At 73.4% G+C, this 54,883-nt stretch carries 57 protein-coding genes, 2 pseudogenes and 1 riboswitch (2 of these 60 only partly in view); of the genes and pseudogenes, 30 read left to right on the top strand and 29 right to left on the bottom strand.

Features of this window, described 5'->3' with window-relative positions:
- The 4 genes from D7318_RS11250 to D7318_RS11235 form a co-directional block, all read left to right on the top strand.
- Positions 1-343, top strand: the 3' end of a protein-coding gene (locus D7318_RS11250) for a VOC family protein (protein ID WP_120696787.1). 449 nt of this gene lie to the left of the window's left edge; 343 of the gene's 792 nt are visible here — the last part of the coding sequence; its start codon lies off the left edge, out of view; the stop codon is at positions 341-343.
- 127 nt (positions 344-470) lie between these two features.
- Positions 471-776, top strand: coding sequence for a hypothetical protein (locus D7318_RS11245; protein ID WP_147437661.1), 306 nt, complete (start codon positions 471-473; stop codon positions 774-776).
- A gap of 216 nt (positions 777-992) precedes the next feature.
- Positions 993-1,847, top strand: coding sequence for a fumarylacetoacetate hydrolase family protein (locus tag D7318_RS11240; protein ID WP_120696785.1), 855 nt, complete (start codon positions 993-995; stop codon positions 1,845-1,847).
- Between the two features lie 127 nt (positions 1,848-1,974).
- Complete coding sequence (locus D7318_RS11235; RefSeq protein WP_113685637.1) at positions 1,975-2,178, top strand: hypothetical protein; 204 nt, start codon at positions 1,975-1,977, stop codon at positions 2,176-2,178.
- A 28-nt stretch (positions 2,179-2,206) separates the two neighbouring features.
- Here D7318_RS11235 and D7318_RS11230 read toward each other — a convergent pair whose 3' ends face one another.
- Positions 2,207-3,079, bottom strand: coding sequence for a phosphatidylinositol-specific phospholipase C/glycerophosphodiester phosphodiesterase family protein (locus D7318_RS11230; protein ID WP_408055473.1), 873 nt, complete (start codon positions 3,077-3,079; stop codon positions 2,207-2,209).
- 155 nt (positions 3,080-3,234) lie between these two features.
- On the opposite strand from D7318_RS11230, the gene D7318_RS11225 reads away from it, so the two are divergent.
- On the top strand, positions 3,235-3,816 hold the full coding sequence (locus D7318_RS11225; RefSeq protein WP_120696783.1) for a histone deacetylase: 582 nt from the start codon (positions 3,235-3,237) through the stop codon (positions 3,814-3,816).
- Between the two features lie 57 nt (positions 3,817-3,873).
- Here the strand turns inward: D7318_RS11225 and D7318_RS11220 are convergent, their stop codons facing one another.
- Both D7318_RS11220 and D7318_RS32420 read right to left on the bottom strand, forming a co-directional pair.
- Entirely contained in the window at positions 3,874-5,019 is a 1,146-nt protein-coding gene (locus D7318_RS11220; protein WP_120696782.1) for a MarP family serine protease, read from the bottom strand.
- A gap of 80 nt (positions 5,020-5,099) precedes the next feature.
- Entirely contained in the window at positions 5,100-5,519 is a 420-nt protein-coding gene (locus D7318_RS32420) for a DoxX family protein (RefSeq protein WP_147437660.1), read from the bottom strand.
- Positions 5,520-5,664: 145 nt separating this feature from the next.
- Between D7318_RS32420 and D7318_RS11215 the strand changes: the two genes are divergently transcribed.
- A complete protein-coding gene (locus D7318_RS11215; protein WP_183091368.1) occupies positions 5,665-6,294 on the top strand; it encodes a DUF4232 domain-containing protein in 630 nt (209 codons plus the stop codon).
- A gap of 79 nt (positions 6,295-6,373) precedes the next feature.
- A complete protein-coding gene (locus tag D7318_RS11210) occupies positions 6,374-7,381 on the top strand; it encodes a zinc-binding dehydrogenase (RefSeq protein ID WP_183091367.1) in 1,008 nt (335 codons plus the stop codon).
- A gap of 248 nt (positions 7,382-7,629) precedes the next feature.
- On the opposite strand, the gene D7318_RS11205 is transcribed toward D7318_RS11210, so the two are convergent.
- From D7318_RS11205 to lpdA, 5 genes are all read right to left on the bottom strand, one after another.
- A complete protein-coding gene (locus D7318_RS11205; protein ID WP_120696779.1) occupies positions 7,630-8,373 on the bottom strand; it encodes an ABC transporter permease in 744 nt (247 codons plus the stop codon).
- Complete coding sequence (locus D7318_RS11200; protein ID WP_120696778.1) at positions 8,370-9,302, bottom strand: ATP-binding cassette domain-containing protein; 933 nt, start codon at positions 9,300-9,302, stop codon at positions 8,370-8,372. Before D7318_RS11200 ends, D7318_RS11205 begins: the two co-directional genes overlap by 4 nt.
- 103 nt (positions 9,303-9,405) lie before the next feature.
- Entirely contained in the window at positions 9,406-10,095 is a 690-nt protein-coding gene (locus tag D7318_RS11195; protein WP_120696777.1) for a response regulator, read from the bottom strand.
- Positions 10,092-11,201, bottom strand: coding sequence for a sensor histidine kinase (locus D7318_RS11190; protein ID WP_120696776.1), 1,110 nt, complete (start codon positions 11,199-11,201; stop codon positions 10,092-10,094). Before D7318_RS11190 ends, D7318_RS11195 begins: the two co-directional genes overlap by 4 nt.
- Positions 11,202-11,277: 76 nt before the next feature.
- Entirely contained in the window at positions 11,278-12,687 is a 1,410-nt protein-coding gene (gene lpdA / locus D7318_RS11185; RefSeq protein WP_120696775.1) for a dihydrolipoyl dehydrogenase, read from the bottom strand.
- 225 nt (positions 12,688-12,912) lie between these two features.
- On the opposite strand from lpdA, the gene D7318_RS11180 reads away from it, so the two are divergent.
- Positions 12,913-15,453, top strand: a complete 2,541-nt coding sequence (locus D7318_RS11180) for an ATP-binding protein (RefSeq protein ID WP_120696774.1) — start codon at positions 12,913-12,915, stop codon at positions 15,451-15,453.
- Positions 15,454-15,481: 28 nt separating this feature from the next.
- Here the strand turns inward: D7318_RS11180 and D7318_RS11175 are convergent, their stop codons facing one another.
- The 5 genes and pseudogenes from D7318_RS11175 to D7318_RS11155 form a co-directional block, all read right to left on the bottom strand.
- Positions 15,482-15,841, bottom strand: a complete 360-nt coding sequence (locus D7318_RS11175) for a fluoride efflux transporter FluC (protein WP_120696773.1) — start codon at positions 15,839-15,841, stop codon at positions 15,482-15,484.
- On the bottom strand, positions 15,838-16,284 hold the full coding sequence (locus D7318_RS11170) for a fluoride efflux transporter FluC (protein ID WP_120696772.1): 447 nt from the start codon (positions 16,282-16,284) through the stop codon (positions 15,838-15,840). The genes D7318_RS11175 and D7318_RS11170 overlap by 4 nt, the downstream gene beginning before the upstream one ends.
- A gap of 353 nt (positions 16,285-16,637) precedes the next feature.
- A pseudogene (locus D7318_RS11165) lies at positions 16,638-17,621 on the bottom strand (rod shape-determining protein); the annotation flags it as partial.
- Positions 17,622-17,687: 66 nt separating this feature from the next.
- Positions 17,688-19,637 carry an ABC transporter ATP-binding protein gene (locus D7318_RS11160; RefSeq protein ID WP_120696771.1) on the bottom strand — a complete coding sequence of 650 codons (1,950 nt, stop codon included), beginning with the start codon at positions 19,635-19,637 and terminating at the stop codon, positions 17,688-17,690.
- A 34-nt stretch (positions 19,638-19,671) separates the two neighbouring features.
- Positions 19,672-20,634, bottom strand: a complete 963-nt coding sequence (locus tag D7318_RS11155; RefSeq protein ID WP_120696770.1) for an ArsR/SmtB family transcription factor — start codon at positions 20,632-20,634, stop codon at positions 19,672-19,674.
- Positions 20,635-20,713: 79 nt separating this feature from the next.
- On the opposite strand from D7318_RS11155, the gene D7318_RS11150 reads away from it, so the two are divergent.
- Positions 20,714-21,937, top strand: a complete 1,224-nt coding sequence (locus tag D7318_RS11150; protein ID WP_183091366.1) for an MFS transporter — start codon at positions 20,714-20,716, stop codon at positions 21,935-21,937.
- On the opposite strand, the gene D7318_RS11145 is transcribed toward D7318_RS11150, so the two are convergent.
- Genes D7318_RS11145 through D7318_RS11135 form a run of 3 tightly spaced genes read right to left on the bottom strand, consistent with a single transcriptional unit; the run spans position 21,852 to position 24,234 of the window.
- Positions 21,852-22,862, bottom strand: coding sequence for a DUF3048 domain-containing protein (locus D7318_RS11145; RefSeq protein WP_230423638.1), 1,011 nt, complete (start codon positions 22,860-22,862; stop codon positions 21,852-21,854). The two genes, D7318_RS11150 and D7318_RS11145, sit on opposite strands and share 86 nt — an antisense overlap.
- Positions 22,808-23,677, bottom strand: a complete 870-nt coding sequence (locus D7318_RS11140; protein WP_183091365.1) for a hypothetical protein — start codon at positions 23,675-23,677, stop codon at positions 22,808-22,810. The genes D7318_RS11145 and D7318_RS11140 overlap by 55 nt, the downstream gene beginning before the upstream one ends.
- Positions 23,671-24,234 (bottom strand): hypothetical protein, encoded by a 564-nt coding sequence (locus D7318_RS11135; protein WP_120696768.1) that lies wholly within the window; start codon positions 24,232-24,234, stop codon positions 23,671-23,673. The genes D7318_RS11140 and D7318_RS11135 overlap by 7 nt, the downstream gene beginning before the upstream one ends.
- A 242-nt stretch (positions 24,235-24,476) precedes the next feature.
- Between D7318_RS11135 and D7318_RS11130 the strand changes: the two genes are divergently transcribed.
- The 4 genes from D7318_RS11130 (at position 24,477) to D7318_RS11115 (ending at position 27,078) form a co-directional block, all read left to right on the top strand.
- On the top strand, positions 24,477-24,938 hold the full coding sequence (locus D7318_RS11130; protein WP_183091364.1) for a MarR family winged helix-turn-helix transcriptional regulator: 462 nt from the start codon (positions 24,477-24,479) through the stop codon (positions 24,936-24,938).
- A 191-nt stretch (positions 24,939-25,129) separates the two neighbouring features.
- Positions 25,130-25,384, top strand: a complete 255-nt coding sequence (locus D7318_RS11125; protein ID WP_120696767.1) for a type B 50S ribosomal protein L31 — start codon at positions 25,130-25,132, stop codon at positions 25,382-25,384.
- A complete protein-coding gene (locus D7318_RS11120; protein ID WP_120696766.1) occupies positions 25,384-26,559 on the top strand; it encodes a CobW family GTP-binding protein in 1,176 nt (391 codons plus the stop codon). The genes D7318_RS11125 and D7318_RS11120 overlap by 1 nt, the downstream gene beginning before the upstream one ends.
- Before the next feature lie 282 nt (positions 26,560-26,841).
- On the top strand, positions 26,842-27,078 hold the full coding sequence (locus D7318_RS11115; RefSeq protein WP_113685674.1) for a DUF397 domain-containing protein: 237 nt from the start codon (positions 26,842-26,844) through the stop codon (positions 27,076-27,078).
- A gap of 57 nt (positions 27,079-27,135) precedes the next feature.
- Here D7318_RS11115 and D7318_RS11110 read toward each other — a convergent pair whose 3' ends face one another.
- Positions 27,136-27,594 carry an ATP-binding protein gene (locus tag D7318_RS11110; RefSeq protein ID WP_408055472.1) on the bottom strand — a complete coding sequence of 153 codons (459 nt, stop codon included), beginning with the start codon at positions 27,592-27,594 and terminating at the stop codon, positions 27,136-27,138.
- 399 nt (positions 27,595-27,993) lie between these two features.
- On the opposite strand from D7318_RS11110, the gene D7318_RS11105 reads away from it, so the two are divergent.
- Positions 27,994-28,833, top strand: coding sequence for a helix-turn-helix domain-containing protein (locus tag D7318_RS11105; protein ID WP_120696919.1), 840 nt, complete (start codon positions 27,994-27,996; stop codon positions 28,831-28,833).
- A 19-nt stretch (positions 28,834-28,852) separates the two neighbouring features.
- Here D7318_RS11105 and D7318_RS11100 read toward each other — a convergent pair whose 3' ends face one another.
- Positions 28,853-29,464, bottom strand: coding sequence for a PadR family transcriptional regulator (locus tag D7318_RS11100; RefSeq protein ID WP_120696764.1), 612 nt, complete (start codon positions 29,462-29,464; stop codon positions 28,853-28,855).
- Between the two features lie 177 nt (positions 29,465-29,641).
- Here D7318_RS11100 and D7318_RS11095 point away from each other — a divergent pair, with 177 nt between their 5' ends.
- Together D7318_RS11095 and D7318_RS11090 are read left to right on the top strand one after the other, a co-directional pair.
- Positions 29,642-30,646: an ATP-binding cassette domain-containing protein gene (locus D7318_RS11095; RefSeq protein ID WP_329604567.1), complete on the top strand. Its 1,005-nt coding sequence runs from the start codon at positions 29,642-29,644 to the stop codon at positions 30,644-30,646.
- Positions 30,643-31,455, top strand: coding sequence for an ABC transporter permease (locus tag D7318_RS11090; protein ID WP_120696763.1), 813 nt, complete (start codon positions 30,643-30,645; stop codon positions 31,453-31,455). Before D7318_RS11095 ends, D7318_RS11090 begins: the two co-directional genes overlap by 4 nt.
- A 6-nt stretch (positions 31,456-31,461) precedes the next feature.
- Here D7318_RS11090 and D7318_RS11085 read toward each other — a convergent pair whose 3' ends face one another.
- Positions 31,462-32,136, bottom strand: a complete 675-nt coding sequence (locus tag D7318_RS11085) for a response regulator (protein ID WP_120696762.1) — start codon at positions 32,134-32,136, stop codon at positions 31,462-31,464.
- A gap of 29 nt (positions 32,137-32,165) precedes the next feature.
- A complete protein-coding gene (locus D7318_RS11080; RefSeq protein WP_120696761.1) occupies positions 32,166-33,644 on the bottom strand; it encodes a sensor histidine kinase in 1,479 nt (492 codons plus the stop codon).
- 110 nt (positions 33,645-33,754) lie between these two features.
- Between D7318_RS11080 and D7318_RS11075 the strand changes: the two genes are divergently transcribed.
- The 4 genes and pseudogenes from D7318_RS11075 (at position 33,755) to D7318_RS11060 (ending at position 37,975) form a co-directional block, all read left to right on the top strand.
- Positions 33,755-34,666 (top strand): ABC transporter ATP-binding protein, encoded by a 912-nt coding sequence (locus D7318_RS11075; protein ID WP_120696917.1) that lies wholly within the window; start codon positions 33,755-33,757, stop codon positions 34,664-34,666.
- A complete protein-coding gene (locus D7318_RS11070; protein WP_120696760.1) occupies positions 34,663-35,406 on the top strand; it encodes an ABC transporter in 744 nt (247 codons plus the stop codon). Before D7318_RS11075 ends, D7318_RS11070 begins: the two co-directional genes overlap by 4 nt.
- A gap of 75 nt (positions 35,407-35,481) precedes the next feature.
- Positions 35,482-36,245, top strand: a pseudogene (locus tag D7318_RS11065) (MerR family transcriptional regulator).
- Between the two features lie 119 nt (positions 36,246-36,364).
- Complete coding sequence (locus D7318_RS11060; RefSeq protein ID WP_120696759.1) at positions 36,365-37,975, top strand: threonine/serine exporter family protein; 1,611 nt, start codon at positions 36,365-36,367, stop codon at positions 37,973-37,975.
- A gap of 99 nt (positions 37,976-38,074) precedes the next feature.
- Here the strand turns inward: D7318_RS11060 and D7318_RS11055 are convergent, their stop codons facing one another.
- Together D7318_RS11055 and D7318_RS11050 are read right to left on the bottom strand one after the other, a co-directional pair.
- Positions 38,075-38,389: a DMT family transporter gene (locus D7318_RS11055; protein ID WP_120696758.1), complete on the bottom strand. Its 315-nt coding sequence runs from the start codon at positions 38,387-38,389 to the stop codon at positions 38,075-38,077.
- A 10-nt stretch (positions 38,390-38,399) separates the two neighbouring features.
- Positions 38,400-38,463, bottom strand: a riboswitch (guanidine-III (ykkC-III) riboswitch).
- Positions 38,464-38,482: 19 nt separating this feature from the next.
- Entirely contained in the window at positions 38,483-38,977 is a 495-nt protein-coding gene (locus D7318_RS11050) for an inorganic diphosphatase (protein WP_120696757.1), read from the bottom strand.
- Positions 38,978-39,085: 108 nt separating this feature from the next.
- On the opposite strand from D7318_RS11050, the gene dacB reads away from it, so the two are divergent.
- The 6 genes from dacB to folE all read left to right on the top strand — a co-directional run bounded on the left by dacB (position 39,086) and on the right by folE (position 46,559).
- Positions 39,086-40,483, top strand: a complete 1,398-nt coding sequence (dacB, locus tag D7318_RS11045) for a D-alanyl-D-alanine carboxypeptidase/D-alanyl-D-alanine endopeptidase (RefSeq protein WP_120696756.1) — start codon at positions 39,086-39,088, stop codon at positions 40,481-40,483.
- Between the two features lie 113 nt (positions 40,484-40,596).
- Entirely contained in the window at positions 40,597-41,793 is a 1,197-nt protein-coding gene (locus D7318_RS11040; protein WP_120696755.1) for a zinc-dependent metalloprotease, read from the top strand.
- A 178-nt stretch (positions 41,794-41,971) separates the two neighbouring features.
- Positions 41,972-43,021 (top strand): tRNA lysidine(34) synthetase TilS, encoded by a 1,050-nt coding sequence (tilS, locus tag D7318_RS11035; protein WP_120696754.1) that lies wholly within the window; start codon positions 41,972-41,974, stop codon positions 43,019-43,021.
- Positions 43,022-43,055: 34 nt separating this feature from the next.
- Positions 43,056-43,610, top strand: a complete 555-nt coding sequence (hpt, locus tag D7318_RS11030) for a hypoxanthine phosphoribosyltransferase (RefSeq protein ID WP_120696753.1) — start codon at positions 43,056-43,058, stop codon at positions 43,608-43,610.
- Positions 43,611-43,825: 215 nt separating this feature from the next.
- Positions 43,826-45,829, top strand: coding sequence for an ATP-dependent zinc metalloprotease FtsH (gene ftsH, locus D7318_RS11025; RefSeq protein WP_120696916.1), 2,004 nt, complete (start codon positions 43,826-43,828; stop codon positions 45,827-45,829).
- Between the two features lie 112 nt (positions 45,830-45,941).
- On the top strand, positions 45,942-46,559 hold the full coding sequence (folE, locus tag D7318_RS11020; RefSeq protein WP_120696752.1) for a GTP cyclohydrolase I FolE: 618 nt from the start codon (positions 45,942-45,944) through the stop codon (positions 46,557-46,559).
- On the opposite strand, the gene D7318_RS11015 is transcribed toward folE, so the two are convergent.
- The 4 genes from D7318_RS11015 to D7318_RS11000 all read right to left on the bottom strand — a co-directional run bounded on the left by D7318_RS11015 (position 46,543) and on the right by D7318_RS11000 (position 49,955).
- Positions 46,543-47,358: a hypothetical protein gene (locus D7318_RS11015; RefSeq protein WP_147437658.1), complete on the bottom strand. Its 816-nt coding sequence runs from the start codon at positions 47,356-47,358 to the stop codon at positions 46,543-46,545. The two genes, folE and D7318_RS11015, sit on opposite strands and share 17 nt — an antisense overlap.
- 114 nt (positions 47,359-47,472) lie before the next feature.
- The gene (locus D7318_RS11010; RefSeq protein ID WP_230423637.1) at positions 47,473-48,447 is read right to left on the bottom strand and encodes an ABC transporter substrate-binding protein; all 975 of its coding nucleotides are present in this window, start codon (positions 48,445-48,447) and stop codon (positions 47,473-47,475) included.
- Between the two features lie 40 nt (positions 48,448-48,487).
- Positions 48,488-49,216, bottom strand: a complete 729-nt coding sequence (locus D7318_RS11005) for an ABC transporter permease (RefSeq protein WP_120696750.1) — start codon at positions 49,214-49,216, stop codon at positions 48,488-48,490.
- A 1-nt stretch (position 49,217) separates the two neighbouring features.
- Positions 49,218-49,955: an ABC transporter permease gene (locus tag D7318_RS11000; protein ID WP_120696749.1), complete on the bottom strand. Its 738-nt coding sequence runs from the start codon at positions 49,953-49,955 to the stop codon at positions 49,218-49,220.
- Positions 49,956-50,008: 53 nt separating this feature from the next.
- Here D7318_RS11000 and D7318_RS10995 point away from each other — a divergent pair, with 53 nt between their 5' ends.
- Positions 50,009-51,184: an ABC transporter ATP-binding protein gene (locus D7318_RS10995; protein WP_120696748.1), complete on the top strand. Its 1,176-nt coding sequence runs from the start codon at positions 50,009-50,011 to the stop codon at positions 51,182-51,184.
- A gap of 45 nt (positions 51,185-51,229) precedes the next feature.
- On the opposite strand, the gene D7318_RS10990 is transcribed toward D7318_RS10995, so the two are convergent.
- The 3 genes from D7318_RS10990 to folB are packed head-to-tail and all read right to left on the bottom strand — an operon-like array spanning position 51,230 to position 52,785.
- Entirely contained in the window at positions 51,230-51,733 is a 504-nt protein-coding gene (locus tag D7318_RS10990; protein WP_113685595.1) for a DUF3180 domain-containing protein, read from the bottom strand.
- Positions 51,734-51,793: 60 nt separating this feature from the next.
- On the bottom strand, positions 51,794-52,429 hold the full coding sequence (gene folK / locus D7318_RS10985) for a 2-amino-4-hydroxy-6-hydroxymethyldihydropteridine diphosphokinase (RefSeq protein ID WP_408055471.1): 636 nt from the start codon (positions 52,427-52,429) through the stop codon (positions 51,794-51,796).
- Complete coding sequence (gene folB, locus D7318_RS10980) at positions 52,426-52,785, bottom strand: dihydroneopterin aldolase (protein WP_120696746.1); 360 nt, start codon at positions 52,783-52,785, stop codon at positions 52,426-52,428. Before folB ends, folK begins: the two co-directional genes overlap by 4 nt.
- A 172-nt stretch (positions 52,786-52,957) precedes the next feature.
- On the opposite strand from folB, the gene folP reads away from it, so the two are divergent.
- The 3 genes from folP to D7318_RS10965 all read left to right on the top strand — a co-directional run.
- A complete protein-coding gene (gene folP, locus D7318_RS10975; RefSeq protein ID WP_183091363.1) occupies positions 52,958-53,827 on the top strand; it encodes a dihydropteroate synthase in 870 nt (289 codons plus the stop codon).
- A complete protein-coding gene (locus D7318_RS10970) occupies positions 53,824-54,366 on the top strand; it encodes a nuclear transport factor 2 family protein (protein WP_120696745.1) in 543 nt (180 codons plus the stop codon). The genes folP and D7318_RS10970 overlap by 4 nt, the downstream gene beginning before the upstream one ends.
- Positions 54,367-54,461: 95 nt before the next feature.
- On the top strand, positions 54,462-54,883 hold the 5' portion of the coding sequence (locus D7318_RS10965; RefSeq protein WP_120696744.1) for a hypothetical protein. The gene runs 283 nt beyond the window's last position; the window shows 422 of its 705 coding nt (coding positions 1-422); its start codon is at positions 54,462-54,464; the stop codon falls past the right edge of the window.

Here is a 54,883-nt window from a genome sequence, read left to right as displayed (position 1 = left end):
CGACGCGTTCTTCCCCGCCGTCTTCCCGTTCGACGTGGAACGGCACGCGGGGAGCCCGGGGTTCGACTTCTCCGTGTGGAAGGTCGGCGGCGAGCCGGTGATGGGGCGGCTCGCCATGGACGGGCAGGCGGAGCCGGGGATGCCGCCGCACACGGAGGTGTACTTCGCGGTCGAGGACTGCGACACGGCGGCGGCGGAGGTGCGCCGCCTGGGCGGGCGCGTGGTGGACGGGCCCAAGGACAGCCCTTATGGCCGCCTGGCCTCGGTCGCGGATCCACAGGGTGTGGAATTCTCGGTGATCGACCTCACGACGAGGAAGGGCGAGCCACCGGCGACGGAGTGAGCGGGGGTGGTGGGGGGCGTGAGCGGGGGCGTGGGGGGCGGGAGCGCCGGGCCGGAGCGCCGGGTGTTCCCGAGAACATGACTTTCGTCAGTGTTGGGGAGCCGGTCGATTACGTATCGTAGTGGGCATGGGAGAGTTGATCACTTTCGATGGTGGGTGGCCCGCCGATGGGCGGGCGCTGATGCCGACTGCGCTGCTCATGGCCGTGGTGGCTGTCGTGGGCGTCGTGGATGTCGTGGCCGGGGCGGGGCTGGGCGCGTTCCGCCGGTGGTGGTCGGCGCCCGCGGCGGCCCGCGGGGCCACGGACCTCCAGCTGGCCGTGGACTCGATCGCCAGGCGTGGCTCGTCGGCCGCCACGTCGGCGCGCGCCGACGTGGCGCCCTTCTCGACCCGCTCCCGCCCCTCGGCACGGTGGACGCCGCCCGCCATATGACCGACCTACAGGGGCGACGGTCAGGTGCTCGTGTGCCCCGGCCCGACGTCCTGTGTCCGGTGTGGTCGGGGAGACGTCACGCGACGGTTGAGCCCCGGGGCCGTCTGGGGGAGAGTGGCCCCGACGCCCACTGCGGAAGTCACTTTCCGAAAACTCCGATGACCCCCGATGAGCCCCGAAGAACCCCCGAAGAACACCGCAAGGAGCCACACGATCATGCGTCTGATGCGCATCGGCGAGGCGGGCCGTGAGCGGCCCGTGCTCGTGTCCGCGGACTGCCGGCACCACCACGACCTGCGGCCCGTGACGGCCGACATCGACGGCGCGTTCCTCGCCGCGCTCGCCGACGACCCCGGCCTCGTGCCCGACCCGTCGTCGCTGCCCACGACGAGCGTCGAGGGCGAGCGGATCGGCGCGCCCGTCGCCCGCCCCTCCGCCGTGCTGTGCATCGGCCAGAACTACGCCGCCCACGCCGCCGAGTCCGGCGCCGAGCCGCCCACGGTGCCGATCCTGTTCTACAAGTCGCCCAACACCGTCGTCGGCCCGCACGACGACGTGCTCATACCGCGCGGCTCGGCGAAGACCGACTGGGAGGTCGAGCTGGCCGTGGTGATAGGCCGCAGGGCGCGCTACCTGGCCTCGCCCGCCGACGCCCTCGCACACGTCGCCGGTTACGCGGCGAGCAACGACGTCTCCGAGCGCGCTTACCAGATCGAGGAGTCGGGGGGCCAGTGGTCGAAGGGCAAGAGCTGTGAGACGTTCAACCCCCTCGGCCCGGTGCTCGTCACCGCCGACGAGGTGGCCGATCCGCAGGAGCTCGGGCTGCGCTCGTTCGTCAACGGCGAGAAGCGGCAGGACTCCTCGACCTCGGACATGATCTTCGGCGTCGCCGAGATCGTGCACCACCTCTCGCAGTACCTCGTGCTCGAGCCGGGCGACATCATCAACACCGGCACCCCCGAGGGCGTCGCGCTCTCCGGGCGCTTCCCCTATCTGACGGCGGGCGATGTCGTCGAGGTGGAGGTCGACGGGCTCGGCCGCCAGCGTTCCACCCTCAGGCCCGCCCCCTGACACCCGTCCCCCTGACACCCGTCCCCCCGACGCCCGCCGCCGGGGTCCCGGAGCCGCCGAACTGGCGTGCAGGATCGCACTCTTCGGGGTGGCGCGCGGGTTGGCGCCACCCGGATAAGTTGGCGCCATGGCAGAGCACCATGTGATCCGCGTCAGATACGAGGGCGGGCCGCGCGACGGCCGGACCGTTGACGTCCTGATCACCGGCCGGGTGCCGCTGCCGCTGATGCTGGCGGCGCGGCAGTCCGGCGGGATGTACGAGCTGCGGTCCACCGAGGGCCGCGGCACCCGCTACGCCTGGATCGACGACCTCCCCGCGCGCAGCACGTAGCAGGCACCCGGCCAGCATCCGCGCCTGTTCAGCGTCCTCCGTCGATCTCCCTGAGGAACGCCGCGAGGCCCGGCAGGTCGTCGGTGTTGAGGTGGTCGACGCCCGCGGCGACCAGCTCGCGCCAGACCGCCTCCCGCTCGGGGCCCGGCAGGTCGGGCGTCGCCCAGAACCTGGTCCGCTGCCGCCGCGCCCGCGCCGTCGCGGTCAGGTCGTGCAGCAGGCGGCGTTCGGCCTCGGGCATGGGGCCCACGCCCAGCCATGTGAAGCTGTGGGTCCAGTTGGAGCTGATCAGCGGGATGAACGACGCGGGCGCCGACGAGCCCAGGTCATCGAGGCGCCCGTCGTAGAACGCCCGCCGCACCCGCTCCTCCTCCATCGGCACGCGCGCCGCGCGGTCGCCCGAGATCACGGCCTGCACGGGCCCTTTCCGCGTCCGGCCGTCGATGGCCTTCATGAAGAGGGAGTCATAGCGCTCCAGCACCCGGGAGAGCGCGCGGTAGGTGGCCTCGCCGGTGTTCTTGATGTCGATCAGCAGCTGGAGCGTCACCCGGTGGCCCGGGTAGACCCGCCCGTGGCCCCGCCTCACGACGTCGAGCAGCGGGTCGAGGTAGAGCGCCTGAAGGGTGCGCGCGGGGTCGAGGTCGATCTCGTCGTGGGCCACGAGCAGCTGCCCGTCGACCAGCCAGATGTCGGCCTCGACGCTGGTGAAGCCGTGGCCGAGCGCGTCGAACAGGGGGCGTTCGTGCTCGTAGTCGTTGTGCGCGTGGGCGCGCGGCAGGGGTATGGTGCCCCGGCCGCGGCCGGTCGCGGCGGCCGTGCCGGGCACGGCCACCCCGGTGGCGAGCGCGGCGGAGAAGGCGGCGGCGGCCCCCATGGCACGGCGGCGGCTCAGAAACGTCACGATGACTCCCGGGGACGGTGAGGTGGCGGACGCGAGTGAGTATCCGGGGAGGCGCGGGCGGATTGGCAGGCACGAACGGAGATTTCCCCGACCGGTCATCGGCGCTTTCCCCCGGGTCCTCAACCTCCGTCTGGTACGCGGCATATGGGTCGAATATGCATCCGGCGCGGCTGGCCGCCTACCTTGAGGGCGGGGTCGCGCCGGGTGGCGCGCGGGCCCACCCCGGGTGCCGGGACCCGCGCCCGCCGCGGTGGTCGACGGCGCTGACCCTGCCGGGGCTGCTGTACTTCGCGACCGAGTCGGCGGTGTGGACCGGGGGGCGTGCGTTCTACGACCCGCATGCGCCGGGGGAGACCGCGGCGCATGCGCACCTGATCACCCTCGGGCAGCTCTCGGACATCGCCGCGCAGGAGATGGGCCGCGTGCCGGGCGTCGACCTCGATCTCACGGCGGTGCTGCGCTCGGGCCGCGCCCGGCTCGGCCCGGGGCGCTACGAGACGCTGGTGTGCGCGGGAACGCTCGAAGGGCACCCGGTGCTGACGTTCACCGCGCCATGGCGCAGCGTCACCGTGCCGTGGAACGCGCCCGCCGCGGCGTATCTGCGGCACCTGGGCGGTGGGCTGCGGGCCGCCCATGGCTGGGGCGCGGCCCGGGCCGGGGAGTATCTCGCCTCGCGCCCCGGCGCGCGCGGGCACTGGACGGCGCACGAGGTCGCGGCGCTTCTGAACGCGGCCTGAACGCGGCCTGGACGCGCCCCCCGAACGAGACCCCGGACGCGCCCCGTCAGCCCGCCGTCAGCCCGCCGTCTCCTCCGCGTGCGGGCGTATCTGGTCCGCGGTCAGGACATAGCCGGTGTGGTCGTCGGTCGTGGAGCGGGCGAAGACCATGCCGAACACCTGGCCGTCGGTGGTGAGGAGCGGTCCCCCCGAGTTCCCGGGGCGGACCAGGGAGCGCACGGTGTAGATGTCGCGGGTGACCAGCGAGTCCCCGTCGATGTCCTGCCCACGCGCCGGCGTGCGCCCCGCGACGGTGGCGGCGCGCAGGTCGAGCGGGCCGTCCTCGGGATAGCCCGCGACCACGGCAGGGTCGCCCCGCGTGGCGTCGCCCGCGAGCGTGAGGGTGGGCGCGTCGAGCCCGGGCACCGCGAGCACGGCCACGTCCATGTCCGCGTCGAACAGGATGACCTCGGCCTCCATCCGCCGCCCCACGCCGCCGACCTGCACCGTGGTGACATCGGCGCCCTCGACCACGTGCGCGTTGGTCATCACGCGCTCGTCGGCGAAGACGAAGCCGCTGCCCTCCTGCCCCGAGAACCCGGCGCTCGCGGCGATCTTGACCGTGCTGCCCTGGGCGGCGGCGACGGCGGCTTCCGTGACGTTGTCCCCCGAGGGCTCGGGCACCTCGGCGGTCGGGGCGTTCTCGAAGGGGTTGAAGACCTGGGGGAACCCCGCGTCGTTGAGCGCTCCCGCCGCTCGGTTGAACCAGGTGGGCGCCTGCGCGGGCATCCCGTCCTGCACCGCGCCGAGCACGCGCGAGTCCTGCACGACGCGATTGAGCTCGGGGGAGGGCGTGGGCGTCAGCGCGCTGGCGGCTATCCAGGCGACCAGCAGGATCGCAAGACCGTTGAACACCGAGCCGCCGATGCCGTCGAGCCAGCGCGCGGGCGCCCGGCTCACGCTGTCCCTCAGCCGCAGCGCGAGCGGCCACGCGCACGCCTGCCCCACCGCCGCGGGGACCAGCACCACGAGCAGCGCCACCACCGTGGCCGTGACCGATCCCGGCTCGACGTGGTCGACGAAGAACGGCAGCAGCCACACCCCGAGCGCCGCCCCGCCGACAAAGCCCACCAGGGAGACCACGCCCGCTATCAGCCCGCGCTGGAACCCCGAGACGGCCGCGGCGAACACCGCGACCAGCAACAGCAGATCCAGCACGTTCACCGGTGGGCCCGCCCCCCCTTGATCCTGTTCGCTCGGTCATGGAACGAGGCGGGCCGCCGCCGTGTTCCCCCGGCGCGCCCTCAGTGCTGGTCGAAGAGCGGCGCGGTGATGGTCAGCCCCACCTCGCCGCCCGCGATCGCGAACAGCCCGAACAACATGAACGCGGCGCCCGCGAGCGAGAGGTCCTTCATGAAGTGGACCATGTCGTTCTGGCGCGTGGCGGGGTCGGTCTCCTTCCAGAACGGGTGCATCAGCAGCGCCGTCGGCACCAGGAAGGCGACCAGCAGGAGCGCGCCGAGGTCGGGCCAGACGCCGAGCACCACGCTCACCGCGCCGACCACCATCAGGATCCCCGAGAGGAGGACCGACGCCTCGGGGAAGGGGACGCCCTTGCTCCTGGCGTATCCGGCCATGGCCGGGGTCTGGGTGAGGTGGCCGAGGGCGGAGTTGAGGAAGAGGGCGACGAAGACGATCCGCCCGATGAGTACCACGATGTCCATGGAAGGCGCCTCCAGAGCCGACAGATCGTTGCATCGGGGACTTCCGAGTGGTACCCCGGCGGCTCACTCCACTGTGCTGCCGCCCCGGGGGCGCGGCAACCGGAGGAACGGCGGGGCGCGCGAACACCCGTGCGACGATGGGCCCATGAGACCGCGCCCGCCGCTCGCCGCCGCCCTGACCGCCCTCGCCCTGTTCGCGGCCGCGTGCGGCACCGAGCGGGCGGCGGACCGGGACGCGGACGCGGGGGCGCCCGCGGCCGCGCCCGCCGCCGACCCGGCGCTCGTCGTGCCCGACGAGGCGGAGTCGCCTGGCCCACCGCCCTGCCCCGAGGAGGGGCTGCGCCTCTCGGCGGGCCAGCCCAACGCGGCGATGGGCCTGCGCGAGCAGACGATCACCCTGGTCAACTGCGGCACCGAGCCCCGCACCGTCAGCGGCTACCCCGCCCTCACGGTTCTCGACGCGGAGCACCGCCCGCAGGACGTGAAGCTCGTCCCGAACGCCGAGGGCATCACCACCCTCGAAACCACCGTCGAACACGTCGACGCCACGCCCGAGCCCGTGACGCTGAGCCCGGGCGAGCACGCCGTCCTGTCCCTGATCTGGCGCAACACGGTCGAGGGCTTCGACGTCCCGGTCGAGGGCGTTCACCTGGAGATCGCGCCCATGGAGGACCTGCCCGCCCACGTGCTCACCCCGAAGTACCCCCTGGACATCGGCACCACGGGCGAGCTGGGCGTGACCCCGTGGCAGGCGTTCGACCGCGAGGCGCCGTAGCGCCGCTTGACTTCAAGGTGACTTGAGGTTGAAAGGTGGTCCCCGCAACGACGTCGGTGCGGGAGCGAGTGTGGTCGGGATGCGGGAGATCGTCGCCGGGGAGTTCGGCGGGCCCGAGGTGCTGGTGCTGAGGGAGGGGGTCGAGCCGATCGCCGGGCCCGGCCAGGTGGTCGTGGACGTCGAGGTCGTGGACACGCTCTTCGTCGAGACGCGGATCCGCAGGGGCGCCGCCCGCGACTGGTTCCCCGTGGTGCCGCCGTATGTGCCGGGCGGCGGGGTGGCGGGGCGGGTCGCGTCCGTCGGGGCGGGCGTCGACCCCGCGTGGCGGGGGCGGTCGGTCGTCACCACCGCCGTGGTGGGCGGCGCGTACGCCGAGCGCGTGGCCGCCGAGGCGCGCGGCCTGGTGCCCGTGCCCTCGGGGCTGACCGTGCGGGAGGCGGGCGCGTTGGCCTACGACGGCACGACGGCCATGGCGCTGTACGGCCCGATGCGCCCGCGCCCGGGCGAGTGGACGCTCATCACCGCGGCGGCCGGTGGCATGGGGGTGCTGCTGGTGCAGCTCGCCCGCGCCGCGGGATCCCCCGTGATCGCCGCGGCGCGGGGCGAGCGCAAGCTGGCGCTGCTGCGCGAGCTCGGCGCCGACCTGGTGGTTGACTACACGCTGCCCGGCTGGGCCGACGCGGTGCGCGAGGCCACCGGCGGCACCGGCGCCCACGTCGTGTGGGACGGCGCGGGCGGGGAACGGGGCGCCACGGCGTTCGCGCTCACCGCGGACGGCGGCCGGTTCTCCGGGCACGGCGCGCCGGGCGGCGGCTTCGCCGCGGCCGACCCGGCGGAGGCCGAACGCCGCGGCATCGCGCTGCGCGGCATCGAGGACCTCCAACTGCCGCCGGAGGAACGGGCGTCCCGGCTGGCCGAGGCGCTCGACGCCGCGGCGGCGGGCACGATGAGGCCGGTGATCGGCGCGACGTTCCCGCTGGCCGAGGCGGCCGCCGCCCACGCGGCGATCGAGGCCCGCGAGGTCACGGGCAAGACGTTGCTCGTTCCCTCCGGGGGGCAGCCCGTTTCTCCGTCCCGTGCCATATGACCGCCACCCGGTCATGGGCTTCCCCTCCGGGGTGGGCCCCTGCCGGGGCTGTGGCGTGTGGGGCCAGGTGTGGGGCCTCGCCGGGGGGCGTCTCGCGGTCCATCGCTGTCGCCCGCCGCGCGGGGGTATGACCGTTGCCCGGTCATGGGCACGAGGCCGGTGCCGCCGTGAGGCCCCCGTTGTTCCCGCGGCCCCGGTGCCGGGGGCCGTCGTGGGGCCCGGGTCGCCGCTCGCCTCACCGGAGGTGGTCACGCGTCGCGGGTCCGCAGTGCCGCGCCCGCGGCCAGCAGGGTCAGGGACGTGTAGCCGGTGACCAGCAGCAGGGACGGCCAGGCGCCGAGTGAGCCCACGGCCTCGGCCGTCGCGTCCGAGGTCTGCGTCAGCTTCTCCAGCGCGGCGGTCGGTGAGATCCCGGCCACCCACCGTTCCGCGTCGCCGAAGAGCGGCCCCAGCATCGACGGCAGCAGCAGCCCCGCCACCACGGCCGTCACCGCGCCCGCCGGGTGCCGGATCAGCGTGCCGACGGCGAGGCCGAGCAGCCCCGCGACGGAGAACGCCGCCGCGACCCCGAGCAGCGCGGGCATCGGATCGCCCTGCGCGTAGCCGTCGTCGAGCAACGCGTCACCGACCAGGTACGCCGCCGCGGTGGACGGCAACGCCAGCGCGTACAGCAGCCCGGCGACCAGAACGGCCTTGGCCGCCAGGACCGTTCCGCGGCGCGGCACGGCGGCGAACGTCGTCACCGTCGTTCCGCTGCCGTACTCGCCCGACACCACGAGCACCCCGACCACGGCCGCCAGCATGAGCGCGGGGACCGCGATGGTGAGGCTGCCGCCCAGCACCGTGTCGTCCGGCTGAAGGCTCTCGGTCGCCGCGACGAACACCGCCCCAGGGACCGGGAGCACCGCCGTCACCAGCGTCGTCCACACCGTGGAGCGCAGGCTGCGGAACTTGATCCACTCGAACGCGACCGCCCGGCCGAACTCCCTCATGAGGCCACCCCCGCCCGCTCGCTCGTGTACTCCGCCGACGACGCGGCCATCGCCGTGTAGACGTCCTCCAACGACGCGAGCCGCGGCGTCAGTTCGCGCAGGGCCACGCCGTGCGCGAGGGCGAGGCCGCCGATCGCCGCCGCGTCGAGGCCCTCCACCAGCCAGCCGCCCCGCGCGTCCGGCTCGACGCGCGCCCCCGCGGACTCCAATACGGCCCGCGTGCGCGGCGCGTCGCGCTCCTCCGCCGCGCGAACCAGCGTGCGGCTCGTCGAGTGCCGCTCGATGAACTCCCGCATCGGCATGTCCGCCAGCAGCCTGCCCCTGCCGATCACCACCAGGTGGTCGGCGGTCAGCTCCATCTCGCTCATCAGGTGGCTGGAGAGGAACACGGTCCTGCCCTGGGCCGCGAGGGACCGCATGAGGTCCCTGATCCAGCGGATGCCCTCGGTGTCGAGGCCGTTGACCGGCTCGTCCAGGATCAGCACCTCGGGGTCGCCGAGCAGCGCGGCCGCGATGCCGAGGCGCTGGCCCATGCCGAGCGAGAAGCCACCGGCCCGCTTCCGCGCCGTGGCCGGGTCGAGGCCGACCGTCTCGAGCACCGCGTCCACGCGCCCCCGCGCGATGCCCGTCGCGGCCGCGAGCCCGGCCAGGTGGGCATGGGCGGAACGCCCGCCGTGCACGCCCTTGGCATCGAGCAGCGAGCCGACGGTGCGCAACGGGGCGCGCAGCTCGCCATAGGGGCGCCCGCCGATCAGCGCGCGCCCCGAGGTGGGGGAGTCCAGCCCGAGGATCATCCGCATCGTGGTGGACTTCCCGGCCCCGTTGGGCCCGAGGAACCCCGTCACCCGCCCCGGGCGCACGGTGAACGAGAGCCCGTCGACGGCGCGTTTGCCGCCGTATCGCTTGGTCAGTTCGTGTACGTCGATCACGCCGACGACGCTAGGCCGGATCCGCGCCCCCGCCATCCGCCGCGTGGAGTCGGCCGCTACCGCACCGGGAGTAGCGCGCGCCCCGGCTCACGCGGGCGCGCGGTCACGGCGCGCCGCCGGGGCGTTCGCCCGCGCGGACCAGGCCCGTCTCGTAGGCGATCACGACCAGTTGCGCCCGGTCGCGGGCGCCCAGCTTCGTCATCGCGCGGCTGATGTGGGTCTTCGCGGTCAGCGGGGACATCAGCAGCCGGGCGCCGATCTCCTCGTTGGACAGGCCCGCGGCCGCCAGCGCCATCACCTCGCGCTCGCGCCCGGTCAGCGGCGCGAGCCGCGCCGCGCCCTCGGCCACCGGCGTGCGCAGCCGCGCGAACTCCTCGATCACCCCCCGCGTCACCGCGGGCGCCAGCAGGCTGCGCCCGGCCGCGACCGTGCGGATCGCCTCGCGCAGCCCCTCGGGCTCGATGTCCTTGAGCAGAAAGCCCGCCGCCCCGGCCCGCAGCGCCTCGAAGACGTACTCGTCGGCCTCGAACGTCGTCAGCACGAGCACCCGCACCGCGTCGAGCGCGGGCTCGGCGGCGATCCGGCGCGTGGCCTCGAGGCCGTCCATCCGCGGCATGCGGATGTCCATCAGCACCACGTCGGGCCGCGTGGTCCGCACCGCCTCCACCGCCCGTTCGCCGTCGGGCGCCTCGCCGACCACCACCAGGTCGTCGGTCAGGTCGAGCAGCGCCCTGAACCCCGCCCGCACGACCGTCTGGTCGTCCGCGAGCACCACCCGGATCCGCCCGGTCATCCCGGCACCCCCTCGCGTTCCGCCGCCACGGGCAGCAGGGCCCGCACCCGGAAGCCGCCCCCCGGCAGCGCCCCGTACTCCAGGGTGCCGCCCACCGCCGCCGCCCGTTCGCGCATCCCGAGCAGCCCGAAGCCGGTGCCAGGGCTCGGCGCGGCCGGGCCCTCGTCGGTGACCTCGACCAGCAGGCCACCGTCCACCGCCCGCACCGACACGGCGGCGTGCCGGGCGCCCGAGTGCTTGACCACGTTGGTCAACGCCTCCTGCACGATGCGGTACGCGGCCAGCTCCACGACCGGCGGCACGCCGGGCCCGTCCCCCTCTGCGGGCGCGTGCAGCGTCACCCGCAGCGGAACGCGCCCGACCAGCTCGGGCAGCTGTGCCAACCGCGGTGCGGGCGCGGCCGGTTCGCCGCCCTCGTCGCGCAGGATCGTGACCGTGGTGCGCAGCTCGCGCACCGCCTCGCGCCCCGAGGCGCGCACCTGCGCCAGGGCCGTCCTTGCCAGCTCGGGCCTGGTGTCGAACGCGTCGAGCGCGAGCCCCGCCTGCACCGTCATCGCCGTGACGGTGTGCGCCACGATGTCGTGCAGCTCGCGCGCGATCCGCACGCGCTCCTCCCGCACCAGGCGCGCGGTCTCGCGTTCGCGCTCCTCATCCGCGCGCCGCGCCAGCTCATGACGCCCGCGCACCACCTCGCCGAGCAGCAGCGGCACCAGCGGGATGGCCATCTCGAGCACGGGCGAGGGAACGGGCCGCCCCTCCTCCTGCCCCGCCACCACGGCCGCCGCGCCCGAGAGCAGCGCGGCGATCACCGCGACGCGCAGGGTGCGGCGGCGGTCGCCGCGCTCGGCGACGAAGTAGAGGCACACCATCGCGGGGAGGTTGAGCAGCTCCCCGATGTGGCCGACGAGCGTCCAGGTCAGCGACCCGGCCCCGGCCACCACCGCCGCGGGAAGGGGGCGGCGGCGGTGGCCGAGCAGCGCGAGCACCGAGACGGCGTACACGGTCCAGCTCAGCCAGTCGTCCTCGCGCGAGCCCGACACGTTGGACGCCAGATCGGCGGCGGTCAGCGCCCCGACGGCCAGCGTGAGCAGCAGTGCCTTCCCCATGCGCCCACGGTAGGCCCGCCCCGGTGCGGGCGCGTACACCCGCCGGAGTAGGCGAGGACTCCACGGAACGACGGCCTCACATGTTGATCATGTGCCCCGCCAGGCCGTGGATCGCCTCCTTCACCGCCTCGCCGAGCGTCGGGTGCGCGTGGACGTTGCGGGCGACCTCGTGGACCGTGAGGTCCCACTGCTGGGCCAGGGTCAGCTCGGGCAGCAGCTCGGTGACCTCGGGGCCGATGAGGTGGGCGCCGAGCAGCTCGCCGTAGCGGTTGTCGCTGATGATCTTGACGAACCCCGAGGGCTGGCCGAGGCCGTGGGCCTTGCCGTTCGCGGTGAACGGGAACTTGACCGTCTTGACGTCGAACCCGCGCTCCCTGGCCTGCTCCTCCGTGAAGCCGAAGCTGGCGATCTGCGGCTGGCAGTAGGTGGCGCGCGGGATCATCGTGAAGTCCACCTCCATGGTCTCCGCGCCGCCGATCGTCTCGGCCGCGATGACGCCCATGGTCTCGGCCGCGTGCGCCAGCATCAGCTTGGCGGTCACGTCGCCGATGGCGAAGATGTGCGGGACGTCGGTCCTGCCGCGGCCGTCCACGGCGATGGCCCCGCGCTCGGTCAGCGTGACGCCCGTGGTCTCCAGGCCGTAGCCGTCGACGCGTGGCGAGAAGCCGATCGCCTGGAGCACCTTGTCGGCCTCGATGACCTGCTGCTCGCCCTTGCCGTTGGTCACCGTGACCTTGACGGGGGAGCCGGGGTCGGAGTCGTCGATCGCGTCCACGCGGGTCGAGGTGAGGACCTGGATGCCCAGCTTGCGGTACTGGCGGGCCAGCTCCTTGGAGACCTCGGCGTCCTCGAGCGGCACCATCCGGTCGAGGAACTCGACGATGGTGACCTTGACGCCGTAGTTGTGCAGGACATAGGCGAACTCGACGCCGATGGCGCCCGCGCCCGCGATCACGATGCTGCCGGGCAGCGTCTCGGTGAGGATCTGCTCCTCGTAGGTGACGACGCGGTCGCTGAGCGACGTGCCGGGCAGCAGCCGCGTGGTGGCGCCCGCCGCGATGACGCAGTGGTCGAACGTCACGGTCTCGGTGCCGCCCGCGGTCAGCGCGACCTGGAGCGTGTGCGGGTCGGTGAACGTCCCGAGCCCGTCGTACTCCGTGATGGTGTTCTTCTTCATCAGGTAGTGCACGCCGCTGACGCGGCCCTCGGCCACCTTGCGGCTGCGCTGGAACGCCGCCCCGTAGTCGAACGTCACCTCGCCCGTCGCCCGGATGCCGAAGGTGGCCGCCTCCTGGGTGACGATGTGCGCCAACTCGGCGTTGCGCAGCAGCGCCTTGGACGGGATGCACCCGACGTTCAGGCACACACCGCCCCAGTACTTCTCCTCGATGACCGCGGTCCGCAGCCCGAGCTGGCTGGCGCGGACGGCGGCCGTGTAGCCGCCGGGGCCTGCGCCGAGGACAACGACGTCGTAGTGCGTGCTCATGAACCCTCACGCCTTCTTTCGCGCTCGCACGGTGGTGGTGACCATTCTCCCGCTCCATCACACCACTCCCCGTCGCGCCGGGGCCCGGGGGCCGGTGACGGGGGCGGGTGACCGGGGGCCGGTACGTGAAGGATCGGGGGAAAACAGTCGTAGGACGGTTTCCCGGCACCGGCGGGTCACTAGCGTGGCCGCGTCGCAGCCGTCTCAGGGACGCCAGGGGGAGCCATGCCGGACGCGGACGGGACCGCCGCACCGCCGGAAGGGCCGCGCTCGACGCGCCGGATCGGCATCGGCGGCGACGCCAACGGGCCCGTGGTCGCGGGCGATCACAACGTGATCGTCGACGCCGACAACGGCTCGCGGGTGACCGTGGTCATGGGCCCCGAACGCCCCCGCCCCCGGCGCAGGGAACGCGTCGCGCTGCTGCCGCGCCGCGTCAACGAGCCGCTGGGGCGCGGGGATGTGACGCGGGTGCTCGCGGACGCGGTGCGCGGCGGGGGGCCCGTGCAGCTGTGGGGGCCGCGGGGGACCGGCAGGACGACGCTGCTGCGGCACCTGGCGCGCACGCTGCCGCCGGGGTCCGGCGGGGTGGTGTTCCTGAGCGGGGCACGGCGCGCCGCGGGCGACCTCGCCCAGGAGGTGTTCGAGGCGTGCTACGAGGCCCCCGGGTACGCGCCGACCAGGACCGAGCTGCGGCGGCTCATGGCCGATGTGCGGGTGACCGTCTATGTGGACGACGCCGACCTGACGCCCGACCACCTGCTCGAGCTGCTGGACGCGGCCCCCGCCGCGACGTTCGTCCTCGCGTGCGCCGAGCGGTCGCTGTGGAGCGAGGGCACGGCGTTGCGGCTCGGCGGCCTCGGGCGGGACGCCGGGCTCGAGCTGCTGACCAGGGAGCTGGGCGGCGCGCTGCCCGAGGGCGGACGCGCCGCGGCCGTCGCCCTGTGGCGGGCCGCCGACGGCATGCCGCTGCCGCTGGTGCGGGCGGCGGCGCTGGCGCGCTCGGACCCGGCGCGCGGGGGGCGGCTGCCGCGCCCCGCCGAGGTCGCGGAGCTGCTGCCGATGCTGCTCGACCAACTGGCGGCCGACCCGGCGGCGATGGGGGTGCTGCACGTGCTGGCCACGCTCGACGACGCCGAGGTGGCGCCCCGGCACCTCGGGGAGCTGGCGCGCGTGGCCGCGCCCGACGAGGTGTGCGACCGCCTGGTGGCGCTGGGTCTCGCGCTGGCGGGGGAGCACGGCTGCGCCGCGGTCGCCGACACGGTGCCGGTGCTGCGGCGGCGGTTCCCCGGCCCGTTCCCGGCCGAGCGGCTGTGCGGCCACTTCACCGCGTGGGCGTCGCTGCGGACGACCACGCCGGGGGAGCTGGCCGCGCACGGCCGGGCGCTGGAGCGGGCCGCGGCGCTCGCCGAGGCGGCAGGGCACCCCGACCTCGCGGTGCGGCTGGCACGGGCGACGTCGCCGGGGCTGGCGCGTTCGCTGCGGTTCGGGGTCTGGGGGCGGCTGCTCGGGCGCGGCTGGGTCGCGTCCCGCGCCGCGGGCGACCGCGGGGCCGAGGCGTTCTTCCTCCACGAGGAGGCGATCCGGGCGCTGCTGATCGGCAGGCGCGTGGTGTACGCGGCGCTGCTCGCCCAGTCGGCGTGGCTCGGATACGAGGTGGGCACCGGCGGCGGCGACGCCACCGTCACGGCGGGCGGCGGCGCGGGCGGCGGCGCGGGCGGCGGCGCGCCCGAAGGTCCCGTCCCCGAGCCGCAGCGTGACCTCGACGTCGACGGCTACATGCGGGACAACGGCTTCGAACCGGCCGGTCCCGGCGCCTCGTCGACACCCGACGCGCCCGAGCCGCCCGAGCCGCCCGAGCCGCCCGAGCCGCCCGACGTGTCCGACGCGCCCGATGTCCCGGGCGGCGAGAGCGGGTGGGGCGGCCCGCCCGGCGACGGCGGGGGAGCCGCCGCCCCGCAGGCGCCGGGCGGTGAGGCCGCATGGGGCGGCCCGCCGGGCGACGCCGGGCTGACCGGCGGCGCGCTGCCGCCGCCAGGGAGCGGCGAGAGCGTCGCCGCGATGCAGTCGTCAGGGGCCTGGGGCGGCGGGGCCTCGGCCTCGTCGGGCGGCGCGGCGGCGTCTTCGGGCGGCGCCGCGGCCTCCGGAGGCGCGGCGGCCACCGCGGGTGCGGGGGCGACCACGAGCGCCGTGGGCGCGTCGTTCGCCTCCCTGCTCGTCGGCTGCGCCCTCGTCGTCGGCCTGGGCTTCGCCATCAGCAACGTCTCCGACGAGGACGGGAGGTCGTCGTCGGACGCCGCGTCGGACAGCGGGTTCCCGAGCGACACGCCGACCTGGGACGACGGCGGCTGGGACGGCGGCACGTCCGAAGGGCTCGGCGACCCCGTACCCGAGGAGATCGTGGAGACCGAGGAGCCCGAGGCGTGGACCACGGACCTCGCCGGGGTGTGGATCGCCGACGACGGCGGGGGGATGGAGTTCGTCGAGACATCGCCCGGCACCTACCGGTCGGAGACGCCCGACCCCGAGTGCGGCGGCACCTATGTGCTCGAGTTCACGGGCGGCGGCGGGCACTACACCGGCACCGTGCCGCTCCATAACGCCGAGGACATGTGCGGCCCGCCGCTCGGCGAGGTCGCGGCCACGATCGTCGTCGACGCGGACGGGGCGAGCGCCACCTACACGCGTGAGGTGGCGTGGGCCCAGCCGGAGGCCACCGGCGAGTGCGACGGGTGCGGCACGTCGTACCTGACCCGGATCGCGTAGCCGGAACGAGCGGCCGCGCGTGGCCCGTTCAGGCCCACCACCCGCGCGCCATGGCCGCCCCCGCGACGGTCGCGGCCAGGCCCGTGAGCACGCTGCCGACCGCGTACCCGGCGGCGGGCCACCGCGCGCCGCGCCCGGCCAGCGCGACGGTCTCCCACGCGAACGTCGAGTACGTCGTCAACGCCCCGCACAGTCCCGTCGCGAGCAGCAGCCGCGCCTCGGCCGCGACGCCGGCCAGCAGCCCGATGAACGCGCAGCCCACGACGTTGACGAGCCACGTGCCCCAGGGGAAACGCTCGCCAAGGCGGGCGCGCACCGCGCGGTCGGTCAGATATCGCAGCACCGCGCCGACCGCGCCGCCCGCGACCACGAGGAGCCAGCCCGTCACCGCGCCACCCCCGACGCCGCGCGCGTGGCGGCCGCGGCGAGCCAGGTCGCGAGCAGCGCGGCGAGCAGCGTCGCGGCCAGGTACCCGGCGGCGACCGCGACCCGGCCGGCGCGCAGCAGGTGTTCGGCGTCCTGCGTGTACGTCGAGAACGTGGTGAACCCCCCGAGCACGCCCGTCCCGAGGAACGGCCGCACCAGCCGGTGCGTCCCCCGGTGCGCCTCGGTGACCAGCACGAGGAGCACGCCGATGAGGGCGCAGCCGACGACGTTGATGCCCAGGGTGGTCCACGGGAAGCCCGCGCCGCCCTCCCGCGTGGGCCACAGCAGGTACGCGCCGTAGCGCCCCGCGCTGCCCAGCGCGCCCCCCGCCGCGACCGCGGCCACCACGGGCCACTCGGGCGCGCGCCCCGGCGGCGGGTGCCGTCGGGGCGCGGGCGCGTTCACAGTCCCGCATCGTACGCGCGGGCGGTCCGTGGGCCTCGGCCGATCGGACCGGCGGGCCGGATCAGGAGTCCGGACCGGCAGGCCGGATCAGGGGTGGCGTCGCGTCACAGCGGGGCCTTCTCCCCGTCGCCGAGCTGATCGTCGAGCCGGTCGTCCAGCCGGTCACCGAGCCGGTCGCCGCCCCGGTCCCCGAGGGACGCCCCCAGCGGCTGGTCGCCCAGGGGATCGGGCAGCGGCTCGACCGTCGGCTCGGCCGCTTCCGAGGCGCGCGGCTCGACGGCGGCGCCCGCCGCCGCGGCCCGGCGGCGCCCCCGGCGCGCGGCGCGCCTGCCGCGCCGGGAGAGGCGCCCGTTGCCCTCGATCAGCGCGCCGAGTCCCTGGACCGCGCAGAGCCCCGGCTCCTCGGCGATGTTGACGGGCATCCCGGTGTTGTCGCGGATCATCACGTCGAGCCCGGGAAGCTCGGCCGCGCCGCCGGTGAGCATCACGCCGCGGTCGGCGAGGTCGGCCACCAGGTCGGGCGGGCAGCGGTGCAGCACGGCGCGGATCGCGTCGAGCAGCCCGGTGACCGGCGGCTGGGCGGCGGCCCGCAGCTCCTCGGGGTCCACCTTGACCGTGCGGGCGAGCCCCGTGGCCACGTCGCGCCCCGCCACCTCGGTCATGTGCGGAACGGCGCCGGTGAGCGCCCGGTGCAGCGGGCGGACGGCCTGGCTCGGCAGCAGCATCTCGTGGCGGTTGCGCAGGTGCTGGACCAGCGCGCGGTCGATCGTCTCGCCGCCCATGGCCACCTTGTCGGCGGCCACGATCGAGCCGAGCGAGAGCACCGCGATCTCCGTGGTCGCCGCGCCCACCTGCACGATCATGGTGGCCTCCGGCTCCTCGACCGGGAGGCCGCAGCCCACCCCAGCGGTGATGAGGCTGTCCACCAGCTCGACGCGGCGCGCGCCCAGGCCGATCATGGTCTCCAACGCCGCCCGCCGCGCCAGCGGGTCCGCGTCGTGCGGGACGCAGACCGCGGCGCGCAGCATCGGCCGGAAGCGCCAGGCCCGGCGCAGCTTGGCGCCCACCATGGCGCGCAGCATGCGTTGCGCCATCTCGATGTCCACGACGGTGCCGCCGTTGACCGGGCGGACCACCTTGATGGTGGCGGGGGTGCGGCCCGCCATGCGCTCCGCCGGGGTGCCGACGGCGATGAGCGCGCCGGTCTTGATGTTCACGGCCACGACGGACGGCTCGTCCACGATCAGCCCGGTCTGTTTGAGATAGACGCGTGTACGCGCCGCGCCGAGGTCGGCGGCCACGGTGCAGCGGCGCAGATGATCAAGGGTGAGGGTCATACCGATCATGTTGTGTGCCCGGTCCGCGCGCCGCCCGCTGAAGTGCGCCGACCGGGCGAGGGCCCGTCAGCCCACGGGCGCGACGGCCGGTTCGCCGCCGTGGACCCGGCCCCCGCCCGGGCTCCCGTCCGGGTCCTCGTCCCCGCCCGCGTCGAGACCCGCGTCGAACTGTGTCCTGTGCAGCTCCTCGTACCGCCCGCCCGCCGCCAACAGCGTGTCGTGTGTGCCGCGTTCGACGATCCGGCCGCCCTCGACGACCAGGATCTGGTCCGCCGCCCGCACCGTGGACAGCCGGTGCGCGATGACCACGGAGGTGCGCCCGGCCAGGGCCTCGGCGAGCGCCTCCTGAACGGCCGCCTCCGACGTGGCGTCCAGGTGCGCGGTCGCCTCGTCCAGGATCACCACCCGGGGCCGGGCCAGCAGCAGGCGGGCGATCGTGAGCCGCTGGCGTTCGCCGCCCGAGAGCCGGTAGCCGCGCTCGCCGACGACCGTGTCGAGCCCGTCGGGCAGCGCCGCGACCAGCGTGTCGAGGCGGGCGCGGCGCAGCGCGTCCCACAGCTCGGCGTCGTCGGCGCCGGGGCGGGCCAGCAGCAGGTTGGCGCGGACCGTGTCGTGGAAGAGGTGGCCGTCCTGGGTGACCATGCCGAGCGTGGCGCGCAACGAGTCGCCCGTCAGGTCGCGCACGTCGACGCCGCCGATCCGCACCGCGCCCGCGTCCGCGTCGTAGAGGCGAGGGGCCAGCTGCGCGATCGTGGACTTGCCCGCGCCCGACGAGCCGACGAGCGCGACCAGCTGCCCCGGCTCGGCGCGGAAGCTGACGCCGTGCAGCACCTGGTCGCCGCCGCGCGTGTCCAGCGTGGCGACCTCCTCGAGGGAGGCGAGCGAGACGCGGTCGGCGGCCGGATAGGCGAAGTCGACGCCGTCGAACTCGACGGAGACCGGCCCGTCGGGCACCGCGCGGGCGCCCGCGCGCTCCTCGATGAGCGGCTTCAGGTCGAGCACCTCGAACACCCGCTGGAAGCTGACCAGCGCGCTCATCACCTCGACCCGGGCGCTGGCCAGCGACGTCAGCGGGGCGTAGAGGCGCGTCAGCAGCATCGCGAGGGAGACGACCGCGCCGGGTTCGAGGCCGCCGCGCAGCGCGTAGAAGCCGCCGAGCCCGTAGACCAGCGCGAGCGCGAGGGCGGAGACGAGGGTGAGCGCGGTGACGAACACCATCTGGAGCATCGCGGTGCGGATCCCGATGTCCCGCACGCGCCCGGCCCGCGCCGCGAACTCCCTGGACTCGTCCGCGGGCCGCCCGTACAGCTTGACCAGGGTGGCGCCGGGCGCGGAGAAGCGCTCGGTCATCTGGGCGGACATGACGGCGTTGTGGTTGGCCGCCTCGCGCGAAAGGCGCGCGAGCCTGGCGCCCATGCGGCGCGCGGGGAGCACGAACACCGGCAGGAGCACGAGGGCGAGCAGCGTGATCCGCCAGCTGATCGAGAGCATCACGGCCAGCGAGAGCAGCAGCATCACGACGTTGCCGAGCACCCCCGAGAGCGTGTCGCTGAACGCGCGCTGGGCGCCGATGACATCGGAGTTCAGGCGGCTGACCAGGGCGCCGGTCCTGGTCCTGGTGAAGAACGCCACCGGCATGCGCTGCACATGGTCGTAGACGGCCGTGCGCAGGTCGAGGATCAGGCCCTCGCCGATGCGCGCGGACAGCCAGCGGGCCAGCAGCCCGATGCCCGCCTCGAGGACCGCGATCGCCGCGATCAGCAGCGCGATACGGACGACCGTGGACTCGGCCGCGCCCTCGCCGATGGCGTCGACCACGCGCCCCGCGAGCACGGGGGTGGCGACGGCGAGCAGCGCGGTCACGGTGCTGAGCAGCAGGAACGCCACGAGCGAGGCCCGGTGAGGGCGCGCGAACGCGCCGATGCGGCGGAAGGTCTCCCGCGAGAACGGCCGTTGGTCGTCCTTGGCGTGCCGGGCGTTGTAGAGCTCGTTCCAGGCGGTCATCTCCATGCTCATGTCGGGCAGCTTAGAACTTCAAGTTTCCTTGAAGTCAAGATCGGGCGGCGGCGAGCCGGTCGCCCAGGTCGGTCCTCGAATAGAGGACGAGGCGGCCCGCGCGGCGCCGGGTGACCAGGCCCGCCTCGCGCAGCACCCTGAGGTGGCCGCCCACCGAGCCGAGCGCGTGCCCCGTGAGCGCCGCCAGCTGGGTGGGGGAGCGCGGCTCGGCGAGCCGCGCGAGCACCGCGGCCCTGACCGGGCCGATCAGCGCGCGCAGCGCCGCGGGCGGCTCGGCGGCGGGCGCGTCACCGGCCAGCAGCCCCGCGCACGGGTAGATCACCGCGTACCGGTGCGGCTCGTCCCAGCCGACCCAGCCGCGCTCGCCCGTGGTCGGGATGAACAGCAGTCGCGCGCCGGTCAGCTCGCGCGGCGGATGGGGATGGGCGTTGATCCGCAGCCGCCCGTCGCCCAGCCAGCGCATCCCGGGCCGCAGCACGTCGAGGGCCGCGGCCCAGCCACCGGCGCTCAGCGCGGCCGTGCGCGAGACGATGTCCGCCTCGAACAGCCGCCGCCGACGCGGCCACCCGGGCCGCACCGTGTGCGTCCACACCCAGGCGAGCAGCTCCGCCGTGCGCTCCGGCAGGTCGGGCACCCGCAGGGCGGCGGGCACGGGCGTCCGCGCGTTCTCCCCGAGGTCGGCGAGCGCCGTCGCCGCGGGTGTGGCCCGCACCCGGCGCAGCTCGTCGTCGAACGTCCTGTCCCCTGGCAGCGGCGGCGTCACCAGGTAGTCGGGGATCCAGTGCGGGCGCAGCGCGACCCGGACGAACGACGCCGCGAACGGGTCACGCGCCAGCAGCCCACGGAACGCGGGCCTGTGCTCGGCGAGCCACCGTTCACGCCCGGGGCGCGCCCCGCCGCCCGCGAGGGAGATCAGCGCCGAGACCGTCTCCGCGAGCGGCGAGACCGCGAAGCGGCCGTTCGCCAGGACATCCGCCCCGATGACCCACACCCCCACCGCGCCCCCCGTTGTCTCCTGCTTTCGTCTCCAGCCGAAAAGCTAACGCCCGCGCCCGGGGCCCGCCCACACTCCCGGCATGCCCAGCTACCGCGCGCTCTTCGCGCACGCCGAGTTCGCCGCGCTCTTCGCCACCGTCGGCGCCCAGATCGCCGCCATGACCGTCCAGGGCCTCGCCCTCGCCACCCTCGTCCACGACGCCACCGGATCGCCGCTGCTGGCCGCGGTCAGCATGTTCGGCGCCTCGTTCGCGCACGTCGTCGGGGCGTTCACGCTCCTGTCCGCCGCCGACCGGCTGCGCCCGCGCACCGCGATGTGGGTGACGGGCGCGCTGTTCGCCGCCGGAGCGCTCGTCCTGGCGCTCCCCTGGCTGCCCGTGGGCGGCGCACTGACCGTCGTCCTGGCGTTGGGGCTGGTCAACTCCGTGCAGAGCGGCGTTCGTTGGGGCCTACTGCTGCGGATACTGCCCGATGACGCCCATGTGCTGGGGCGCTCCCTCCTCACCATGGCGTCCGGGCTCACCCAGATCGGCGGCTTCGCCCTCGGCGGCGCCCTCGTCGTGCTGGTCTCCGCGCGCGGCGCGCTGCTGATCGCCGCCGGGCTCTTCGCCGTCGCCGCCGTCACCGCGCGGCTCCGCCTCGCCGACAGACCCCCGGCCGCGGCGGGCCGCCCCTCGGCGCGCGAGACGTGGCGCGTCAACCGGCGCCTGTGGGCGTCCCCTTCGCGCCGCTGGATCTACGCCGGGCTCTGGGTGCCCAACGGCCTGATCGTCGGCTGCGAGGCGCTCTTCGTCCCGTACGCCGGGGACGCGGCAGGGGTGCTGCTGATGGCGGCGGCGCTCGGCATGCTCGCCGGGGACATGGCGATGGGCCGCCTGGCCACGCCCCGCCTGCGGCAGCGGCTGCTGATACCCGCGCAGGTGCTGCTCGCCGCGCCGTTCCTGCTGTTCGCGCCGGGCGAAGGGCCGCCGCTCCCGGTGGCCGCCGCGGTGGCGGCCCTCGCGTGCTGCGGCTACAGCGCCTCGCTCGTCCTCACCGAGCTGCTGGTCGCCCACACCCCGCCCGACATCCGCGGCCAGGCGTTCGGGCTGCACACCTCGGGGATGATGGCGACGCAGGCCGTGGGCGCGACGCTGGCCGGGGCGGTCGCCGGGCTGCTCACCCCCGCCCGCGCGATGGGCGTCATGGCGGCGGCCTCGCTCGTGGTGGTCGCGGTGATCACCCCAGGGCTGAGAGGGGCGCGGTGTACACCACCCACACCTGACCCTCGGCGAACGGCAGCTGATCCCCGTCCGGCGTCGTGAACTCCGTTCCCTCGTCCCGGTGATCCCGGTCCCACTCGGCCTCGAACGCCCGCCCGTCGCGCAGCACGGTCGCCTCCCCCTGCCCGACGGTCTCGGTGAACGGCGACGCGTTGCCGTTGCTGTCGTGCAGGTCGGACGCGGTGACCTCGACCTCCTGCACCACGACGGTCGCGGGCGCCAGGTCGGTCTTCTCGCCGTCCATCGAGACCCGCCAACGGCCCGCGTCGGCCTCCCAGGTGAAGGTGAACGACGCGCTCGGGTACGACACGGAGTGCGCGTCCTCGGGCGTGCCGCCCTCCGGGGCCCGGCCGAACCTGAGGCCGATGTCCCCGGCCCCGCTCGCGTCGGGCGCGGTCCCGAGCAGGGCGGCCGGGTCGACGAACAGGTTGTGCGGCGCGGGGCGTTGTCCGTCCCGGGTGAACGCCTCCGGCGCGTCATCGGGCGTCCGCGGGAACAGCCGCGCGTCGTCGATCTCCGGCAGCAGCGCCCGTTGCGCCCCCGAGAACGCCAACGCGGGCTCGCCGAACTGCCGCAGCAGCTCCAGGTCCGTCTCGCGCGCGCTGCGCACCGGCCCCACGCGCTCCGGCAGGGTGCTCGAGTAGATCGCGACCAGGCGGCTCAACCCGGCCTCGACCGGCTCCACATAAATGAGGTCGGCCGCGTCGAGGCCCGTGTGCGGCCTGGCCTGCGGCGCGTTGTCCACCTTGACGGCCAGCACGGGCCCCGACTCGGCGCGCTCCCCGGTGAACGGCGAGACCCCGACCTCATCGGGGTCCCTGCCGTTCGGCTCGGACTCGACCGTGCAGCCCGCCGCGAGCGCGGCCACCGGCGCGGCCAGCAGCAGGCCCGCCGCCAGCCGCGTCCGGCCGCTCAGCGCACCACGACGGCCTGCGACTCCACGACGGGCACGGCGGTCTCGGTCCACGGGCTCTCCAGGGAATCCGGCAGGCCGGGGAACTCCAGCGCGTTCCCGTTCTGCTCATAGTGCACGTCGTAGACGATCCGCGCGCGGGACGGATAGCCGGGGTCGTCCGCCGCGCGCTCGTAGGTGTGCGCGCACGCGTCGCTCTCGGACGTCACGAACGGGCACGTCATCGCGCCGCTGCCGTCGCCCGGGTCCACCTCGAGATGGCTGGGCTCGCCCACCGCCTGCACGCCGAGCGCCGAGGTGCCGACGATCTCGCCGCCCGCGCCCGCGGCCCACCACCAGGTGTCGATGAAGATGACCGCCTGCTCGGGCGGGCTGAACGCCAGGCTGAAGTCCGGCGGCGCGAGCATCCCGTACGCCTGCCGCGCCAGCTCCTCGAGCGACGGCCCTTCGGGGATGTGCCAGGTCCAATCGGAGACCACGATGGTGCCCGAAGGGTCCCGGCACTCCTTGTAGATGTAGACGGCGTCGGGGTCAGGCTGGCCCTCGGGCCAGTCCTCGGGGTCGGGGTAGATGGAGGAGGGGATGTTGGCCCAGCAGGCGTTGACGCCCTCGCACCAGCGGCTGGCGTCCGGCTTGCCGAACCCCGCGACGCTGCTGAGGTCGCACTGCGGCCCCGACCCGCCCCCGGCCCCGTCGTCCCCGTCCCCACCGCCGCCGCCGTCCTCGCAGTCGATGATGATGACCTGGCCGGTCGGACCGGTGCTGACACACTGCGGCGTCTCGGCGGCGGCGGGCGAGGCCCCCAACGCGACAAGCCCCGCCGACAGCAGGGCCAGGAACAACGGGGCGACGCCCATGCGTCTCAGCATGAGATCGTCGTCTCGTCGGTGTGCAGCACCTGGTTGATCAGCCAGCCGTTCTCGGTCCGCTCGGCGGCGACGCCGAACGGGCTGGGCCTGGTCAACTCCTCGGGCAGCAGCGAGGGGTCCTCCTCACCGTTGGCGATGAAGACCCAACCGGCTTCGTTCTTGCAGGACTCGACGCGGGCCGTGTCGCCGTCGACCGCGACCGTGACATGGTCGATCACCGGCTCCCCCTGACGGTGGATGTCGTTGTCCTTGAAGGCACTTACCCGGCCCACCTCGGTCTCCACCACACCCGTGGTGGCGATGCCGTCGAAGACCGTGTTGTCCAACTCGGTGCTGTTCTCGAGCTCGATCAGGGCGTCCCAGTAACGGCCGTACAGCTCGGTCAGCTCCGCCTCGGCCTCCGCGTCGCCGCCGTCCTCGCCCGCGGGGTCGGCCGCGTCGGCCGTTCCCTCGATCTCCGCGGGCTCCCCTTCGTCGTCCGAGGAACAGCCCACCGCTCCCGCGGTGAGCGCCGCCAGGGTCAGGCAGGTGGCCAGTGTGGTCCGAATCCGTCGCATCGTCCCTCAGCCCGTACGTCCGAACGGTCCCCCTGGGGGCCCTTGACGGCGTCAGGGTAGCGCGGCCGAACGGGCGACAGCAGGCTTCGCGACCCCACCGTGTCAGGGTCGTGACACGGCCCCCCACCCGGCACGCGCACCGCCACGCCGGGGGCCCTTGCGAACGTCGCTTCGCCATGGCCAACGGTGCGCTCGCCAACTGTGGCCAGTCGCAACGGTGTTGCTCCGCTACTGTTCCGGCCATGCCCGACATCGGCCCGCGGCCTCCCTCGCTGCTCGCCCTCCCCTCCTATCTGACGTCCCAGGTGGCGCGCTTCGGCCGCCGACTGCTCGAAGACGCCCTGGACTCACGGGGGTTGCTGCCCACGCACCACGCGATCCTCACCGCGCTCGAGGACTTCGGGCCGATGTCGCAGCAGCGGCTCGCGGCCGCGTTGGACGTCGACAAGAGCCATCTCGTGGGCCGCGTCGACCGGGTGGAGCGCGCCGGGCTGGCCGTGCGCACCCGCGACCCTGACGACCGGCGCCGCCACCGCGTCACCCTCACGCCCAAGGGGGCCGCCCTGCTCGCGGAGTTGCGCCCGATCGCGCTCGCGTCGCAGGAACGGTTCCTCGCGCCGCTGGACGCGGCGGAGCGCGAGACGTTGAACGCGCTGCTGCTGCGGCTCCTCGACGCGGGCGACGAGGCGCGCCGCTCAGGGTGACCGGGGGCTGGTGACCGGGAGGGGTGGCCCGTTCGGCGCTCTTGATGAAAATGGTTTCCGTTTCGGTACAGTGGCTCCCGACAGTGCTCCCGGTCGTGACGGGAGGGCCCGCGAGCAGCGGGTACTCGGAGGCGACCGTTGGGAGCTTCGCGGACCGCCGCGAGAGACGGCGTGAGAGGAGAGCGTGGACGATGAAGAAGGGAATCCACCCCGACTACCGGCCGGTCGTCTTCAGGGACCGGGCCGCCGGCTTCGCCTTCCTCACCCGGTCGACCGCGACGAGCGACCGGACGATCGAGTGGGAGGACGGCAACACCTACCCCGTCGTCGACGTCGAGATCTCCTCGGCGAGCCACGCCTTCTACACCGGCACCACGCGCGTGCTTGACACCGCGGGGCGTGTGGAGCGTTTCGAGCGCCGTTACGGCAAGCGCGAGGAGCGCTGATGGGCCCGACCGGGTCGTCCGCCGCCCTGCCCGTCGTGCTCGTCGGCGGGCTCCACGCGGACGCCCGCGGCGCCGCGGTCGACCGGCTGCTGCGGGCGCTGCCCGGCAGCGTCGCGCTGCACCACGACCTGTCGGGCGCCGCGCGGCACACGGTCACGAGCACCGTGCGTGACATGGACGCGGTGCTCGGCAGCCGCACCACCCCGTTGGTCAACGACTGCGCGTGCTGCGCCCTGCGCGCCGACCTGGTGCCCGAGCTGCTGCGGCTCGCGGATGGCGGGGTGTGCGCGCTGGCCGTCGTCGAGCTGTGGGACTCGGTGGAGCCGCGGTCGATGGCCGAGGTGATCATCGCGCACGGCGACGGGCGGCTGCGGCTCTCCGGGGTGGTGACCGCGGTGGATCCCGGGCTGGTCGGGGCCTATCTGGGGTGCGGCGACGACCTGGCCGACGGCGGCCTCGCCATCGCGGCGACCGACCGGCGCACGGTCGCGGACACCTGGGCGCGGCAGCTCGAGTACGCCACGGTGCTCGCGCTCGCGGACGTGGAGGACGGCGGGCTCCCCGGCGACGAGCAGGACAGGGCGCTGCTCGCGCAGCTGCACCCGACGGCGCACCGGGTGCCGATCGGCTCGGGCGCGTTCCCGCGGCTCGCGCTCGGCGGGTTCGACGTGGTGGACGCGGCGGCCAGGCAGCACCCGGCCAGCGCGCTGCTGCCGCAGGAGGCGCAGGAGCACGACGTCGGGACGCTGGTGTGGCGGCATCGGCGGCCGTTCCACCCGGCGCGGCTCTATGCGGCGCTCGAGGAGCTGACGTGCGCGGCGCCGCGCAGCCGCGGCCGCTTCTGGCTCGCCAACCGGCCCGACACGCTCCTGTCGTGGGACGCGGCGGGCGGCGCGCTCTGCGTCGACAACGCCGGGCCCTGGCTGGCCGCGCTGCCGGACGCGGCCTGGGAGATGGTGCCCCCGGTGCGCCGGGCGGCGGCCGCGCTCGACTGGGACCCCGTCCACGGCGACCGCGCGCAGCATCTGGTCTTCACCGGGCCCGGGCTCGACCGGGGCGCGCTGCGCGGGGTGTTGGCGTCCTGCCTGCTCACCGGGAGTGAGTACGCGGCGGGGCGGGCGGCCTGGCGGCGGCTGGCCTCGGCGTTCGACGAGCTGCTCGACCCCGTGCCCTGAACGGTCGGAGGGGGCGGAAACGGGCGCGGGGATGGCCGGTTGCGAACGGCGAGATGGCCGATTGCGAACGAATCGCGCCATTCGCGGTCGCGAGGGAACCCGAATTCAGCCCCGGCCGTCTCAAGGGTGGCCTGGACGACGTGTGACAGGTCGGCGACGGCGTGTCGTGCACGTGCATTGTCCCGTGCATATGCAAGTGAACGAGGTTATGCTCAGGGATAGTTGGGCCCGATGGTGATCATGGGGCCTGTTTGCACCACTTCGCACGACCGGGAGAGACCAGTGCCCGACGCGTACAACGGCATCGCCGCACACAAGCTCCGGGATGTGGTGTGGTTGAAGAGTAGCCACAGCAACTCACAAGGGACCTGCGCCGAGTTCGCCAAGCTCCCCAGTGGCGACGTGGCCATGCGGAACTCTCGCTTCCCCGAGGGGCCCGCGCTTGTATACACCTCGGCCGAGCTCGAGGCGTTGCTGCGGGGAGTGAAGGACGGGGAGTTCGACCACTTGATCGGCTGACGGGCCCCGCGGCGACGGCGTGGTCCCGCGATGAGGCGTGGTCCCGCGGCGCCGGGCTCAGGCGCCCGTTCTGAACACCGCCCAGACCACCTTGCCGCGCCGCTCGCCCGCCAGGGCGCGCCAGCCCCAGCCGTCGCTGAAGCACTCCACGAGGTGCAGCCCGCGGCCCGACTCGGCCACCCCGTCCATCTCGCCGACGCGCGGCGCGGCCGCGCTCGGGTCCTGGACGGCGCAGATGAGCCGCCCCGAGCAACGCATCAGCTCCAGCTCGACGGCGCTGCGCTCGCCGCCGTCATACGCGTGCCCTTCCTCGTCGAACGTCGTGGGCCGCACGCCGACGCCGTGCCGCACGGCGTTGGTCACCAGCTCGGAGACCACGAGCGCCACCGCGTCGAACTGCTCGGGCAGCCGCCACCCGTGCAACGTGCTCCGGGTGAAGTCGCGGGCGCGGCGCACCGATTCGGGGCGCGGCGCGAGGCCGAGCGTCGCGGTGCCTGACAGGGTCCGAAGGTCCACGGGAGGGGACTGATGCCCTAATGAGTCGAGCATGGGCGTTCCTTTGGTCCCCATGGCGCGGCACTCCTGGCGTTGCGGCGGCACTCCTGTCAACGGTGGGCTGACCCTGTGCCAACCCCCGTACCCCGTCCCCGTCCGGCTGGTGCGGACGGAGGCGTACTGCCGCGCCGGTTCGCGGCGCGTAGAACTCATGCTTCCCAAGGCTTACGGCAAATGCAAGGGAAGATGCACGTGCACGAAAAAATTTGATCGACTGTAATCATGCGGGCACCCAATGAAGCACTGACGTGGCAGACTTCGCTCCGGCAGTCGTGGGAAGCAGAGGAGCGCATGAGTACTCAGCGGATGGCGGGGGGAGCGGACACCAACGTCACCGGCGGTGAGCAGGCCAGCGGATCCATGGTGCGCCGGATCCTGCTCGGCACGCAGCTGCGGAGGCTGCGCGAGGCGTGCGGGGTGACAAGGGAGGAAGCCGGGTACTCGATCCGGGCCTCCGAATCGAAGATCAGCAGAATGGAGCTCGGGAGGGTCAGCTTCAAGCCGCGGGACGTGGCTGATCTGCTGACTCTCTACGGAGTGACCGACGAGGCCGAGCGCGAACCACTGCTCGGCCTCGCTCGTTCCTCGGGGCGCGCGGGCTGGTGGCACAGCTACAGCGACGTCCTGCCGAGCTGGTTCCAGACCTATGTCGGGCTCGAGGCGGCGGCGGAGCGGATCGGGACCTACGAGTTGCAGTTCGTGCACGGGCTGCTCCAGACCGAGGACTACGCGCACGCCGTGGTCGTCTCCGGGCACAAGGGCCATCTGTCCAGGGCCGAGGTGGACCGGCGGATCGCGCTGCGGCTGGGGCGGCAGAAGCTGCTCGTCGCGGAGAACGCCCCCCATCTGCACTGCGTCCTCGACGAGGCCGCGCTGCGCAGGCCGTTCGGCGGGCCGCATGTGATGGACGAACAGCTGCGTGTGCTCCTGGAGTTCTCCGAGCACCCCAACATCACGCTCCAGGTCGTTCCCTTCAGCAAGGGCGGGCACGTCGCCGAGTCCGGGGCGTTCACGCTGCTGCGCTTCGCCGAGCGGGAGCTGCCCGACCTCGTCTATGTCGAGCAGCTGACCGGGGCGCTGTACCTGGACAAGCGCGAGGAGGTCGCGGCGTACCAGGTCGTGCTCGACCGGCTCGGCTCGACCGCGCTGGGGCGCGACGAGAGCCGGGGGCTGATCCGGGAGATCCGCCAGCGGCGTTGAGGCCCGCGGGTCCGGCCCGTTAGCCGAAGGGGTTCTCCATCCCCTCCGGCAGCACCTCCACGCTGCGCTCGCCCTCGCCCGCCATCACATAGGCGCCACCCTCGAGGCGCTCGATCAGGCCCCGGGTCCACTCGGCGCTGCTCTCCGAGTTGTGGATCCAGAGCCGCATGATCTCGCCGATGTGGCCCCACTCGGCGGGCGTGGATTGCGGGGTCCAGTGGCGCCGCACCTCCTCGCGCCAGCCGTCGAGCGCGGCGACCCGCTCCTTGAGCAGCGCGACGGCCTCCTCGCGGGGGAGGTCCACGATGAACCCCACCCCCGTCGTCAGCACGTCGATCCGCTGGTCATGGGCGCGCAACGACTCCCGCAACAGCTCCAGATACGTCTCCTCGCCCGCGTCGGTCAGCTCGTACTCCGTGCGCGGCGGGCCGCCGACCGTGCTGGGCGCGGTCTCGTGGGCCAGCAGCAGGCCCTGCTTGGCCATCTGCTTCAGGGCGTGGTAGATCGAGCCCGGTTTCGCCGTCGACCACTGATGGGCGCCCCAGAACTCCAGGTCGTTCCGCACCTGGTAGCCGTGCGCCCGGCCGTGCTGACGCACCGCGCCGAGAACCAGCAGCCGCATGACCGACATCCGCCGTCGCCTCTTCTTCCTCGTCCTCAGCTGTCCGGAGAAGCAGTCTCTCACCGCGATGGTAATCAAGTTTGACTAGCAAGGGGCGGTGGAGTAGCCTCCCAGGGCGCTTGATTGGTCAAACTTGACTAGTGGGGCTGGGTGGCGACCCTCCCGACCCAGACCGAAGGAGGACGGGTGCACATCCGCGAAGAACGCAAACGATCCGCGGCGATCCTCGCCGACGATCTCCGCAAGACCTATGGCACGGGCAAGGCGGCCAAGCCCGCGTTGGACGGCCTCGACCTGCTCGTCCCGCGCGGCACGGTCCATGGCGTCCTCGGGCCCAACGGCGCGGGCAAGACCACCGCCGTCCGGATCCTCACCACGCTGCTGCGGCCCACCGCGGGGCGGGCCGAGGTGGCGGGGTACGACGTGACGGCCGAGCCCGACCGGATCCGCTACCGCATCGGGCTGCTCGGCCAGCACGCCGCGCTCGACGAGGAGCTGAGCGGCCGCCAGAACCTCGAGCTCTTCGGCCGCCTCTACCACCTCGGCGGCCCCGGCGCCGCCCGCCGCGCGGCCGAGCTGCTCGAACGGTTCGACCTGGCCGACACCGGCACCAAGGCCGTCCGCCACTACAGCGGCGGCATGCGCCGCAGGCTCGACCTGGCGGCCAGCCTGATCATGGCGCCCGAGATCCTCTTCCTGGACGAGCCGACCACCGGCCTCGACCCCCGCGGCCGTACCGAGGTGTGGAACGCCGTGCGCTCCCTCGCCGACGCGGGCACCACCGTGCTGCTCACCACCCAGTACCTGGAGGAGGCCGACCAACTCGCCGACCGGATCTCCCTGATCGACGGCGGCCGCCGCATCGCCGAGGGGACTCCCGACGAGCTGAAGGCCACCGTCGGCGCCGACCGCGTCGACGTCGTGGTCCGCGACGCCCACCGGCTGAATGACGCCGTGACCACCCTGACCGGTGCCTCGGGCACCGACGCGGTGACGACCGACCCCGACCGCCGCCTGGTCAGCGCCACGGTCACCGACCGGATGGCCGCCCTGACCGCCACGGTCCAGGGGCTGGCCGCCGCCGGGATCGACGCGGAGGACATCGCGGTCCGCCGTCCCACCCTCGACGAGGTCTTCCTCCACCTGATCGGCGACCACCCGACCGGCGACCAGCGGAAGGCGACGGTATGAGCACCCGAACCGTCCCCCTCGGCCGCGGCCAGCGGGCCGTTGCCGACGCGGTCACCATGACCCGCAGGGGAGTGGCCCACTGGGGCCGCCAGCCCGGCACCATGGTCGTCGGGCTGCTCTTCCCGGTGATGATGATGGTCATGTTCGCCTACTTCATCGGCGGCGGCATGGCCGTCGAGGGCGGCGGCGACTACACCGACTTCCTCGTCCCCGGCATGCTCGCCCTGACCATGGCCTTCGGCCTGGAGGCGACCATGGTCGCGATCACCCAGGACATCGAGCGCGGCGTCCTTGACCGCTTCCGCTCCATGCCCATCGCCCCCTCATCGGTGCTTGTCGGCCGCAGCCTGCTCGACATGATCAACTCCGCGGTGGGCCTGCTGGTCATGCTGGGCGCCGGCTGGGCCATCGGCTGGCGGTGGAACGGCACCGCGACCGAGGCCCTGGCCACCATCGGGCTGCTGCTCCTGCTGCGCTTCGCCATGCTGTGGGTCGCCATCTACCTCGGACTGGTCGCCCGCAAGCCGGAGATGGTCCAGGCCGTCCAGATCCTGGTCTGGCCGGTCGCCTTCATGTCCAACGCCTTCACCTCCCCGGACACCATGCCGGACTGGATGGGTGCGATGGCCGACTGGAACCCCATGTCCGCCACCGCGGGAGCGGTCCGCGAGCTCTTCGGCAACCCCGGCTGGGAGAGCGGGACATGGGCGGCCGACCACACGATCGCCCTGGCGGCGGCCTCGCCCCTGCTCCTGCTCGCGATCTTCGTCCCGCTGGCCCTCCACCGCTATGCGCGGCTGGGCTCCTGACCCCGCTCACGTCCCCTCCCCGCCGCGGACCAACCCCGCCTCGTAGGCGATGATCGCCGCCTGTACTCGGTTCCGCACATGAAGCCTGCTCAGAACCGTGCTCACATAGCTCTTCACCGTGCCCTCCACCAGGTACAGGCGGCGAGCGATCTCCGCGTTGGACAGGCCCTCGCCCATCATGGCCAGCACCGCGCGCTCCCGATCGCTGAGCGCCGCCGTCAGCTCCATGGCGCGCCGCCCCCGCACCCCCGCGCCGGCCCGCAGCTCGCTGATGACCCGGCGCGCCACGCGCGGTGAGAGACAGGCCGCCCCGCCCGCCACGGCATGGACCCCCGCGAGCAACTCCCGTGGATCCGACGCCTTGAGCAGGAACCCCGCCGCGCCCCCGTCCAGGGCCCGGGCGATGTACTCGTCCTGCCCGAACGTGGTGAGCATGATCACCGCCGTGTCCGGGACCACCGCCCGTATCTCGTCCAGCGCCGTCAGCCCGTCCGTGCCCGGCATCCGGATGTCGAGCAGCGCCACATCCGGCCGGTGCGCCCGGGCCAGCTCGACGGCCTCCCGGCCGTCGGCCGCCTCGGCCACCACCTCGACCCCGTCGTCCGACGCCAGGATGCCCCGCACCCCGACCCGGATCATCGGCTCGTCGTCCGCGATCAGCACCCGCAGCCGCTCCGCCATCGCGATCTCCTCCCGTGCGTCCCTGGCCCCTACTTCCGGTGGAGCGTGTCCTTGGAGACCAGCTGCCCCCTCTCGTCGAAGCAGAGCCGGTACATCGTGTCCGACAGATCGAAGATGTTGTCATCGGCGCGGTAGTACTCGCAGTCGGCGCCCTCCTGGATCGGCGGCTCCAGCAGCAGCGGCGAAGGCCGGTCCACCCCGTCGGTGAGCATCTCGGCCAACTCGCCCCTGGGCTGCCCCAGTCGCATCCGCTCGTAGTCGGCGGGCTCAAGCGACGTGGCCTCCACGGTCAGCGCATAGAGGACGAGCAGGACACCCACCAGGGCCACGATCATCCCCACCGGCAGCGTCGAGGCCCGCAGCAGGTGGCGGCGCGCCCGCTTCCTGGCCGAGCGCAACTCCTCCGGCGGCCCTGGCTCGGCGGACGGCGCCTTCTCCCGCTCCGGCCGCGCCGGGGGTGGCACCCGTGGCAGCCGGGCGACCACCTCGAAGCCCTCCTCGCGTGGCCCGGCACGCAGGCTGCCGCCCGCCAGGCGTATCCGCTCGTCCAGGCTGATCAGCCCCGTCCCGCTCCCGCTGACCGGCGCGGCCGGTGCCGCCGCTCCCACCTCGGGCGGTGGTGGAGGCCCATTGGTCACGGTGATCACCGCCTCGTCCGCCGTGCGCTCCACCAGGACCACTATGTCCCCGCCCGGCGCGTGCTTGACGGCGTTGGTCAGGGACTCCTGCACCACCCGTCGTGCCGCGTGCCGGGTCGTCGCCGACCATGTCGCCCCCGCGTCCGGGTCCTCCAGCGCGCCGCGCCGCTCCAACTCCACCCGCACGCCCGACTTCCGCGCCCGCTCCACCAGGCCCGCGATGTCGTCGTCCGCCGTCCCGGCCGACGACTCCTCGGGGCGCTCCCCGAGCAGGCCGATGATCTCGTGCAGCCGCTCGGTGGCAGCCACGGCCCCGGCCCGCAGCCGCGCCGCCGTGGCCCGATGGGACTCCCCGAGATCGGGCGACAGCTCAAGTCCCCCGGCCACCAACGCCATCAGGCTCAGCTCGTGCCCGAGCGAGTCGTGCATGTCCTGGGCGATGCGGGCCCGCTCCCTCAGGCGCGCCTGCTCGGCCGCCATGTCCTTCTCGCGCTGGAGCCTGGCCGCGCGCTCCCAGCCCGCCTGCACCAGCTCAGCCCGCTGGCGCCACCAACTCCCCACCCACCAGGGCCCGAGCACCGTCCCGAACTGGATGATCAGGACGTTGACCCAGCCGGTGAGACCTCCGGAGAAGAGGGACACCAGCACCCCCGCCGCCACCAGGGCCACGAAGATGTACTGGGCGTGCCGCAGCTCGCCCGTGCGGCGCCCGGCCAACACGCTGATCACGACCGTCGTGAGGGCCAGCGCCTGATAGTCGGGACCCTCAACCTGCCGCAGCAGGCTCATCGCGGCCGCGACCGTCAACAGGCTGCTGCCGCTCGGGGCGAAGAAGGCCCGAAAAGGGGGCCGGGACATCCAGCGCTTCATTCCCGCAACGCTAGCAACGCGCCAACAGCCCCCGGAACTGACGAAAGTAAGGTCTTTCCCTGCCGATCGACCAGATGTGGACCGCCCCCGCGATCCCTAGCGTGGGACCCGTGATTGTTCTGGATGGCCTCACCAAGAGGTATGGGGAGAAAGCGGCGGTGGCCGATCTCACCCTGGAAATCGAGCCGGGCAGGGTGACGGGATTCCTCGGGCCCAATGGCGCGGGGAAATCCACGACGATGCGCCTGATCACCGGCCTCGACGCCCCCACATCGGGCAGCGCGCTGATCGGCGGGCGACCCTATGCCGCGTTGCGCCACCCCCTCAGGGAGGTGGGCGCGCTGCTCGAGGCCCGCTCCGCCCACCCGGGCCGGACGGCCAGGAGCCACCTGCTCGGCATCGCGCGCAGCGACGGCATCCCCGCCCGCCGGGTCGACGCGGTCCTGGAGCTGGTGGGCCTGACATCGGTGGCGCGCAAGCGCGTCGGCTCCTTCTCGCTGGGCATGCGGCAGCGACTCGGCATCGCCGCCGCCCTGCTCGGGGACCCTGGCGTGCTGCTCCTTGACGAGCCGGTGAACGGGCTCGACCCTGACGGCGTCCGCTGGATCCGCGAGCTGATCCGCTCGCTGGCCGCCGAGGGCCGCACGGTCCTGCTCTCCAGCCATCTGATGAGCGAGATGCAGGACACCGCCGATCACCTGGTGGTCATCGGCCGCGGGCGGCTGATAGCCGACGCGCCCATCGGCGAGGTCCTGGGCGGCAGTTCACGCAACGCCGTCCTGGTCCGCTCCCCCAAGGCGAGCGAGCTGAGGGAGCGGTTGACCCACGCGGGAATGACCGTGGAATCCCCGGGCGAGGGCGAAATCCTCGTGACGGGCGGATCGCTCGACGACATAGGCGAGTTGGCATTTCGCCATGGCGTCCCCCTGTATGAGCTGAGCGCCCGGAGGGCCACCCTCGAGCAGGCGTACATGGAGTTGACGGCGGCCAGCGTCGAATACGGCGAAAGAGAGGCGAAATGAAAGGCGTACTCGCCTTCGAGTGGACCAAGCTGTGGAGCCTGCGGAGCACGCCGTGGAGTCTGGTGGCCACCATGGCGTTGACCGTGCTGGGCTCGGCCGTCGTCGGGGGATCCGCCACGGCCAGCGCGGAGAACGGCATATCCACCTTCGACGCCGCCCCCGACGCCGTCGCGGAGGCCGTCCTGCTGGCCCAGCTCACCCTGGTCGCGCTGGCCGCCCTCGCCATCACCGGCGAGTACTCCAGCGGATCCATCAGCTCCACGCTGCACAGCGTGCCCATCCGCGGGAGGATGCTCGCGGGCAAGGCGCTGGTGCTCGGGGCCGTCATAGGCGGCGCCGGGCTGCTCCTGAGCGCGGTCGGCACGGCCACCGCCGCGCCGCTGATGGGGGAGCTCGGCGCGTTCACCGCGGGCGAGGCCGTGGCCGCGGCCCTGGGCACCGCCGGGTATGTGGCGGCCCTGGCCATGATCGCCCTGGGCCTGGGTACCGTGCTGCGCGGGGCGGCGGGGACCATCACCTCTCTGGTGCTCCTGCTCATCCCGATGCCCCAGTTGATGAAGCTCAGCGATATGGAGTGGCTGGACCGAGCCGCGGATCTGCTGCCGTCGGTGGCGGGCTCGGTGCTGATGACCGGCGACGCGGACCCCTATGGGCCTCCGGCGGCCTCGGCCGTGCTGCTGGTCTGGTCCCTGGCGGCCCTCGTCGGGGGATATGGGGCGCTGCGGAGCCGCGACGCCTGACGCATCCGGCTCCACGACTTGCTCCTCACGCCACGTGAGGGACGACGGTGGTGATCGGACAGCGAGGAGACGGACGTGAGCCATGCGGTCGGCCGGGTCGCCGATGTCGCCGGGGTGACGGTGCGTGCCCTGCACCACTACGACGAGATCGGGCTGCTGGTGCCCAGCGAGCGCACGCACGCGGGCCACCGGCGGTACACGGACGCCGACCTCGACCGGCTTCAGCAGATCCTCTTCTACCGGGAGCTCGGCTTCCCCCTGGAGGAGATCGCCGTGCTGCTGGACGACCCGACGCGGATCCCCAGGAGCACCTGCGGCGCCAGCACGGGCTGCTGACGGCCCGCGTCGAGAAGCTGCGCGGCATGGCCGCGGCCGTCGAACGAGCCATGGAGGCACGGAGATTGGGCATCAACCTCACCCCGGAGGAGAAGTTCGAGGTGTTCGGGGACTTCGACCCCGACGAGCACGCGGAGGAGGCCGAGCGGCGCTGGGGAGGGACCGAGGCGTTCGCCGAGTCCCAGCGCAGGACGGCGCGTTACGGAAAGGAGGACCGGGAGCGGATCAAGGCGGCGGCCGAGGACCTCAACCGGCGCTGGGTCGCCGCGATGGAGTCCGGCGCGGCGCCCGGCTCGCCCGCCGCGATGGACCTGGCCGAGGAGCATCGCCGCCAGATCTGCGGCTTCTCCTACGACTGCCCCTACGAGGTCCATGTCGGTATCGCGGAGCTGTTCGTCTCCGACGAGCGCTATCGGGCGGGCGTCGAAGGAGGACGGCCTGGGCTGGCCGCCTATCTCCGCGAGGCCGTCCTGGCCAATGCCGCGCGGCAGACCGGGCGGTGACCAGTCTCACGGCTGCGGGGCACCAACGTTTTGGGGGAGATAAGGAGGATCATCCTATCCTCGCAAAGGGGCCATAGGGCTGATGGCCCTGGACGTCCTGAGCGAGGAGCGCATCACACGTGGCCGGCGAGATCACACGGCCGGGCGGTCAGGAGCCGACGGATCAGGAGACCACCTCGGGGTTCGCCGTTCCCCGAGGGCTGGAGCTTCCCTCGTCCGACCCCGACCACCCGACCTCCGAGTTCGCGATACCCGAGGGCCTGACCGTCGCCCCCCGCACCGAGCCACACAACGAGTTCACCCCGGCTCAGGGCATCCCGGCGGTCGCCTGGGCCAAGACGGCACCCTGGCAGGACCGCATGCGCAGCATGGTCCGGCTGCCGCTGGCCGAGCGGCCCGCGCCCGAGCGGGTCGCGCGCGGCGGGGACGACGAGACCGCCCCCGCCGTGCCCAGGGTGCTCGACCTCACGCTCCGCATCGGCGAGCTGCTGCTCGCCGGGGGCGAGGGGGCCGAGGACGTGGAGGCGGCCATGTTCGGCGTCACCCACGCCTACGGCCTGGACCGGTGCGAGGCGACGGTCACGTTCACGCTGATCTCGATCACCCACCAGCCGTCGCTGGTGGACCCGCCGGTCTCGCTCAGCCGGACGGTCCGCCGCCGCGGCACCGACTACACGCGGCTGGCCTCGGTGTTCCAGCTGGTGGACGACATCTCCTCCGGCGAGGTCACGCTGGAGGAGGCGTACGGGCGGCTGGCGACCATCCGGCGGAACCGGCACCCGTTCACCAAGTGGCAGCTGACCGTTGCCGCCGGGCTGCTCGCCGGCGCGGCCAGCACGCTGGTCGGCGGCGGCTGGCAGGTGTTCCTGCTCGCCGCCCTCGGCGCCATGGCCGGCGACCGCCTGGCCTGGCTGGCGGCGAGCAGGGCGCTGCCGGAGTTCTACCAGTTCGTGGTCGCGGCGATGCCACCGGCCGCGGTCGGGGTGGCCTGGGCCGCGCTCCACTCCTCCGGCGGCGAGGAGGTGCAGGCCGCCGCGATGATCACCGGTGGGCTGTTCGCGCTGATCCCGGGGCGGGCCCTGGTCGCCGGGGTCCAGGACGGCCTCACCGGCTACTACCTGACCGCCTCGGCCCGCCTCCTCGAGGTGGTCTACCTCAGCGTCGGCATCGTCTGCGGGGTCCTCGGCGTCCTCTACATCGGCGAGACGTCCGGCGTGCGGCTCGACCCCGACGTGGTCGACCGCGCCGTCCGCCCAGGGATCCAGCTGGCCGCGGCCCTGCTGCTCTCCCTGACGTTCTGCGTCCTGCTCCAGCAGGCGAGGAACACCGTTCTCCCCGCCACGGTCAACGGCGGGATCGCCTGGCTCATCTACGGGGCGATGCACGACACGGCGGGGCTGTCGCCGTTCGCGGCGACGGCGGTGGGCGCGGGGATGGTGGGACTGTTCGGGCAGCTCCAGTCGCGTTACCGGTTCACGTCGTCGCTGCCGTATGTCACCGCCGCCATCGGCCCGTTGCTCCCCGGCAGCGCGGTCTACCTCGGCCTGCTCGGCTTCGCCCAGGGCGATGTCAACACCGGCCTCGAGAACCTCCTGAGCGCCATCACCCTCGCCCTGGCCATCGCCGTCGGGGTCAATCTCGGCAGCGAGACCGCGCGGCTGTTCATCAAGACCCCGGGGCTCACCACCCCGATAGGCCGCCGCGGCGCCAAGCGCACCCGAGGCTTCTGACGAGCCGACACAGGGGTGCGCCCGGCGCCGCGGCCGCCGACAGTCGTCCGCCGCCGACAGTCGTCCGCCGCGGACAGCCGTTGGCCCGCGGCCGCCCGCTCAGTGGGCGAGCTTCAGCCCGATCACGCACCCCACGATGCCCGCGAGCAGCAGCACCCGGAGCGGCGTGACCGACTCACCGCCGAACGCCATGCCGTACGCCGCCGTGAGCACCGCGCCGATGCCGACCCAGACGGCATAGCCGGTGCCCACCGGCAGGGTGCGCAGCGCATAGCCGAGCCCCGACATGCTCAGCACGAGACCGACGACGAAGACGGCGGTCGGCACCGGGCGGCTCAGCCCGTCCGACCTCCCGAGCGCCGTCGCCCACACCGCCTCAAGCACGCCGGAGACCACAAGAACGACCCAGGCCATCACACAGCTCCTCGCGCCGTCTTGTCATGGCTGGGTACGGCGCACCTCGTCCAGGAGCCTGTGGAGCTCTCCCCTCAGGCTGTCACACCGGGGTCAGTGGTGCTCGCCCGCGTCCGCCGCCCGCTTGAACGACGCCTCGATCTCGAGCTCCGCCTCGGTGCGCCCCACCCAGTTGGCGCCCTCGACCGACTTCCCGGGCTCGAGGTCCTTGTAGACCTCGAAGAAGTGCTGGATCTCCAGCCGGTCGAACTCGCTGACGTGGTGGATGTCCCGCAGGTGCTCCATCCGCGGGTCCGACGCCGGGACGCACAGCAGCTTGTCGTCGCCGCCCGCCTCGTCGCGCATCCGGAACATACCGATCGCCCGGCACTGGATGAGGCATCCGGGGAACGTCGGCTCGTCCAGAAGCACCAGCGCGTCCAGCGGATCTCCGTCCTCGCCCAGCGTGCCGTCCACGAACCCGTAGTCCGCGGGGTACACAGTCGAGGTGAAGAGGTGGCGGTCCAGTCGGATCCGCCCCGTCTTGTGATCCACCTCGTACTTGTTCCGCGAACCCTTCGGGATCTCGATGGTGACGTCGAACTCCACGGGGGACACTCCTTAGCCGTTCTGTGCACGCGACAGGTGGTTAAGTGTCCCTCACGCGGGTGTCCTCATGCGAAAGGGGCTGGTCCGGCAGTGCGCAGGGCAGCGGAGATGCTTCGACGGCACCGGGCGACCTGGCGGCTGGCCGTCGGCTCGGCCGCCGTCGGACTGGTCGTCGCGGCGGGGGCCGTGGCCCTCTCGGGCCCCTGGGACGCCGGGCAGCGCACGGCGGAACGGGACCACGCGGCCACCGAAGCCCTCCGTGACGGAGCCGACACCGAAGGCATCGCCAGCACTGTAGCGGCGGCCGCCCCCGTCCTCGCACCACTGGACGGCAGGGCCCCCGAGGCCACCCCCGCCGCCGTCGAACGCGCGATCGGCCGCCTCCTGGACAACGCCGCCCTCGGCGACGGCGCCGCGGGCGCGGTGGTCGACATCTCCACCGGCGACACCCTGTACCGCGAGAACGCGCGCTCCCCCCGCACCCCGGCCTCCACGATCAAGGTGCTCACCTCCGTCGCCGCGCTCAACGCCCTTGGCGCGGACCACCGGTTGGCCACCAGCGCGGTGTGGGACCCCGAGGAGCGGCGCGTCCACCTGGTCGGCGGCGGCGACACCACCCTCACCGACGACGACCTCGCCCGCCTGGCCCGCCGCACCGCCGACGCGCTGGCCGAACGCGACGTCGACCGGGTCCGCATCGCGTACGACATCTCCCTCTACCCCCGCGAACAACATCACCCGATCGGGTCAGGCAACACCAACATCGCGACCATCACCCCCCTCCAGCTCAACGCGGGCCGCCTCGACGACAGCTCGTCGGGCCCCGCCCCCCGCTCCGACGAGCCCGCCGCCGACGCCGCCCGCACCTTCGCCGGGCACCTGCGCGCCGCGGGCGTCGAGGTCACCGGCGCGACCGACACCGGCCGCGCCGCCCCCGAGGGCGCCGACGAGCTGGCCGTCCACCGCTCCGCGCCGCTCTCGAGCCTGGTCGAGCGGATGCTGACGCACAGTGACAACGACCTGGCCGAGGCCCTCGCCCGCGCCACCGCCGTGGCCGCTGGCCACCCGGCCGACTTCCGCGGCGTCGACCGCGCCCTCACCGGCGAGTTGGAGAAGCTGGACCTGCCGCTGAGCAACGTCCGCATCGCCGACGCCAGCGGCCTCGACCGGGACGACCGCGTCACCGCCGCCGTTCTCACCCAGGCCCTCGCCGCGGCCGCCGACCCCGAACGGCCCGAGCTGCGCGCCGCCCTGACGGGCCTGCCGGTCGCCGGCTTCACCGGCACGCTCCAGACGCGTTACGACGCCGCGGGCGGCGGCGCGGGCCTCGTCCGCGCCAAGACCGGCACGCTCACCGGGGTCAACACCCTCGCCGGGACCGCGGTCACCGGCGACGGGCGGGTGCTGGCGTTCGCGTTCCTCGCCTCGGACACGGACAACGGCGAGGAGGCCGAGGCCGCCCTGGACGCGGCGGCCTCCGCGCTGGCCACCTGCGGCTGCCACTGACCCGAGGCGACCCGACCCGACGCGACGCGTCGCGGACGCCGCGCGGGGCGGGGCGGCGCGGGGCCCGCCTGTGCCCTATCCGCTTTGCTCGCGGGACACGTACCGTTGACAACATGACGAGCTTCGGCGGTACGGACCTGGTCGACTGGAATCTCGCGGTCGCCACCGCGACCCGGATCACGCGCCCCGGGCCCGAGGTGAGCCGGGACGAGGCGCGCGCGATCGTCGCCGAGCTGCGTCGGCACGCCGCCGCCGCGGAGGAGCACGTCCGCGGCTACACCGGGCTCGACGCGGGCGACGTGGACACCCCCGTGCTCGTGGTGGACCGGCCCGGCTGGGTGCGGGCGAACGTCGCGGGGTTCCGCGAGGTGCTCCAGCCGCTGATGGCCCGCATGCGCGAGCGGCGCTCGGCCATGCCGGGCGGCTCGGCGCTGACGATGGTGGGCAGCAAGGTCACCGGCGTCGAGGTGGGGATGCTGCTGTCGTTCCTGTCGTCGCGGGTGCTCGGCCAGTACGAGACGTTCGCGCCCCCGACGCCCCAGCTGCCCGGCGGCGAGGGCCCTGGCGCGGGCCGCCTGCTGCTCGTCGCCCCGAACATCGTGCACGTCGAGCGCGAGCTCGACGTCCACCCGCACGACTTCCGCCTCTGGGTCTGCCTCCACGAGGAGACGCACCGCACGCAGTTCACGGCAGTGCCCTGGCTGCGGGACCACCTGGAGAGCGAGATCCAGGCGTTCCTCGGCGAGGCCGACGTGGACCCGGCGACCCTGGTCGAACGCGTTCGGCAGGCGTTCCAGTCGGTCACCGGGCAGCGGGGCGGCGACGAGGGGGAGAAGGCCGCGAAGGAGGCCGCGGAGGCCGAGGCGGAGGCCGAGGCCGTGAAGGAGAGCGTCAGGGAGCCCGGCGGGGGCGGTGGGCTCGGCATCGTCGACCTCGTGCAGACGCCTCGCCAGCGCGAGATCCTCGAACGGCTCACCGCCGTGATGTCCCTGCTCGAGGGCCACGCCGACTATGTGATGGACGGCGTCGGCCCCGCGGTGGTGCCCACGGTCGCGGAGATCCGCGAGAAGTTCACCCGAAGGAGGCAGACCGGGGCAGGGCGCCTCGACCGGGCGCTGCGCCGCCTCCTCGGGATGGACGCCAAGCTCCGCCAGTACCGTGACGGCGAGCGGTTCGTGCGCACGGCCGTGGAGAACGTCGGCATGAGCGGCTTCAACCGCGTGTGGACCTCGCCCAACACCCTGCCGACCAAGGAGGAGATCAGCCACCCGGAGCAGTGGGTGGCGCGTATGCGGCCGGGCGCCGCCTAGTCCGGTCCACCCGCGGGCGGCGGCGGTTGCGAAATTGCCCCGGAATCACTCGTACGAGGGACCGTGGCGGCATGCCTGGCGTGCGATGCTCGGGTAACAGACCTCCTCTGTCACCATTTACGCACTCAGCGTGACAGCGCTTCCGAGCCTGAGCTCCCCAGAAAGAAGTGATTCGGACATGGGTCCCCACCCCGCGGTCGCTGCGATACGCCTGGCGGTCCGCCGCGTTCTGCACGAAGTCCTCCTCGACGCACGCCCCGAGGTGGCCCCCCTGGTCATCGCCGCCTGCTCCGGCGGCGCCGACTCCATGGCGCTCGCCTCCGCCCTCGCCTTCGAGGCCCCGCGCGTGGGCGTCAGGGCCGGTGCCGTCACCGTCGACCACGGCCTCCAGGCGGGCTCGGGCGCCAGGGCGCGGGAGGTCGCCGAGCGGCTGGCCTCGCTGGGCCTCGACCCCGTGGACGCCGTGGCGGTCGAGGTCGGCAGGGGCGGCGGCCCCGAGGCCGCGGCCCGCACCGCGCGGTACGCCGCGCTCGACGCCGTCGCCGAGCGGTATCGGGCCACCGCGGTCCTCCTCGGCCACACCCGCGACGACCAGGCCGAGACGGTGCTGCTCGGCCTCGCGCGCGGCTCCGGCACCCGTTCCCTCGCCGGGATGGCCGCCGTCTCCCTCGGCCCATCGGGCGCCAAGGGCCCAGGGGCGAACGGCTCGGGCGATCCCGCGCACCGGTACCGGCGCCCGTTCCTCGCCATCGACCGCCAGACCACCCGCAAGGCGTGCCTGGTCCAGTCCCTGCCCGTGTGGGACGACCCGCACAACGCCGACCCCTCGTTCACCCGCTCCCGCGTGCGGCACGAGGCCCTTCCCGTCCTCGAGAAGGCGCTCGGCCGTGGCGTGGTGGAGGCGCTGGCGCGCACCGCGCGGCTCTCCAGGGACGACGCCGACGCCCTCGACGCCTGGGCCCTCGAGGCGCAGCGCGCCGCCACCCGCCCTGACGGCACGCTGGAGATCGCCGCCCTGCGCACCCTTCCGCCCGCGGTCAGGCGCCGGGTGCTGCGCCGGGCCGCGATCGCGGCGGGCTCCCCGGCGGGCTCCCTCTTCGCCCGCCACATCGAGGAGACCGACCGCCTGATCACCGCCTGGCGGGGCCAGCGCCCGCTCAATCTGCCGGGCCGGGTCGAGGCGAGGAGGCAGGGTGGCAGACTTGTGCTCCAGCAGGCCAATCAGTAGGCCGCGCGTAGGCCAGTAGGAAGCAGTGGCACGGGTGCGAGAGACGGACCTGGGGGCCGACCTGGAGTCGGTGCTCATCACCAAGGAAGAGATCGACGCCAAGCTCCGGGAGCTGGCCGCGAAGATCGACGCGGAGTACGCCGGGAAGGACCTCCTGCTGGTGGGGGTCCTCAAGGGGGCGGTGATGGTGATGGCCGATCTCGCCCGCGCCCTGTCGTCCCCGGTCACGATGGACTGGATGGCGGTGTCCTCGTACGGGGCGGGCACCCAGTCCTCGGGCGTGGTCCGCATCCTCAAGGACCTGGACACCGACATCCAGGACCGCCACGTGCTGATCGTCGAGGACATCATCGACTCGGGGCTCACCCTCTCGTGGCTGCTGTCCAACCTCGGCTCGCGGGAGCCCGCGTCGCTGCGGATCTGTACGTTGCTGCGCAAGCCGGACGCGGCCAAGGTCGACATCGACGTGGAGTGGGTCGGCTTCGACATCCCCAGCGAGTTCGTGGTGGGCTACGGGCTCGACTACGCGGAGAAGTACCGCAATCTGCCGTTTGTCGGCACGCTCGCCCCCCACGTGTACAGCGGATAGCCGGGAACTGCGGGCGATGCCCTACCGTTGAGTTGGGGAGACGCGAAGGCTCCCCATGCCCAGCGGTGCTGGGTGGCAGTGCCGGGGTACCGTCGCGGTAGGTCAGCTGAGACAGGCCGGGCGCACTTCGGCCGACACCGCGCGCACAGCGGATCCCATCCGGGGGCTGTGCCTCTATGTGGCAGGAGGGACGGGGCCCGCGCCGCCCCGTATGGATAGACGTGAAGCGTTATTTCCGTGGGCCAGTGATGTGGATCGTGCTGGTCGTCCTCGCCGTGATTCTGCTGATGCAGGTGTTCAGCTCGTCCGAGGGCTTCAAGAAGGTGGACACCGGCAAGGTCGTCCAGGCGATCAGCCAGAACCATGTCAGGTCGGCCGAGCTCACCACCGGTGACGAGCAGACGGTCAGGATCGAGCTCGAGAACGGTCAGGAGATCGAGGGCAGCGACAAGGTCCAGGCCAACTACATCGACGGCCAGGGCGAGCTGCTGGCCCGTGACCTCCAGTCGAAGTTCCAGGACGGCCAGATCCCCGACGGGTACACCGTCACGCCCAAGTCGCAGAACCCGTTCGTCGGGATGCTGCTGTCCATCCTGCCGTTCCTGCTGATCATCATCGTGTTCCTCTTCCTGATGAACCAGATGCAGGGCGGCGGCTCCCGCGTGATGAACTTCGGGAAGTCCAAGGCGAAGCTCATCAGCAAGGACACCCCCAAGACCACGTTCGCCGACGTGGCCGGGTCCGACGAGGCCGTCGAGGAGCTCCAGGAGATCAAGGAGTTCCTCCAGGAGCCCGCGAAGTTCCAGGCCGTCGGCGCCAAGATCCCCAAGGGCGTGCTGCTCTACGGCCCCCCCGGCACCGGCAAGACGCTGCTGGCCCGCGCGGTCGCGGGCGAGGCGGGCGTTCCGTTCTACTCGATCTCGGGCTCCGACTTCGTCGAGATGTTCGTGGGCGTGGGCGCCTCCCGCGTCCGTGACCTGTTCGAGCAGGCGAAGGCGAACGCGCCCGCGATCGTCTTCGTGGACGAGATCGACGCGGTCGGCCGCCACCGCGGCGCCGGCATGGGCGGCGGGCACGACGAGCGCGAGCAGACGCTGAACCAACTGCTGGTCGAGATGGACGGCTTCGACGTCAAGGGCGGCGTGATCCTGATCGCCGCGACGAACCGCCCCGACATCCTCGACCCGGCGCTGCTGCGCCCCGGCCGCTTCGACCGGCAGATCGCCGTGGACCGGCCCGACATGCAGGGGCGTCTCGAGATCCTCAAGGTGCACCAGCGCGGCAAGCCCGTCGCGCCCGACGTGGACCTGTCGGCGGTCGCCCGCCGCACGCCGGGCTTCACGGGCGCCGACCTCAACAACGTGCTGAACGAGGCCGCCCTCCTCGCCGCGCGCGGGAACGCCAAGCTCATCGACAACAAGTTCCTCGACGAGGCGATCGACCGCGTGGTGGCGGGTCCGCAGAAGCGCACGCGGATCATGAGCCAGAAGGAGAAGATGATCACCGCGTACCACGAGGGCGGGCACGCCCTCGTCGCGGCGGCGTCGCCCAACAGCGACCCCGTGCACAAGGTGACGATCCTCTCCCGCGGCCGGGCGCTCGGCTACACGATGGTGCTGCCCGAGGAGGACAAGTACTCCACGACGCGGAACGAGATGCTCGACCGGCTCGCCTACATGATGGGCGGCCGCGCGGCGGAGGAGCTGGTCTTCCACGACCCGACCACCGGCGCGGGTGACGACATCGAGAAGGCGACGACCACCGCGCGGGCCATGGTCACGCAGTACGGCATGACCGAGCGGCTCGGGGCCATCAAGTTCGGCCAGGACAGCTCCGAGCCCTTCCTCGGCAAGGAGATGGGCCATCAGCGCGACTACTCCGAGGAGGTCGCCGGGCTGGTGGACGAAGAGGTCAAGAAGCTGATCGAGACGGCGCACAACGAGGCGTGGGAGATCCTCGTCGAGAACCGCGACGTGCTCGACAACCTCGTGCTCTCGCTGCTGGAGAAGGAGACGCTGAACAAGGAGGACCTGGCCGAGGTGTTCGCCCCGGTCATCAAGCGTCCCCCGCGGCCCGCGTGGACCGGCTCCGCCCGGCGCACGCCATCGACCCGGCCGCCGGTCACCTTCCCGACCAAGGAGATCAACCTCGCGAACGGCTCCCTGGAGAAGGGCACGCCCCCGCTCGAGTCGGCGGAGGACCGCCCCTCCGAGAGCTGATCCCGGCCACGGCTGACCGGAATGCCCTCCGCGCCCCTCGCGTTCTATCGTGAGGGGCGCGGCCGTGCGTACGAGAACGGGGCGGATGCCGCCACAAGGAACGAGGAAGCACATGACCGACCCGGTGACGCCGAGGGGCGAGCAGTCCCGGCAGGGCCCGATCGGCGAGTTCGACGAGAAGCGCGCTGAGGACGCCATACGGGAGCTGCTCATCGCGGTCGGCGAGGATCCGGACCGCGAGGGCCTGCGGGACACCCCCGCGCGGGTCGCGCGCGCCTACCGGGAGATCTTCGCCGGGCTGTGGCAGCGCCCCGAGGACGTGCTGACCACGACGTTCGACCTGGGCCATGACGAGATGGTGCTGGTCAAGGACATCGAGGTGCTGTCGACGTGTGAGCACCACCTCGTGCCGTTCGTGGGGCACGCGCACATCGGGTACATCCCGTCGAGCAGCGGGAAGATCACCGGCCTGTCCAAGCTGGCGCGGCTTGTGGACGTGTTCGCGCGGCGGCCTCAGGTGCAGGAGCGGCTGACGACGCAGATCGCCGACTCGATGATGCGGATCCTGGAGCCGCGCGGCGTGATCGTCGTGGTGGAGTGCGAGCACATGTGCATGACCATGCGGGGCGTGCGGAAGCCGGGCGCCAAGACCACCACCTCGGCGGTGCGCGGGCAGCTGAGGGACGCCGCCACGCGCGCCGAGGCGATGAGCCTCATCCTCGCCCGCTAGCCTCCCGCGTCCCCTGCGACGTGGGCGGGCGCGAGCCACCGCCGGTGCCCGTGCCGAAGAAGTCGAACCCTCCTGGCCTCTGGGGCGGCGGCGAGACCTGCGGCCGCTGCCGCGGGGAGCCCTCCCTCGACGGCTTGTCGAGCGGCGCGAGCCGCGGCGCGGGCTCCTTGGCCCGCCGCGGTGCGCCGCCGCGCGCCTCGGGTGCTTCCTTCGCTTCCGCCGCACCGGCCGCCTCGCGCCGCTCCGGCTCCAACGCCTCGCGCTGGCGTGCGGCGTTGCGCGCGAGCCGGGTGAACGCCTCGTGCGCCTGCCGGTAGGTCAGCGGGGTGGGCGCGCCCCCGGCGGTGCGGTGGTCGGTGGCCTGGGCGGGCAGCGCCTTGGCGGCCCTGCCCGCCTCGAGCGCGAGGCGGCGGCTGCCCTCGAGTGCCTTGGCGCGCTCGCTCTCGGCGGTGGCGTAACGCCGCAGGAGGTCGGCGTGCTCGGACCTGAGCCGACCGAGGTCGACGCGCTTGTCGCGGATCTTGTCCTCGAGGGACGCGACCAGCTCCTGCGCCTCTTCGAGCTCGGCCTGCCGCTCCTCGATCTGCCAGCTCATCCCGGCCTTGGCGGCCCGCTCGCGGGCGACCTGTCGGCCTGCCTCCAGGTCCCAGCGGCGCAGCAGCAGCGCGAGCGCGACCGCGCACCCGGCCGCCGCGGCGACGAGGACGCGCAGCACTATGGCTTCGTCCCCGTCGCCCAGCAGCCATGAGCCGGCGGCGCAGCCCAGCGCCAACCCGCCAAGCGCACCCGGAATCAGCACCCGATGCAGTGCTGAGGATCGGTGACGTCCACGTGCCATGGGCGAAACTTACCGTGACGCCGCGTGCGGGCGGGAGGGTGCCCTGAGGGTTGTTCCCTGGGAGTTATGTAGGGCTCAGCCGTCGATGAGCCCCTGCTCCACGAGGTAGTCCCGCGCGACCTCGTCGGCCTTGCGGCGCTCGGAGTCGACCTGCCTGTTCAGCTCGGTGAGGTCCTCGGTGGTGAGGGTCTCGGTCAGGCGGCCGAGGGCCTCGGCGATCTCGGGGTCGTCCGCCGACTCGGTGTTGAGGACGGGCAGGAGGTTGTCCGCGAGCTGGAGCCGCTGGTCGTCCTCGAGGAGCACCAGGTCGAAGTCCTCGAGGGTGGCGTCCGTCGTGGTGACCAGGGCCAGGTCGTCGTCGCCGTCGGCCACGGCCTGCTTGGACTGGACGGTGCCGACGCCCAGCGGGTCGAGGGCCTCGATCTCGATGCCGTAGGTGTCCTCGAGGCCCGGTTGGCAGAACGGCCGTTCGGGGCAGTCCTCGCCCGCGGCCAGGCGGACGGGCAGCCCGCTCTCGCCCAGGTCGGACAGCGTCTCGAGGCCGTGCTCGGCGGCGAAGTCGGCGCGGACGGCGAAGGCGTTCTGGTCGACGGCCTCGCCCGCGTCCAGGACGGTCAGGCCCCTCGGCTCGGCGAGCTCGCGCAGCGCGGCGAGGGTCTCGTCGATGTCCGATGTGGCGACGGGCTCGGCCTCGGGGCCGTTGACCTGGGCGTTCAGATATTCGGTCAGGGTGGCGGCGTACTCGGGGACGACGTCGATCGCGCCGCTCTCCAGCTCGGGCGCGTACAGCTCGCGCCCGTCGGTGCTGGTGATGGTGGTGTCGTACCCGGCGTCGGCGAGGATCTGCGCGTAGAGCTCGGTCATGATCGTGGCCTCGGTGAAGTTGGCGCCACCGATGGTGAGCGAGCCGCCGCCCTGCTCCTCGCCGTCGCCACCGCCGCCCTCCTCCTCGAGGCTGTCGCCGCCGCAGGCGGTCAGGGACAGCGCCAGGGCGGTGGCGGCGCCGATGGCGAGCAGCACGGTCCTGCTGCGGGGGGTTCTCGCGGTCACGGGAGTCTCCGTTGATGGATGAAGGGGATGGGACGTGCGTTCAGGGGGCGGTCCGCGCCGGAACGGCGGTGGCGGGCGCGGCGGCGAGGGCCCGGCGCCGGTGGTGGCCGGGGTCGAACAGCCGCTGGGCCAACGCGAGCACGCCCTCGACGAGCAGCGCGAGCACGGCCACGACCACGGCCCCCGCGACCACCTGGGCGGTGTCGTACGTGGCGAACCCCGCGGTGATGATGCGCCCGAGGCCGCCGCCCGCGGCCAGCGCGGCGAGCGTGGCGGTGGCGACGACCTGGACGGCCGCGGTGCGGACGCCGGTCATGATCAGCGGGAACGCCAGGGGCACCTCGACGCGCGCCAGCAGCTGCCGGCGCGACATGCCCATGCCCCTGGCGGCCTCGACGACGTCCTTGTCGGCCTCGGACAGGCCCACATACGCGTTGGTCAGCAGGGGCGGGACGGCGAACAGGACGAGCGCGACGATCGTCGGCAGGTCGCCGTGGTCGCCGAGCGGGCCCAGGCTCAGCAGGACGAGGACCGCGAAGGTGGGGACGGCGCGGCCCGCGTTCGAGATGTTGATCGCCAGGGCGCCGCCGAAGCGGCGGCCGCCGCCGTGGCCCAGCCACATCGCGAGCGGCAGCGCGATCGCGCAGGCGAGCGCGAGGCACACACCGGTGAGATAGAGGTGCTCGGAGAGACGGGCCCACACGCCGCCGTCGCCCGACCAGTGCTCCGCCGTGGTCAGCCAGGTCCAGGTGTCGGGGAGAACGCCCATGTCAGACCACCGTCCCCGGCGCGTCCATGACGGAGTCCCTCGGGATCCCCGCCGTCCTTCGTCGTCCGGCGCGTCGGCCCGCCCTGGTCCACGGGGTGAGCAGCCGCTGCGCGCCCAGGAGCAGCACGTCGGCGGCGATGGCGAGCAGCACGCACAGCACCGACGCGGTGAGCACCTGCGCCTTGAAGTAGCTGTCCATGCCGGTGTAGATCAGGTTCCCCAGGCCGCCGTGGTCCACGATCGCGCCGACCGTGGTGAGCGAGACGGCGGAGACCGTGGCGATCCGCACGCCCGCCATGAGCGAGGGCAGCGCGAGCGGCAGCTCCACGCCGAACAGCAGCCGCGCGCACCCGTATCCCATGCCGCGCGCCGCCTCGCGGGCCTCGTCGGGGACCGAGTCGAGGCCGGTCATGATGTTGCGCACGAGGATGGTCAGCGAGTAGAGGACCAGGCCGCAGACCACGACCGACACCGAGATCCCGAAGACCGGGAGCAGCAGCGCGTACATGGCGAGCGAGGGAACGGTGTAGAGCACGGTCGTCAGGCTGAGGATCGGCCCCGCGGCAAGGCGCCAGCGGCGGGCGAGCAGCGCCAGGGGGAACGCGACCAGCAGCGCCAGGGCTATCGCGACCAGCGTGATCGTCACATGCTCGACGGTGGCGTCGGTCAGCTCCTCGGATCGCGTCCGCAGGTACTCCCCGCAGATCCACTCGTTCCGCGTCAGGCAGCTCTCCGCCATAACCGCACTCATGTTCCCCCACCCTAGACCCCGTATCTGTCAGAATCATGAACATGTTGCGGTTCGAGCACGTCTCCAAGCGCTACCCCGACGGCACGATGGCCGTGGACGACCTCGACCTCGAGGTCGCCGCGGGTGAGTTGGTCACGCTGGTCGGTCCTTCCGGCTGTGGCAAGACCACCACGATGCGCATGGTGAACCGCCTTGAGGAGCCCACCGAGGGCCGCGTGCTCCTTGACGGCAGGGACGTCGCCGACCAGGACCCCGTCACGCTGCGCCGCCGCATCGGCTATGTCATCCAGCAGGTGGGCCTCTTCCCCCACAAGACCGTGCTCGACAACACCGCGACCGTTCTCACGCTGCTCGGCAGGCGGCGTTCCGAGGCGCGGAGGCGGGCGGCCGAGCTGCTCGACCTGGTGGGCCTCGACCCGGCCGTCTTCGGCGGGCGCTACCCCGACCAGCTCTCCGGCGGCCAGCGGCAGCGCGTCGGCGTGGCCAGGGCGCTCGCGGCCGATCCGCCGGTGCTGCTGATGGACGAGCCGTTCGGCGCGGTGGACCCGGTGGTGCGCGAGCGGCTCCAGAGTGAGTTCCTGCGGCTCCAGGCCGAGGTGCGCAAGACCGTGCTGTTCGTCACGCACGACATCGAGGAGGCGGTCCGCCTCGGCGACCGCATCGCGGTGTACGGGCAGGGCAGGATCGAGCAGTTCGACTCGCCCGCGGCGGTGCTCGGCGCGCCGGCCAACGACTACGTGGCCTCGTTCGTCGGCAGCGACCGCGGGCTCAAGCGGCTCTCGGTCACGCCCGTGGAGAAGGGCGACCTGGAGCAGCCCCCGGTCGTGCACCTCGCCGACCCGATGCCGGTCGCGGTGCGCAGGATGCGCGCGGAGGGGGCGCGTTGGGCCGTGGTCCTCGACGAGAACGACCTCCTGCACGGCTGGGTGCCGATCCCGGCTGACGACGGGCGGGGCGGCGACGAGGGCGACGGGCCCGTGTCGGCGCGGGCCCGGCGGATGGAGGCGTGGCTGCCGCTCGGCGCGTCGCTCAAGCAGGCGTTCAGCACGATGCTCCAGTACGACGCGGGCTGGATCGCGGTGCTCGACGGCGACGACCGCTTCCTCGGCGTGCTGACCCCGGCGAGCCTGCACGAGGCGCTGCGCCGCTCGATCGACGCGGACGCGCAGGACATCGCGCGCGCCGAGGTCGCCCTGGAGAGCGTCACGGGCGCCTGAACGCCCGGGCCCGGGAACACGCCCGGGCGCGGGAACGCCCTCGGCTCAGGCGGCCGAGCGCATCGGGCCGTTGCCGCCCTCGCCGTTGTCGTCGCCCTCGGGGAGGCGGCAGACGCGTTCGAGGAAGAGCGCGGCGGCGACCACCGCGATGCCCGCGAGCACGGCGAGCCCGGCGTAGATGGCCTGGTCACGGCGGTTGGGGACATCGAGCCGCTCCATCACGAGGAACAGCCCGAAGCCGCCGTAGCACCCCGCGACCAGCGCGGAGACCAGCGCGCTCGCCTGCCCGAACACCACGGCGCGCGCCGCCATCAACCGGTCCACGGGGCGCGCGCCGGGGCGCCGCTCCCGCCACGCCCGCAGGCGCGAGCGCAGCGAGAGGGCGGTGGCGAAGAGGACGGCGGCGATCAGCCCGAGGATGACGGGGGAGAAGAGGGGCACGGCGGGCGGGGTGTTGCCGAAGGACTCCCAGAGCCCGGCCCCCGCCCAGCACAGCCCCATGGCCGCGGCGAACAGCCCGGCCAGGGTCCCGATCCGCAATTGGTTCACCGCTCTACGCGCCCCTCGTCGTGAAGTTCATCCTGTGCCCCGCCCGTTCGGCCGGACCGGTCAGTCCGGCACGACGAGCGTGAGATCCCCGCGGTGCGTCACGCCCTGGTCGGCAAGACCCGGCAGCAGCTCCGCCACGGGCCCCCGGCCCGGCACCTCGGCACCCGGCTCGACATCGTGCCACGGGACCAGGACGAAGGCCCGTTCGTGGGCCCGGGGATGCGGCAGGGTGAGCGCCGGGTCGTCGGAGACCACACCCTGGTAGCTGACGATGTCGATGTCCAGCGTGCGCGGGCCCCAGCGGGTGTCCCGCACGCGGGCGAACGCCTCCTCGATCGCGTGCGAGCGCTCGAGCAGGGAGGCCGGGGGCAGCGTGGTCCTGATGACGACGACGGCGTTGAAGTAGGCGGCCTGGGTGCCGGGCTCGACGCCCCACGGCTCGGTCTCGTAGACGGGGGAGACGGCCTTGACGCGCAGCCCAGGGGTGTCGGCGAAGGCGTCGATGGCGCCCTGGAGGTTCTCCAGCCGGTTGCCGAGGTTGCTGCCGAGGGAGAGGACGGCGTACTTGGGGTTGTGCAGGGTGGTGTCGGCGGCATCGACCTGGTGGACGACGGAGGCGGGCACCGGCTGCACGGTCGGGTCGGGGGCGGACGCCCCGTCGGGCGGGGGCGTGCTCGGGGACATGCTCGGGGTCATGCTCGGCTCCGCTTGATGGTGAGGGTGACGTCGTCGAAGGGGACGGCGATCGGCGCCCGCGGCTTGTGCACGGTCACCTCGGCCTCGCGCACCGCTTCGTGCGCCAGGCACCGGTCGGCGATCCGCTGGGCCAACGTCTCCAGCAGGTCGCACGGCGGGCCGGTCACGGTGTCGGTGACCTCCTGGGCCACCACGCCGTAGTCCACCGTCCTCGCGAGGTCGTCGGAGGCGGCCGCGGCCCTGGTGTCGACGCCGAGGACGACATCGACGACGAAGGGCTGTCCCTCGGCGCGTTCCCGGGGGAGGACGCCGTGGAAGCCCGTGGCGCGCAGGCCGAGCAGGGTGATGCGGTCCATGGCGGGGAACTCCCCTCGGTCGGGTGGCCGACGGCGCGTGCCAGCACGGTATCGGCGTGGGTAATCGAATCTACCTGCGAGCCTCGGGCGCCCTTCTCAGCGCCTCAGGACGGTCCTGTGTTCCCGCCGCGAGCGAGGTCGGGTGGCGGGATCCAGCCCCTACCCTGGTGCCATGAGCATCTCGCACGGCCGTGTGGCGGGCCTGCCCCGGTGGGACCGCTGCGCGGTCATGGGCGTGGTCAATGTCACACCGGACTCGTTCTCCGACGGCGGCCGCTGGTTCGACGCCGAGTCCGCGGTCAAGCGCGGCATGGACCTGGTGGCCCAGGGCGCCGACCTGGTCGACGTCGGCGGGGAGTCCACGCGGCCGGGCGCGACGCGGGTGGACGAGGCCGAGGAGCTGCGCCGGGTGCTCCCCGTGGTGCGGGAGCTGGCCGCTGGCGGCGTGGTGGTCAGCGTCGACACGATGCGGGCCTCGGTCGCCGAGCGGTCGGTCGAGGCGGGCGCGCTCCTGGTCAACGACGTGAGTGGCGGCCGTGCCGACGCGCGGATGGTGCCGGTGGTGGCCGCGGCGGGGGTGCCGTTCGTCGTGATGCACTGGCGCGGCCAGAGCGTGGACATGAACGACCGGGCGGTCTACGGGGACGTGGTGACCGAGGTGGTGGCCGAGCTGCGGGAGAGCCTTGACCGGGCGGTGGCGGGCGGCATCGCGGCCGACCGGCTCATCGCGGATCCGGGTCTCGGCTTCGCCAAGCGGGCCGAGCACGACCTGGCGCTCGTGGCCGCCGCCGCGCGGCTGCGCGCCGAGCTCGGCCGCCCGCTGCTGATCGCCGCCTCCCGCAAGCGTTTCCTCGGCCGGGTGCTCTCGGGCCCGGGCGGCACGCCGCCGCCCGCGCGTGAGCGCGACGCGGCGACCGCCGCCGTCACGGTGCTTGCCGCGCGGGCGGGGGCGTGGGCGGTGCGGGTGCACGAGGTGGCGGCGAGCGCGGACGCGGTGCGCGTGGTGCGGGCCGTGGCCGGCGCGGACGGGGAGGCCGCGTGAGCGGGGGCGCGAGCACGGACGTCGAGGCGGTCACGGCCGCGAACACCGCGTTGTACGACGCCCTCGAGCGCGGCGACCTCGACGCGCTGTCCGACACGTGGCTGGAAGCGGACGTCAGCGTGGTCCACCCGGGCTGGCCGGTCATCAGCGGGCGCGGCGAGGTGATCAGGTCGTACGCCCTGATCATGGCGAACACCGACTACATCCAGTTCTTCCTCACCGACGTCGAGGTCTCGGTGCTCGGCGACACCGCGCTGGTGACCTGCACCGAGAACATCCTCAGCGGCGGCCCGGCCGAAGAGGACGGCTCGGCGGGCCCGTTGGTGGGCGGCCTCGTCGTCGCGACGAACGTCTTCAGGCGCGACGGGCGGGGCGCGTGGAAGGTGTGGAGCCACCATGGCTCACCCGTGCTCATCGACCGCGACGACGACGAGGACGACGCCGAGGGCGGCGGCGGGGCCGGGAACGGGGCCGGGAACGAGGGCGCGGACGGGACCGGCGAGAGCGGCGACGGCGGGGGCGTCACGGAAATCGGCTGAGGCGTTCACCTCGCCTTCATTGCCCCCTTCCTGAGTGGCCGGATACGGTACTTTGACGCATCGGATGGCAGTCCGACGATGTCCAGTGTGCTGATGTGAACGGGGAGTTCCGCGTGACGGTGGCGGATGAGCGGCGGGCGGGGATCGGGGACGCCGTCGAGGGCGCGGAGGAGCGGGAAGAGCCGGCCGAGCCGGAAAAGCCCGGCCCGCCCAGGGGTTACCGGATGACCACGCCGACCGACTGGTTCCGGATACCCCTGCGCGACGGCGAGAAGCGCGGCAAGGCGCTCCGGGCCCTGCTGGACATCACCTACCCGAATCGCGACGAATTCGCGCTCAAGCGACGCGAATTGCTCGATCTGATGACGAGCGTGACCGAGAGCAGCGCCCGGCGCGACGGCGTCGAGCTCTATGTCTCCACCCAGGCGGCGCTCGGCGTGCCGATCCCCGCGAGCCTGCTGGTGACCGCCGAGCCCGAGGACCCGGCCCAGCCGCGGCAGATTCCCGCGGTGATGGT

Source organism: Streptomyces radicis (genome assembly GCF_003626575.1).
GTDB classification, from domain to species: Bacteria; Actinomycetota; Actinomycetes; order Streptomycetales; family Streptomycetaceae; genus Streptomyces; species Streptomyces radicis.
This window is presented reverse-complemented; position numbering and strand designations above follow the sequence as displayed.

Excerpts from the sequence above, each read along its gene's own strand:
- D7318_RS11245 (WP_147437661.1), top strand. The coding sequence starts at position 471 with ATGGGAGAGTTGATCACTTTCGATGGTGGGTGGCCCGCCGATGGGCGG.
- D7318_RS11240 (WP_120696785.1), top strand. The coding sequence starts at position 993 with ATGCGTCTGATGCGCATCGGCGAGGCGGGCCGTGAGCGGCCCGTGCTC.
- D7318_RS11235 (WP_113685637.1), top strand. The coding sequence starts at position 1,975 with ATGGCAGAGCACCATGTGATCCGCGTCAGATACGAGGGCGGGCCGCGC.
- D7318_RS11225 (WP_120696783.1), top strand. The coding sequence starts at position 3,235 with ATGCATCCGGCGCGGCTGGCCGCCTACCTTGAGGGCGGGGTCGCGCCG.
- D7318_RS32420 (WP_147437660.1), bottom strand. The coding sequence starts at position 5,519 with ATGGACATCGTGGTACTCATCGGGCGGATCGTCTTCGTCGCCCTCTTC.
- D7318_RS11215 (WP_183091368.1), top strand. The coding sequence starts at position 5,665 with ATGAGACCGCGCCCGCCGCTCGCCGCCGCCCTGACCGCCCTCGCCCTG.
- D7318_RS11210 (WP_183091367.1), top strand. The coding sequence starts at position 6,374 with ATGCGGGAGATCGTCGCCGGGGAGTTCGGCGGGCCCGAGGTGCTGGTG.
- D7318_RS11205 (WP_120696779.1), bottom strand. The coding sequence starts at position 8,373 with ATGAGGGAGTTCGGCCGGGCGGTCGCGTTCGAGTGGATCAAGTTCCGC.
- D7318_RS11195 (WP_120696777.1), bottom strand. The coding sequence starts at position 10,095 with ATGACCGGGCGGATCCGGGTGGTGCTCGCGGACGACCAGACGGTCGTG.
- D7318_RS11190 (WP_120696776.1), bottom strand. The coding sequence starts at position 11,201 with ATGGGGAAGGCACTGCTGCTCACGCTGGCCGTCGGGGCGCTGACCGCC.
- lpdA (WP_120696775.1), bottom strand. The coding sequence starts at position 12,687 with ATGAGCACGCACTACGACGTCGTTGTCCTCGGCGCAGGCCCCGGCGGC.
- D7318_RS11180 (WP_120696774.1), top strand. The coding sequence starts at position 12,913 with ATGCCGGACGCGGACGGGACCGCCGCACCGCCGGAAGGGCCGCGCTCG.
- D7318_RS11160 (WP_120696771.1), bottom strand. The coding sequence starts at position 19,637 with ATGAGCATGGAGATGACCGCCTGGAACGAGCTCTACAACGCCCGGCAC.
- D7318_RS11150 (WP_183091366.1), top strand. The coding sequence starts at position 20,714 with ATGCCCAGCTACCGCGCGCTCTTCGCGCACGCCGAGTTCGCCGCGCTC.
- D7318_RS11140 (WP_183091365.1), bottom strand. The coding sequence starts at position 23,677 with ATGCTGAGACGCATGGGCGTCGCCCCGTTGTTCCTGGCCCTGCTGTCG.
- D7318_RS11135 (WP_120696768.1), bottom strand. The coding sequence starts at position 24,234 with ATGCGACGGATTCGGACCACACTGGCCACCTGCCTGACCCTGGCGGCG.
- D7318_RS11130 (WP_183091364.1), top strand. The coding sequence starts at position 24,477 with ATGCCCGACATCGGCCCGCGGCCTCCCTCGCTGCTCGCCCTCCCCTCC.
- D7318_RS11125 (WP_120696767.1), top strand. The coding sequence starts at position 25,130 with ATGAAGAAGGGAATCCACCCCGACTACCGGCCGGTCGTCTTCAGGGAC.
- D7318_RS11120 (WP_120696766.1), top strand. The coding sequence starts at position 25,384 with ATGGGCCCGACCGGGTCGTCCGCCGCCCTGCCCGTCGTGCTCGTCGGC.
- D7318_RS11105 (WP_120696919.1), top strand. The coding sequence starts at position 27,994 with ATGGTGCGCCGGATCCTGCTCGGCACGCAGCTGCGGAGGCTGCGCGAG.
- D7318_RS11100 (WP_120696764.1), bottom strand. The coding sequence starts at position 29,464 with ATGTCGGTCATGCGGCTGCTGGTTCTCGGCGCGGTGCGTCAGCACGGC.
- D7318_RS11090 (WP_120696763.1), top strand. The coding sequence starts at position 30,643 with ATGAGCACCCGAACCGTCCCCCTCGGCCGCGGCCAGCGGGCCGTTGCC.
- D7318_RS11085 (WP_120696762.1), bottom strand. The coding sequence starts at position 32,136 with ATGGCGGAGCGGCTGCGGGTGCTGATCGCGGACGACGAGCCGATGATC.
- D7318_RS11080 (WP_120696761.1), bottom strand. The coding sequence starts at position 33,644 with ATGAAGCGCTGGATGTCCCGGCCCCCTTTTCGGGCCTTCTTCGCCCCG.
- D7318_RS11070 (WP_120696760.1), top strand. The coding sequence starts at position 34,663 with ATGAAAGGCGTACTCGCCTTCGAGTGGACCAAGCTGTGGAGCCTGCGG.
- D7318_RS11055 (WP_120696758.1), bottom strand. The coding sequence starts at position 38,389 with ATGGCCTGGGTCGTTCTTGTGGTCTCCGGCGTGCTTGAGGCGGTGTGG.
- dacB (WP_120696756.1), top strand. The coding sequence starts at position 39,086 with ATGCTTCGACGGCACCGGGCGACCTGGCGGCTGGCCGTCGGCTCGGCC.
- D7318_RS11040 (WP_120696755.1), top strand. The coding sequence starts at position 40,597 with ATGACGAGCTTCGGCGGTACGGACCTGGTCGACTGGAATCTCGCGGTC.
- tilS (WP_120696754.1), top strand. The coding sequence starts at position 41,972 with ATGGGTCCCCACCCCGCGGTCGCTGCGATACGCCTGGCGGTCCGCCGC.
- folE (WP_120696752.1), top strand. The coding sequence starts at position 45,942 with ATGACCGACCCGGTGACGCCGAGGGGCGAGCAGTCCCGGCAGGGCCCG.
- D7318_RS11005 (WP_120696750.1), bottom strand. The coding sequence starts at position 49,216 with ATGGGCGTTCTCCCCGACACCTGGACCTGGCTGACCACGGCGGAGCAC.
- D7318_RS11000 (WP_120696749.1), bottom strand. The coding sequence starts at position 49,955 with ATGGCGGAGAGCTGCCTGACGCGGAACGAGTGGATCTGCGGGGAGTAC.
- D7318_RS10995 (WP_120696748.1), top strand. The coding sequence starts at position 50,009 with ATGTTGCGGTTCGAGCACGTCTCCAAGCGCTACCCCGACGGCACGATG.
- folK (WP_408055471.1), bottom strand. The coding sequence starts at position 52,429 with ATGACCCCGAGCATGTCCCCGAGCACGCCCCCGCCCGACGGGGCGTCC.
- folB (WP_120696746.1), bottom strand. The coding sequence starts at position 52,785 with ATGGACCGCATCACCCTGCTCGGCCTGCGCGCCACGGGCTTCCACGGC.
- folP (WP_183091363.1), top strand. The coding sequence starts at position 52,958 with ATGAGCATCTCGCACGGCCGTGTGGCGGGCCTGCCCCGGTGGGACCGC.